General features: G+C 55.4%; 45 protein-coding genes and 1 riboswitch (1 of these 46 running past the window's edge). Of the genes, 27 read left to right on the plus strand and 18 right to left on the minus strand.

Annotated elements, in window-relative coordinates:
- Positions 1-224: 224 nt before the first annotated feature.
- Together ACOTXC_RS20035 and ACOTXC_RS20040 are read right to left on the minus strand one after the other, a co-directional pair.
- Complete coding sequence (locus ACOTXC_RS20035; protein WP_126490568.1) at positions 225-620, minus strand: hypothetical protein; 396 nt, start codon at positions 618-620, stop codon at positions 225-227.
- 268 nt (positions 621-888) lie between these two features.
- Positions 889-2,190 (minus strand): YadA-like family protein, encoded by a 1,302-nt coding sequence (locus ACOTXC_RS20040; RefSeq protein ID WP_421767925.1) that lies wholly within the window; start codon positions 2,188-2,190, stop codon positions 889-891.
- Between the two features lie 945 nt (positions 2,191-3,135).
- On the opposite strand from ACOTXC_RS20040, the gene ACOTXC_RS20045 reads away from it, so the two are divergent.
- The 4 genes from ACOTXC_RS20045 (at position 3,136) to ACOTXC_RS20060 (ending at position 6,690) form a co-directional block, all read left to right on the plus strand.
- The gene (locus tag ACOTXC_RS20045; RefSeq protein WP_123906485.1) at positions 3,136-3,876 is read left to right on the plus strand and encodes a hypothetical protein; all 741 of its coding nucleotides are present in this window, start codon (positions 3,136-3,138) and stop codon (positions 3,874-3,876) included.
- 326 nt (positions 3,877-4,202) lie between these two features.
- Positions 4,203-4,299, plus strand: a riboswitch (TPP riboswitch).
- Between the two features lie 35 nt (positions 4,300-4,334).
- The gene (thiM, locus tag ACOTXC_RS20050; RefSeq protein ID WP_126490566.1) at positions 4,335-5,105 is read left to right on the plus strand and encodes a hydroxyethylthiazole kinase; all 771 of its coding nucleotides are present in this window, start codon (positions 4,335-4,337) and stop codon (positions 5,103-5,105) included.
- Complete coding sequence (thiD, locus tag ACOTXC_RS20055) at positions 5,102-5,902, plus strand: bifunctional hydroxymethylpyrimidine kinase/phosphomethylpyrimidine kinase (protein ID WP_023300565.1); 801 nt, start codon at positions 5,102-5,104, stop codon at positions 5,900-5,902. The genes thiM and thiD overlap by 4 nt, the downstream gene beginning before the upstream one ends.
- Positions 5,903-5,943: 41 nt before the next feature.
- Positions 5,944-6,690, plus strand: coding sequence for a GntR family transcriptional regulator (locus ACOTXC_RS20060; protein WP_126490565.1), 747 nt, complete (start codon positions 5,944-5,946; stop codon positions 6,688-6,690).
- On the opposite strand, the gene ACOTXC_RS20065 is transcribed toward ACOTXC_RS20060, so the two are convergent.
- The 3 genes from ACOTXC_RS20065 to ACOTXC_RS20075 are packed head-to-tail and all read right to left on the minus strand — an operon-like array spanning position 6,664 to position 9,892.
- Positions 6,664-7,617 carry a PfkB family carbohydrate kinase gene (locus ACOTXC_RS20065; protein ID WP_108394046.1) on the minus strand — a complete coding sequence of 318 codons (954 nt, stop codon included), beginning with the start codon at positions 7,615-7,617 and terminating at the stop codon, positions 6,664-6,666. The two genes, ACOTXC_RS20060 and ACOTXC_RS20065, sit on opposite strands and share 27 nt — an antisense overlap.
- Positions 7,614-8,618 carry an ADP-ribosylglycohydrolase family protein gene (locus ACOTXC_RS20070; protein ID WP_022648656.1) on the minus strand — a complete coding sequence of 335 codons (1,005 nt, stop codon included), beginning with the start codon at positions 8,616-8,618 and terminating at the stop codon, positions 7,614-7,616. Before ACOTXC_RS20070 ends, ACOTXC_RS20065 begins: the two co-directional genes overlap by 4 nt.
- Positions 8,615-9,892, minus strand: a complete 1,278-nt coding sequence (locus ACOTXC_RS20075; RefSeq protein WP_022648655.1) for a nucleoside permease — start codon at positions 9,890-9,892, stop codon at positions 8,615-8,617. Before ACOTXC_RS20075 ends, ACOTXC_RS20070 begins: the two co-directional genes overlap by 4 nt.
- Before the next feature lie 249 nt (positions 9,893-10,141).
- On the opposite strand from ACOTXC_RS20075, the gene fbaB reads away from it, so the two are divergent.
- The gene (gene fbaB / locus ACOTXC_RS20080) at positions 10,142-11,194 is read left to right on the plus strand and encodes a class I fructose-bisphosphate aldolase (protein WP_022648654.1); all 1,053 of its coding nucleotides are present in this window, start codon (positions 10,142-10,144) and stop codon (positions 11,192-11,194) included.
- Positions 11,195-11,282: 88 nt separating this feature from the next.
- Here the strand turns inward: fbaB and yegS are convergent, their stop codons facing one another.
- From yegS to yegD, 11 genes are all read right to left on the minus strand, one after another.
- Positions 11,283-12,182, minus strand: a complete 900-nt coding sequence (gene yegS / locus ACOTXC_RS20085; RefSeq protein ID WP_126503291.1) for a lipid kinase YegS — start codon at positions 12,180-12,182, stop codon at positions 11,283-11,285.
- Between the two features lie 170 nt (positions 12,183-12,352).
- The gene (locus ACOTXC_RS20090; protein ID WP_023306583.1) at positions 12,353-12,958 is read right to left on the minus strand and encodes a hypothetical protein; all 606 of its coding nucleotides are present in this window, start codon (positions 12,956-12,958) and stop codon (positions 12,353-12,355) included.
- 7 nt (positions 12,959-12,965) lie between these two features.
- Positions 12,966-13,931 (minus strand): hypothetical protein, encoded by a 966-nt coding sequence (locus ACOTXC_RS20095; RefSeq protein WP_023300559.1) that lies wholly within the window; start codon positions 13,929-13,931, stop codon positions 12,966-12,968.
- Positions 13,932-14,340: 409 nt separating this feature from the next.
- Complete coding sequence (yegQ, locus tag ACOTXC_RS20100; protein ID WP_017383261.1) at positions 14,341-15,702, minus strand: tRNA 5-hydroxyuridine modification protein YegQ; 1,362 nt, start codon at positions 15,700-15,702, stop codon at positions 14,341-14,343.
- Positions 15,703-15,911: 209 nt separating this feature from the next.
- Positions 15,912-16,634, minus strand: coding sequence for a two-component system response regulator BaeR (baeR, locus tag ACOTXC_RS20105; RefSeq protein WP_015572364.1), 723 nt, complete (start codon positions 16,632-16,634; stop codon positions 15,912-15,914).
- Positions 16,631-18,034: a two-component system sensor histidine kinase BaeS gene (gene baeS / locus ACOTXC_RS20110; protein WP_023306582.1), complete on the minus strand. Its 1,404-nt coding sequence runs from the start codon at positions 18,032-18,034 to the stop codon at positions 16,631-16,633. The genes baeR and baeS overlap by 4 nt, the downstream gene beginning before the upstream one ends.
- Positions 18,031-19,446: an MFS transporter gene (locus tag ACOTXC_RS20115; protein WP_032623937.1), complete on the minus strand. Its 1,416-nt coding sequence runs from the start codon at positions 19,444-19,446 to the stop codon at positions 18,031-18,033. Before ACOTXC_RS20115 ends, baeS begins: the two co-directional genes overlap by 4 nt.
- Positions 19,447-22,524 carry a multidrug efflux RND transporter permease subunit MdtC gene (mdtC, locus tag ACOTXC_RS20120; RefSeq protein WP_022648648.1) on the minus strand — a complete coding sequence of 1,026 codons (3,078 nt, stop codon included), beginning with the start codon at positions 22,522-22,524 and terminating at the stop codon, positions 19,447-19,449. It lies immediately after the preceding gene.
- Complete coding sequence (locus tag ACOTXC_RS20125; RefSeq protein ID WP_023300557.1) at positions 22,525-25,647, minus strand: MdtB/MuxB family multidrug efflux RND transporter permease subunit; 3,123 nt, start codon at positions 25,645-25,647, stop codon at positions 22,525-22,527.
- A complete protein-coding gene (locus ACOTXC_RS20130) occupies positions 25,647-26,849 on the minus strand; it encodes an MdtA/MuxA family multidrug efflux RND transporter periplasmic adaptor subunit (protein WP_421767926.1) in 1,203 nt (400 codons plus the stop codon). Before ACOTXC_RS20130 ends, ACOTXC_RS20125 begins: the two co-directional genes overlap by 1 nt.
- 209 nt (positions 26,850-27,058) lie before the next feature.
- Complete coding sequence (gene yegD / locus ACOTXC_RS20135; RefSeq protein WP_023306578.1) at positions 27,059-28,411, minus strand: molecular chaperone; 1,353 nt, start codon at positions 28,409-28,411, stop codon at positions 27,059-27,061.
- A 130-nt stretch (positions 28,412-28,541) separates the two neighbouring features.
- Between yegD and alkA the strand changes: the two genes are divergently transcribed.
- Entirely contained in the window at positions 28,542-29,414 is an 873-nt protein-coding gene (gene alkA, locus ACOTXC_RS20140; protein WP_284097706.1) for a DNA-3-methyladenine glycosylase 2, read from the plus strand.
- Here alkA and ACOTXC_RS20145 read toward each other — a convergent pair.
- Entirely contained in the window at positions 29,379-32,708 is a 3,330-nt protein-coding gene (locus tag ACOTXC_RS20145) for a diguanylate cyclase (protein WP_421767927.1), read from the minus strand. The two genes, alkA and ACOTXC_RS20145, sit on opposite strands and share 36 nt — an antisense overlap.
- Positions 32,709-33,050: 342 nt before the next feature.
- On the opposite strand from ACOTXC_RS20145, the gene udk reads away from it, so the two are divergent.
- From udk to asmA, 3 genes are all read left to right on the plus strand, one after another.
- Positions 33,051-33,692 carry a uridine kinase gene (udk, locus tag ACOTXC_RS20150; protein WP_000130320.1) on the plus strand — a complete coding sequence of 214 codons (642 nt, stop codon included), beginning with the start codon at positions 33,051-33,053 and terminating at the stop codon, positions 33,690-33,692.
- Positions 33,693-33,783: 91 nt separating this feature from the next.
- The gene (gene dcd, locus ACOTXC_RS20155) at positions 33,784-34,365 is read left to right on the plus strand and encodes a dCTP deaminase (RefSeq protein ID WP_006811250.1); all 582 of its coding nucleotides are present in this window, start codon (positions 33,784-33,786) and stop codon (positions 34,363-34,365) included.
- 23 nt (positions 34,366-34,388) lie between these two features.
- Positions 34,389-36,239, plus strand: a complete 1,851-nt coding sequence (asmA, locus tag ACOTXC_RS20160; RefSeq protein WP_421767928.1) for an outer membrane assembly protein AsmA — start codon at positions 34,389-34,391, stop codon at positions 36,237-36,239.
- A 90-nt stretch (positions 36,240-36,329) separates the two neighbouring features.
- Here asmA and ACOTXC_RS20165 read toward each other — a convergent pair whose 3' ends face one another.
- On the minus strand, positions 36,330-37,913 hold the full coding sequence (locus ACOTXC_RS20165; protein ID WP_015572372.1) for a TerC family protein: 1,584 nt from the start codon (positions 37,911-37,913) through the stop codon (positions 36,330-36,332).
- A gap of 693 nt (positions 37,914-38,606) precedes the next feature.
- Between ACOTXC_RS20165 and ACOTXC_RS20170 the strand changes: the two genes are divergently transcribed.
- The 18 genes from ACOTXC_RS20170 to wcaK all read left to right on the plus strand — a co-directional run.
- Positions 38,607-39,743: a polysaccharide export protein gene (locus ACOTXC_RS20170; RefSeq protein WP_421767929.1), complete on the plus strand. Its 1,137-nt coding sequence runs from the start codon at positions 38,607-38,609 to the stop codon at positions 39,741-39,743.
- Between the two features lie 6 nt (positions 39,744-39,749).
- Positions 39,750-40,193, plus strand: coding sequence for a low molecular weight protein-tyrosine-phosphatase Wzb (gene wzb / locus ACOTXC_RS20175; RefSeq protein ID WP_003862078.1), 444 nt, complete (start codon positions 39,750-39,752; stop codon positions 40,191-40,193).
- A gap of 2 nt (positions 40,194-40,195) precedes the next feature.
- Positions 40,196-42,358 carry a tyrosine-protein kinase Wzc gene (wzc, locus tag ACOTXC_RS20180; protein ID WP_022648640.1) on the plus strand — a complete coding sequence of 721 codons (2,163 nt, stop codon included), beginning with the start codon at positions 40,196-40,198 and terminating at the stop codon, positions 42,356-42,358.
- Positions 42,359-42,480: 122 nt separating this feature from the next.
- Positions 42,481-43,323 (plus strand): colanic acid biosynthesis glycosyltransferase WcaA, encoded by an 843-nt coding sequence (gene wcaA, locus ACOTXC_RS20185; RefSeq protein WP_006811246.1) that lies wholly within the window; start codon positions 42,481-42,483, stop codon positions 43,321-43,323.
- Positions 43,323-43,814: a colanic acid biosynthesis acetyltransferase WcaB gene (gene wcaB, locus ACOTXC_RS20190; RefSeq protein WP_023300548.1), complete on the plus strand. Its 492-nt coding sequence runs from the start codon at positions 43,323-43,325 to the stop codon at positions 43,812-43,814. The genes wcaA and wcaB overlap by 1 nt, the downstream gene beginning before the upstream one ends.
- Positions 43,811-45,028 carry a colanic acid biosynthesis glycosyltransferase WcaC gene (gene wcaC, locus ACOTXC_RS20195; protein WP_023300547.1) on the plus strand — a complete coding sequence of 406 codons (1,218 nt, stop codon included), beginning with the start codon at positions 43,811-43,813 and terminating at the stop codon, positions 45,026-45,028. The genes wcaB and wcaC overlap by 4 nt, the downstream gene beginning before the upstream one ends.
- Entirely contained in the window at positions 45,003-46,223 is a 1,221-nt protein-coding gene (gene wcaD / locus ACOTXC_RS20200) for a colanic acid polymerase WcaD (RefSeq protein WP_022648637.1), read from the plus strand. The genes wcaC and wcaD overlap by 26 nt, the downstream gene beginning before the upstream one ends.
- Positions 46,224-46,239: 16 nt before the next feature.
- Positions 46,240-46,986, plus strand: a complete 747-nt coding sequence (wcaE, locus tag ACOTXC_RS20205; protein ID WP_023300546.1) for a colanic acid biosynthesis glycosyltransferase WcaE — start codon at positions 46,240-46,242, stop codon at positions 46,984-46,986.
- Positions 46,987-47,002: 16 nt separating this feature from the next.
- Positions 47,003-47,551: a colanic acid biosynthesis acetyltransferase WcaF gene (gene wcaF, locus ACOTXC_RS20210; RefSeq protein ID WP_003863512.1), complete on the plus strand. Its 549-nt coding sequence runs from the start codon at positions 47,003-47,005 to the stop codon at positions 47,549-47,551.
- Positions 47,552-47,575: 24 nt separating this feature from the next.
- Positions 47,576-48,697: a GDP-mannose 4,6-dehydratase gene (gene gmd / locus ACOTXC_RS20215; RefSeq protein ID WP_003863514.1), complete on the plus strand. Its 1,122-nt coding sequence runs from the start codon at positions 47,576-47,578 to the stop codon at positions 48,695-48,697.
- Between the two features lie 2 nt (positions 48,698-48,699).
- Positions 48,700-49,665, plus strand: coding sequence for a GDP-L-fucose synthase (gene fcl, locus ACOTXC_RS20220; RefSeq protein ID WP_015572377.1), 966 nt, complete (start codon positions 48,700-48,702; stop codon positions 49,663-49,665).
- 2 nt (positions 49,666-49,667) lie between these two features.
- Complete coding sequence (locus ACOTXC_RS20225) at positions 49,668-50,147, plus strand: GDP-mannose mannosyl hydrolase (protein ID WP_072201098.1); 480 nt, start codon at positions 49,668-49,670, stop codon at positions 50,145-50,147.
- Positions 50,144-51,367, plus strand: a complete 1,224-nt coding sequence (wcaI, locus tag ACOTXC_RS20230; protein ID WP_421767930.1) for a colanic acid biosynthesis fucosyltransferase WcaI — start codon at positions 50,144-50,146, stop codon at positions 51,365-51,367. The genes ACOTXC_RS20225 and wcaI overlap by 4 nt, the downstream gene beginning before the upstream one ends.
- Before the next feature lie 3 nt (positions 51,368-51,370).
- Positions 51,371-52,807, plus strand: a complete 1,437-nt coding sequence (cpsB, locus tag ACOTXC_RS20235) for a mannose-1-phosphate guanyltransferase (protein WP_023300545.1) — start codon at positions 51,371-51,373, stop codon at positions 52,805-52,807.
- 108 nt (positions 52,808-52,915) lie between these two features.
- Positions 52,916-54,286 carry a colanic acid biosynthesis phosphomannomutase CpsG gene (gene cpsG, locus ACOTXC_RS20240; protein ID WP_022648631.1) on the plus strand — a complete coding sequence of 457 codons (1,371 nt, stop codon included), beginning with the start codon at positions 52,916-52,918 and terminating at the stop codon, positions 54,284-54,286.
- A gap of 128 nt (positions 54,287-54,414) precedes the next feature.
- Positions 54,415-55,809, plus strand: coding sequence for an undecaprenyl-phosphate glucose phosphotransferase (gene wcaJ / locus ACOTXC_RS20245; protein WP_038416372.1), 1,395 nt, complete (start codon positions 54,415-54,417; stop codon positions 55,807-55,809).
- A gap of 1 nt (position 55,810) precedes the next feature.
- Positions 55,811-57,289 (plus strand): colanic acid undecaprenyl disphosphate flippase WzxC, encoded by a 1,479-nt coding sequence (gene wzxC / locus ACOTXC_RS20250; protein ID WP_421767931.1) that lies wholly within the window; start codon positions 55,811-55,813, stop codon positions 57,287-57,289.
- A gap of 15 nt (positions 57,290-57,304) precedes the next feature.
- Positions 57,305-57,671, plus strand: partial view of a colanic acid biosynthesis pyruvyl transferase WcaK gene (wcaK, locus tag ACOTXC_RS20255; RefSeq protein ID WP_126291221.1) — the start only. The gene runs 914 nt beyond the window's last position; 367 of the gene's 1,281 nt are visible here — the first part of the coding sequence; it begins with the start codon at positions 57,305-57,307; its stop codon lies off the right edge, out of view.

Here is a 57,671-nt window from a genome sequence, read left to right on the forward strand (position 1 = left end):
TGATTATATCGAAATGTTTTATAACAGTAAGCGTCGGCATGGTTCGAGCGAGCAGATGCCACCGGCTGAATATGAAAACCTATATTATCAACGGCTCAGAAGTGTCTAGATTATCCGTGGCGATTCAAAAACTTCTTCATCACTTACCTTCAGTATGAGTTATAGACAACCATCAGTAACATAAAAGTATTGTAGTCGATCATTTAATTAATTTTGGCAGATATTCAGGGGCATTGCTCCCCTAAAGCCTGGCAAAGGTAGAATGCTCTTTTTTGCTTTTGCTTAGGGGTTAATTCAAGTTTAGCTTTTTGCTCAGGAGTAAGAGTTGATTCTAGATCATCATTTATAACTTTATCGCAGAAAGCGACTACTTTATTTTTATTACGTAACTGAATTTCTTTTAATAGGATTTTATAACGATTCTTATTTTCACTGTATTCAGGGTGTGAAGATGGATTAACATTCAACAAACTATTTTCATAGTGGTTTTTTGTCTTGCAAAGCTGAACATCACTATACTTACTCAAATCGATAGGCTTGCTTTCTTGTCTCACAGGTTCAGAAGAAACACAGCTTGTAAGCAAAGTACAAGCGATAAGATACAGGTTACATTTTCCCATTATTTACCTTAGCCATTACACAGATAAGTTGATTCATACATTATACCGATCCATACGCCGATTAAAACAAACATGGTATACAGCACCGCAGAAAAGATTATGTATTTGGTCATTTTTACCTTTATCAGTATAATGATTGTCGAAGAGGCTAGCTAATCAATTCGGGGTTTGGTTTGTTGATTTGTTCACGGTTAACTAGTCTCTTCACTATTGAAAGCTCATAAGAAAAGCCCCTCACATTGGAAGGGCTAGATTTATGAGTTTTCCGTCACCATCCTATTGATGCTGATGCAGCTACGATTTCATCACCATTTGATGTACCAGATGTAGAAAGAGTTGCAGCAGCGTTATTAGAGAACTTATGACGATAGCCGATTGCATAACCCTGCTGATCCTTGAAATTAGCAGCACCGATTGCAATAGCATTATCTGTATCAACATAGTGCAATCCAGCAATAGCAGCCGAACCAGCTATACCAGCGCGATACTCTTTACGATCTGCATTTTGTTGTTCTTCAATGTTGCTCATGCGTTCGTTAGCATGTTGAGTTTGAGTATTGAAGAATGATTTAGCAGCGTTCAGATCAGCAGCTTGTGTAGCTGATTGCGTTTTCAGCGTCTTAACCTGGTTAATGGTAGCTGTATCAACTTCTTTCTTAGTGATGGTGGTGGTAACGCCGTTAGCGCCGTTCTTACCACTCACACCATCTTTACCATTAACACCATCTTTCCCGTTAACGCCGTCTTTACCTGCTTTACCTTCCTTCCCATCTTTACCGTCTACACCATTCTTACCATCAACACCATCTTTCCCAGCAACACCCGCTACACCTTGTGCGCCTGTATCACCTTTTAAACCTTGCGCACCTGTAGCACCATCTTTACCATCGATCCCGTTTTTACCATCAACACCATCTTTACCATCTACGCCGTTAGTCGGCTTAGGAGCGTTTTCTAATGCTGTAAGGCGGGTAGAGTTATTACCAGCCATGATAAGAGCAGTGTTAGCGTTTGTATCGGCTTGATTAGCTGTATCTTGCGCAATCTGTGCTTTATCAGCAAGAAGCTGTTTAGCCCCTTGTAAGTCACTGTTGACGTTATCAATAGCAGAAGTATTAGCTGTTGCAGTAGTTAATGCACTATTTGCTGTTTGTGCATTACGCAGGATTTCAACGTGATCACTAGCCTGATTACCTTCAATAGTGGTAAGGCGTTTACCTTGCTCAATTACAACAGTATCAGAAGCCGCAATATGGGAAGCGTTTTTATCAGCTAATGTTTTAGCCTGATCCGCCGTATCTTGTGCAGTAGAAGCAGCAGAGGAAGCAGTATTAATAGCTGTATCTTGTTGACTATTTACCTGATTGATTGCAGGGATTTTGTTAAAATACACATCAGCAATATCATTCGATAGACCATCAACTTGACCTTGCAAATTACTATGTGCTGTTTCCAGATCCTGACCACTGGAAAGAACTACATCACTAGCGGGTGTAGCAGCTTTAACAACACTAGATAACAGGATGCCAAAAACAGTAATAGCCATTACTGATTTGTTAATACATTTCATTTGAAAGACTCGCATTAATTTAATTAAGTGGTAACTGTGCTGAACTATAAATAGTTTACGTTTGGGAATGTTGATCTAAATCACAGTTAGCACATATAGCTTAAATGGTTGGATGTGATATTAAAGGCATTTAAGCATTACAAAACAAGGGGTTGTATAGACACTGTGTTTCTAGATGTATAAGTTGATGTTTATAAATGAAATTATATTTCAAGTTCATTCAATGGATTTTTTAAATGTATACTTTGAATCATAATTCATAACTTTCATATGAAATTAACTTCAATTGAAGCTGAAAGTAAGCATTATGAATGAGGAAAAACGGGTTAATATAAGATTTTTAACAAAAAGTGCTATTTTTTAATAAAATGTAAAAAAAGTAACAAAATCTGGCACCAAGACCTTTTCAAGTGTTGCTATAATTAAATATTAAAAGAGAATATTCACACAGGAGAGCAATGAATGAAAGTAAGCAAAGCTTACAAATTCATAAATACTTCAGGAGTTACTTATTACTCTTTGTAAATATGTTTTTGATTTTGACTTACTCGAATAAAAATTGTTTTATTCGTATAGGTAAGCAATTAAAGAAAGTTATTAATCTACTTTCTAATCCTTCTAATAACAACACAAATCATAGATTTGGTTGTAAGTAAAATCAAAACATTAAATTCAAAAACACCGATAGAGAAAAGCAAAAGCCAATAAAATTTATATAAGAGAGTTAGTTATTTCCCTTATCGTTCTCTTATGCCCTTTTACCTTATTGTGGTTTTCCCTCTTATCGGAATATTAAGCTTGCGTTCAGCTTGCGAAATTATTTAATCATCCATATATATTTATACAAAGTAATCGTAAGCGCTTGCGAAGCTCCCTGTTATTTATGTATGGATGGATAAGAAATTTCAGGAACAAAAAACAATTATTGACAACCGGAATGTCTGATTGTTTTTAAGTTGGTGTTTATTATTAGAATATTTGCCAACTTTTTTTATTCGAGAATTAAGCTTCTCAAAACATGTTTGTGATCACGTTAGTGATAAAATAACGAAACCTCCTAATATGAAAGGAAGATCTCCAGGCGGGGAATCATCTAATCATTTAGGAGGTTTTTGTTTATACCGCCTGATAAACAAGGAAGTAAATATTATGCCAAAATCATCTATCACTATTGGTGATGTATTCATTACTAACAATTGTGGGTTTTGTACTGTCATTGATTATACAAACAAAGATAGCGTAACTATCAAATTTGATAATACAGGTTTCATTACAAAGGTTAGAGCAAGAAATTTAAAATCAGGACAAGTAAAAGATCCCTATGCAATCTCGGTTTGTGAGGTTGGTTTTATAGGAGTGGGTGTACCAACTACGATTAATGGAAAACTTACAAGAATCTATAGTTTATGGGTACATATGCTTACACGTTGTTATAGTGAAAAGTATCACTTAGATTTCCCTAGCTATAAAGGTTGTAGTGTTGCCCCTCGTTGGTGTTGTTTTGCTAATTTTGCTAACGACATCAAAACACTTGAAGGGTATGAAGATTGGTTAGATCCGCATAATAAAATTTGCCTCGATAAAGATGCAAAAGATCCAGGTAATAAACTCTATAGTATTGATACGTGTCGTTTCATTACCTCTTATGAAAACATTGCTGATGCTTCCTATCGTCGCTCTCATTGATTCCTTTCTGCCTTTCCTTATCGGTGCTCTTAGTCTTTTGTGTTCGCTCCTGCCTTGCGTGAAGAAGCGATGACCGGGAAGGCTTTAGCTTTCGACGGTCGCAAATGCTTTAGCTTTGCGGCCTACTTTCCTACGCTCAACATCATTAAGCGGTATACAAGCGGGTTAACACATTTCAGGTGCTTCATTATGTGATTTAGCTATTCCAGGTGTGATAACTGCTGTGATAAATACTGTGATAATTCGAAAAATCTTGCACCCTGCCTACGGCCCCGGTTACACTAAACACCTACAAATTGTTTGTGTGTAAATGATTGTTTTCTAAGTAATTTGACTCGGGGTAGTGTTCGCTTGAACATTTGAGAAATACCCGTATTACCTGATCTGGATAATGCCAGCGTAGGGAAGTCAGATGCCTACCCGGTCATCGCTTCTTTCCGCACGGCAGGAGCGAAACCATGCAGCCTGACCTGCTCGACTCACACGTTTTACATCAATTCCGAACCCGTTCCCCGCTCACGCACTGTATGACCAACGATGTCGTGCAGACCTTCACCGCCAACGTTCTGCTCGCGCTGGGCGCTTCCCCGGCAATGGTGATCGAAGCTGAGGAAGCGGAACAGTTTGCCGCGCTTGCCGATGCCCTGCTCATCAACGTGGGTACACTCACCGCGCCGCGCGCCCAGGCGATGCGTCGGGCCATTGAGAGCGCGGTAGCCGCGGGCACACCCTGGGTTCTGGACCCCGTCGCGGTTGGCGCGCTGGCGTTCCGCACCCGTTTTTGCCAGCAAATATTATCCCTTAAACCTGCGGCCATTCGTGGCAACGCCTCCGAAATCCTCGCCCTTGCCGGAATGAGTGCGGGCGGACGTGGGGTCGATTCCACCGATACGGCAGCGAGCGCGTTGACCGCTGCGCAGGCGCTTGCCCGCCAGACCCACGCCGTTGTAGTCGTCACAGGGGAAGTGGATCACATCACCGACGGCCAGCGAACCCGTACGGTCGCGGGGGGCGACCCGCTGATGACCCGCGTGGTAGGAACTGGCTGTGCGCTCTCGGCGGTCGTCGCCGCCTGCTGCTCGCTGCCTGGCGACAGGCTTGATAACGCGGCGGCAGCCTGCGGCTTTATGAAGCGCGCAGGGTCAGTTGCCCTGACTCAAAGCCGGGGGCCCGGCAGCTTTGTCTCCGCGTTTCTGGACGCGCTTTACGCGCTGGAGGAACAGGTATGACGCGCATTAATGCCCTGACTATTGCGGGAACCGATCCCAGCGGCGGAGCGGGGATCCAGGCAGACCTGAAAACCTTCTCTGCGCTCGGCGCATACGGGTGCTCGGTTATCACCGCGCTGGTTGCGCAAAACACGCGCGGCGTACAGTCGGTGTATCGCATTGACCCGGATTTTGTCGCCGCGCAGCTGGATTCGGTATTCAGCGACGTACGTATCGACACCACCAAGATCGGCATGCTGGCAGAGGCGGACATTGTTGAAGCGGTCGCTGAACGTCTCAAACACTACCAGATAAAAAACGTGGTGCTTGATACCGTGATGCTGGCCAAAAGCGGCGATCCGCTGCTCTCCGCCTCGGCTGTCGACACTCTGCGTAAAAAGCTGCTGCCGCAGGTTGCGCTGATCACGCCAAATCTGCCTGAAGCCGCCGCGCTGCTGGATGCGCCACACGCGCAAAACGAACGTGAGATGAAAGAGCAGGGGAATGCGCTGCTGGCGATGGGGTGTCGCGCGGTGCTGATGAAAGGCGGCCATCTTGATGATGCAGAAAGCCCGGACTGGCTTTTCACCCACGATGGCACGCAACGTTTCACCGCGCCACGCGTCCAGACCAAAAACACCCACGGCACGGGCTGTACGCTCTCGGCGGCGCTGGCGGCGCTGCGTCCTCGTCACGCCACATGGGCGGATACGGTGCAGGAGGCGAAGGTCTGGCTCTCGGGCGCGCTGGCAAAAGCCGATTCTCTGGAAGTGGGTCACGGTATTGGTCCGGTTCACCATTTTCATGCATGGTGGTAAGCCGTATACTGGCATGAAACTCATGCCAGAGAAAAACAGAGATGGAACAAGCGCATACCCGGTTAATTGCTCAACTCAAGGAACGAATTGCCGCACCGGACAACACGCCGCTGTATCTGAAATTTGCCGAAACGGTCAAGAACGCGGTGCGCAGCGGTGTGCTCGCGCACGGTAATATTTTGCCCGGCGAGCGCGATCTGAGCCAGCTGGCCGGTGTGTCGCGTATTACGGTGCGTAAAGCCATGCAGGCGCTGGAAGAGGCTGGCGTCGTTACCCGCGCGCGTGGATACGGGACGCAAATCAACAATATCTTTGAATATTCGCTGAAAGAGGCGCGCGGCTTTTCTCAGCAGGTGGTGCTGCGTGGCAAAACGCCCAACACCCTGTGGGTCAATAAACGCATCGTGAAGTGCCCGGAAGAGATCGCCCGCCATCTTTCCCTTGCGCCGGAAAGCGATGTGTTTTTGCTTAAGCGCATCCGTTACGTGGATGACGATGCGGTATCGATAGAGGAGTCCTGGGTACCGGTTGGATTAATTCCCAACCCGGACGACATTGGCGTCTCGCTTTATGATTACTTCCGCAGCCAGAATATCTTTCCGCAGCGCACCCGTTCCCGCGTCAGCGCCCGGATGCCGGACAGCGAGTTTCAGGCGCATATCAAGATGGACGATAAGATACCGGTGCTGGTGATCAAGCAAGTCGCGCTCGATCAACAGCACCGGCCAATTGAGTACAGCATCAGCTACTGTCGCAGCGACCTATACGTCTTTGTGTGCGAGGAGTAGGGCCTCGCGCGTGGGGGCGCAGTCGCCACCGCGATGGCTGACTACCCAGGCGGCTACGGCATTGCCAAGCTGCACCGCCTCTGGCAGTGACCATCCCGCAGCCAGCCCGGCAAGGGTACCTCCCGCATGGCTGTCACCCGCGCCGATGGTATCGACTACGGTAGCAGGAAACGCCGGAACGTGTCCGGAAGCGTCACCGTCATACCACACCGCCCCGTCTTTATCATGGCGTACGATCAGCGCAGCGCCAAACCTCTGCTGCCACCGTGGGCCGAGCTCTTCCACGTTCACGCCAAGCCATTCGGCGGCAAGTTCCGCCTCCTGACGATTGAGCGAGACGATTGGTTTGCAGGCCATGATGCGTGCCATCAGCGGGTCGGGAATATCCGCGATGCGCGGACCGAAATCGATAAAGAGCGTCACATCCTGAAGACTTTCCAGCCAGGCCGTCAGCAGCTCACCGCTGGGGGACGCCAGCTGGTAGCCGGACAAAGAGATCAGACTCCCTGCCGGCACGCTTAACCCGTCCAGCCAGCGTTGCTGCCACTGATTCTCCACACCGCTAAACGACATGAAGGTCCGTTCACCATCAGGCTCCACCAGCGCCAGGCACCAGCCGTTATCGCCCGTTTCCGCTTCCACGGCGCTGTGCAGATCCTGCTTCGCCATGGCATTACGGATAATATCGGCCCACACGCCGTGGCCAACGGGAAGCGCGTTTTGCGCTGCAATGCCGAGCCGCTTCAGGGCGATGGCGATATTCAGCGCGCAGCCGCCAATATTCACTCCCTGTTGCTTAAGCTCGATATCACACCCGCGCCAGGGCAGGGCGTAGGCGTCGGCAATCACGTCGATGACCGCCGCGCCGAGCACCGTTACGGGGCGCGTAGCGTGAAGGGTTTCGAGACGGCGGGCAAAAGCACTCATACGCCCTCCCTTTGCTCCCGGAAGTGCAGCAATTTTTCGCAGTAGCGTCCGAAATCAAGCTGGTTTACGGCATCAAGTTCGCTTTTAAGCGCCGGATCAATGGCCTGTACACCGTGCAGCGCGCCACAGATGGCCGTTGCCATCGCGCCGATAGTGTCCGTATCACCGCCCAGGTTAGCGCATAACACCGCGCAGCGGTTCGGATCGGTGCCCGCGAGTTCGACCATCGCAATCGCCGCCGGAACGGACTCCAGTGTGCTCGTGCCCGCGCCAATAAGCTGATAGATCTGCTCGCTGGCGGTCTCCGTACCGTTGGCTTCGCGCACGGTTTTCAGGGCCAGCTCAATACGAGCGGAAAGCGATGCGCTGAAGGTGGTGGTGTTCGCCTCCTGCGCCGCACGGGCAATACCCGGCAGGGCATCGGCGATGTTCTGCCAGCGCTCGCCGTCGATAGCGCGTGAAACCGCCCACGCGATCACCACCGCACCGGCGATAGCGAGATCCGATTTATGGGTCGGGCTGGAGGCTAACGCAACCTGTTCAACAAAATGTGCCAGACGCGTGGCCGGTAGCAGGCATCCCAGCGGGGAGGCGCGCATCGCCGCCCCGTTGGTGACGCCGTTATTTTCCAGCTCGCTCACCGGCTTGCCGTCACGGATGGCGTTCAGGGCAATTTTGGAGGTCGGGCCGAGCACATTCTTATTGAACGCGTCAAAATCCAGCGCCCAGTCCAGAATATGCTTACCGATAACGTCAGGATTAATTTCCCCGTCGCATTCGATAATCGCGTCGGCCAGGCACAGCGCCATCGACGTATCATCCGTAAATTCGGCCTGATTAAAGTAGCAGGCGGCATTATTCTCAGCCGGGCCGGGTAAGAAACGGTCGATCCAGCCGAAGTGCGCTTTCACCCGCTTGCGCGGCCACAGTTCAGACGGCATCCCCATCGCATCCCCTAACGCCTGCCCGTAAAGAGCACCGAGAATACGGTCTTGTTTCATTTAACTTCCCCTCGTGTCAGCGCGGTATCGCCATCAACCACCTCAATTGCGGTGATCTCTTTATCCGATTCGCGGAAAAACAGCATAAACAGCACGGCAATCACTACAATCATGATTGCACCAAACGTCCACATTCCGGCCCAGTTGAAGGTCAGCCCATTCACCGGCTCTTTATAGGCGAACATTTTTTCCATCATCACGCCGCCGAGACGGTAACCCAGCAGGCTACCAAAGCCCTGACAGCACAGCGTGATCAAGCCCTGCGCCGCGTTGCGCATATGCACGGGCGCTTTTTTATCCACGTAGATGTACGCGGTGACGTAATAGAAGTCATAGCTTACGCCGTGCAGCAGAATGCCGAGGAACAGCAGGGCGTAGGTGAAGTATTGTTCGGCGCCGCCGTAAACAAAGAAGCCGTAGCGAATGGCGGCGGTGATCAGGCCCAGCAGCAAGACCTTCTTAATACCAAAGCGTTTGGTAAAGAACGGCAGAGCGAGCATGAAGAAGATTTCAGAGAACTGGCCGAGGGTCATCCAGCCGGTGGCGTTTTTCATCCCCACTTCGGTGAGATAGCCGTTGGCAAAGATGTAGTAGAAAGCCAGCGGCATGGCGAACAGGAATGAGCAGAAGAAGAACACCAGGAAGTTTTTATCGCGCAGCAGGATCAGCGCATCCAGCCCCAGCATCACTTTAATATCCAGCTTGCCGGTGCTCTTCGGCGGGGTATTCGGCAGGAAAAGTGCGAAGACGCCGAGCAGAAGGGAGCTGGCAGCGGTCATCAGCAGCGGGATATTGGTGTCAGAGATGTCGCTATAGCCCATCATCTGCGGCAGGAAGCCGCACGCCAGGCCGGAGGCAATCCAGCCGATGGTGCCCATCACGCGGATGCGCGGGAAATCAGCCTCCACGTCATCGACGTTCGCAAAAGCGATGCTGTTCGTCAGCGCGATGGTCGGCATATAGGTCAGGGAGTAGGCCAGTAACAGCGGGAAGAAGGTGCTGAACTGGGTTTGCTGTGCTGCGAAATACATCAGAATCGCGCCAGCGAACATCAGCACGGCCAGCACTTTCTGGGCGGCGAAGAAACGGTCGGTCAGCGAGCCGACCAGGATGGGAGAGAGGATCGCGGCAATAGCGGTACAGGCATAGGACCAGCCAATTTCCCCGGCGGTAAACCCGCTCTTGCTCAGCCACAGCCACAGCGGCACAAACCACGCGCCCCAGATAAACCATTCAACAAACATCATGAATGACAGTTGGACTTTCGTTTTCATTTTTTTAATCCTGCATGTCAGAGGTACGCATGTAACATACCATGTGATAATACCTTTTAAATACCTTTAAGGCGATTGTTTGATCAGTGTAACAAAAATGTTGTACATGAAACGAGCCAGCAGATTGTGCTTAAAAAAGTTGCAAATGGTGGAAAATAGGTTAAGTCGGTACCAGGCTTAGTCTGCCTGCAAAAACGTGGGCTTGGATCACACGCTCCGACATCATGTCGGACATACGGGAGCATCACTATGACTGATATTGCGCAGCTGCTTGGCAAAGACGCCGACAGCCTTTTACAGCATCGTTGTATGACCATTCCAGCCGACCAGCTTTATCTGCCTGGCCATGATTACGTAGACCGCGTCATGGTCGACAACAACCGTCCTCCTGCCGTACTGCGAAACATGCAGACGCTTTATAATACCGGCCGCCTGGGCGGAACCGGGTACCTCTCTATTCTGCCCGTTGACCAGGGCGTTGAACACTCTGCGGGGGCATCGTTTGCCGCGAACCCGCTCTATTTTGATCCGAAAAATATCGTCGAGCTGGCAATTGAGGCAGGCTGTAACTGCGTGGCCTCCACCTACGGCGTGCTGGCCTCCGTGTCGCGTCGCTATGCCCACCGCATTCCGTTCCTCGTTAAGCTGAACCACAACGAAACCCTGAGCTACCCAACCGAATACGACCAGACGCTCTACGCCAGCGTCGAGCAGGCGTTCAATATGGGTGCGGTGGCGGTCGGGGCAACCATCTATTTCGGTTCTGAACAGTCGCGTCGTCAGATAGAAGAGATCTCCGCGGCGTTCGAGCGCGCCCACGAGCTGGGCATGGTAACCGTGCTGTGGGCCTATCTGCGTAACGGCTCGTTCAAAAAAGACGGAGTGGATTACCACGTGTCTGCGGATCTGACCGGTCAGGCAAACCACCTTGCGGCGACCATCGGCGCGGACATCGTGAAGCAGAAAATGGCCGAGAATAACGGCGGCTATAAAGCGGTGAACTTTGGCTATACCGACGACCGCGTCTACAGCAAGCTGACCAGCGACAACCCGATCGATCTGGTGCGCTACCAGCTGGCGAACTGCTATATGGGCCGCGCCGGGCTGATTAACTCCGGCGGTGCGGCAGGCGGTGAAACCGACCTGACCGATGCGGTGCGCACGGCGGTGATTAACAAACGCGCGGGCGGCATGGGGCTGATCCTCGGCCGTAAGGCGTTCAAAAAATCTATGGCCGACGGCGTGAAGCTGATCAACGCGGTTCAGGACGTCTATCTGGACAGTAAGGTCACGATCGCTTAAGTCTTTTCCCCTCACCCTAACCCTCTCCCCAACGGGGAGAGGGGACTCTTCAGTGCATACGGGAAGAGGGCCGCCACCCGGCAACACATCAGCGCAAAAGCTGACAGTCCGGCGGCAACCGGCACTGCAACGCCCCGGGCAACACCTCAATGCGGAATCGCTCGCCGCTGAGCGGCTCTCCGTCGAGGTTAAAGGTCATGCCGTGTGGGGCGATCACTTCAAACCACGCGGATTTCCCGTCGATGATATTGGGGCTCTCCTCTGGCTGCGTCAGCGTCGTAAACAGCGCCGGCAGCAGCCCGTCGCCGGTAAAAATACGCAGCTGTAATTGACCGTCATTAATCAGCGCTTCCGGGCAAAGCTGCTGTCCGCCGCCTGCCTGACGCCCATTGCCGATACCAATCACCAGCGCGTCGCCCTGCCAGTGGAAGTTTTCACCTTGGATCTCACAGCTGTCGGGCTTGAGGGTGTCCATGCGCATCAGGCCGTGGATCAAATATGATACGCCGCCCAGCGCGGCCTTCAGTTTTTCCGGCGTTTCGCTGGTAATGCGGGTGCCGAAACCGCCCGTCGCCATATTGATAAAGCAGGTTTTTTCATTCACCTGAGCAATATCGACGGCGGTAGCCTTACCGAGAATGGCCAGCTGTAGCGCTTTTCCTACATCCTCCGGAATACCGGCGCTGGTGGCAAAATCGTTGGCGGTACCGAGCGGTAAAATCCCCATCGCCGGGCGCGCTGCGGCGTTGAGGTCAATGAGCGCACCGGCGATCTCGTTGATCGTTCCGTCGCCGCCGCCGGAAATGATGGTCTGAACACCTAACCTGATGCCCTCGTCGATGTAGCGCGCCGCATCGCCTTTTTCAAACGTTACTCGCACGTGTATGCATGCTCCGTCTTCACGCAATTCGGTAATCGCCTGGCGTAGCAGATCGTTGCCTGCACTCTTGCCGTTAAGAATTAATAAACTGTCTGGATAGGTTGCCATCCGGGTTGCTCCCTTTTTTAGCTATAGAAAGAGTGTATCCCAGAGAGGGAAAAAGCGGGTAAGAACAGGATGAAAGGCAAAAAATAAGCCCGCGTAAGGGCTTTGAAATCGACTAAAGAACCCCGTAGCGCTTATAGTGCATACTACTGCCGCTCAATTGACTATTGTGGTCAACGTTTGAGGTGTGACATTGGCCTTGCCTCGATTTTGAGCTGCTTACGCCAGACCCGATTATGTAGCGTTAGCGCAATGGAGCGGTAAAAAATCGATGAATTCATCCACATAATGTTCAAAAAGAAACATCCCAGCCCCAGCAAAGAGGTTATTTGCGGTGTGTAGTTCTCAACAGGGCCGAATAAAAGCGAAATCCCCGTCCAGATGAAATAAATGATGCTCATTATGCCTGTCAGCGTAATGACGAAAATATGCAGTTTATATCCAGGTAAAGAACCTCGTGTAGTCAGAAACATCGTGCTCATCACTACCAGACAATACACAATCGCTGCAATGAATACTCCCATCATAACCTTAAATTCGGGTAAGCCGAGCCAGCGAAAAAGCAACAACCAGAGGGACACTTGCAGCATGGCGTAGCAAAAAATAGCCAGTAACGTGCTCACTGCCAGAGGAATTCCTGTCATATGGACGCCCACAGGAACGCCGAACCGATCTTTTAACTGTTCTTTTAATGTTTCAAGCTGGTTGGGATCATCGGTCGCCATTTTACTTTTAACCAAAGCACTTAATGCAAGGCTATCTTTAATGTATTTCATCATGGACGGGTCAATAACTTCCTGTAAATGAAAAAGACTGAATTAAACCAAAAATGTATTTACCCGTTTGTGCAACATTCTGTGGATTTCTGATATTTCCTGAGATGGCACTTCCAACGAAGGCAGAAGAATTTGAAATGGTATTCAGCAACTCACGCTGTAAGAGCAACTGCAACGCTTCTGACGGATAACGTTTGGGATACACGCCTGCCTTCATTGCTGCTTTTACACCTGAATTCGAGATGCCGGGATTGCGGATACGAATAATCTCCTCTGTTAATCGCGTACGGTCGGCCCGGCTCATTTTTTGTAATAAGGAGAGCAAACTCTCAGACGATGAACGGTTAAGAAGGCGATATGTTAATGCAGCGCTTTTTAAACCCGCAGCAGCCCCGGCAAGAGAAATCGCATCCAGGGCTGTGTTGGTTGCTGTATACCACTCCTGGGAGTCCATCCACGCAACGTAGTCATCGTGATTCATAGCAATCAACGATAGTCGGCCAAGCCCATTTGCACATTGAATTCCAGTTGCTACACCACCTGCTAAAATCACAGCGGCTATAGCACCGGAAGACCCTGCAGTGAGAGGTATAGCCATACCGGCCCCTGCCGCAAGTACAACAGTAAGAATTGCGGCTCCGCAGGAAATTGCCGTTGAACCAATTTCAGTCGCCAGGGAAGGGGACTGAATCGTAGCCGTTGTTGCGTGAACGGGGTTAACTTGTGAGGCATTTACTTTGGTTATGACTACATGACTAACCGAGCTTTCGTTTGGTGTCGCAATCCTTCTTGATGGCCGTACTAGCCACTGACGTGTACCGTCTGAGTAGATAATCCCGGCCTGGCTAAAATTTCTGCTGCAGTCCAGTTGACCTGCAAGTGCTGTGAAATTTATATCGCCGCCAGAGGCAAGACCAAGACTGCGTGCGAGTTCGTAATCTGGAAGATCCTTTGAAAGTTGTCCTGTAAATGTCACTTCATCTCTCCGTCCGTGTGAAACATTGATTGTTAATAAATCAAGAGTAAAGGTCCTGTTAACACTTAAAATTAGGAATGTTCCGAATAGTGTTCATCCCTCTCAAATCCATTAAAAAATGTGATTAGGCTCCTTTGTTCGTTCGATTTGCTTAGATGATACGCCTAATGCTGACACAAACCTTTCCCGGGTCAATGCAACGCCATATTTATCAGGGGGAAAAATTTCAGGAGTTAACAAAAAAATAAGCCCGCGTAAGGGAGATTACGCAGGCTAAGGAGGTGGTTCCTGGTACAGCTAGCATTTATGGGTTATGTTTTTCAGCGGGGGGATAATACCCGTATTGAACGAAGCGGTATGTGATCCGATTCTAAGAATTATCCCAGCGTGAAAAAATCCCGTTGATTGACTATTTGCCGTGCGGATTTCGGGTATTTTCACCTTCAAAATTGCGCATCAGCAGCGCAAACTCCAGCTCTACTTCTTCAGGAACCGGCAGCCAGACCACATGGCCGTCGCCAGGTGCGACCTCAATCGCCTCACCTTTTTTGTTTTCCAGATGCTCCAGGCGGAAGTTCATGTTGCCCTGCGGTGTCATCAGCTCCAGGCTGTCGCCTTTAGTGAATTTGTTTTTTACGGCGACGGCGGCCAGCGGGCCTTTACGCTCGCCGGTGAAGTCGCCTACAAACTGCTGGCGTTCGGAAATCGAATAGCCATGCTCGTAGTTCTGGTAGTCGTCGTGGGTATGTCGACGCAGGAAACCTTCGGTATAACCGCGATGCGCCAGGCCTTCCAGCGTTTCCAGCAGGCTGGTGTCGAACGGTTTACCGGCGGCAGCATCGTCGATGGCTTTGCGATACACCTGCGCGGTACGAGCGCAGTAGTAATAGGACTTGGTGCGGCCTTCGATTTTCAGGGAGTGCACGCCCATCTGGGTTAAACGCTCCACGTGCGCGATGGCGCGCAGATCCTTCGAGTTCATGATGTAGGTGCCGTGCTCGTCTTCGAAGGCGGTCATGTACTCACCCGGACGTTTGGCTTCTTCGATCATAAACACGCTGTCGGTAGGCGCGCCGATACCCAGCGTTGGCTCAACGTTGGTGACCGGGATCGGCTCGTGTTTATGCACGATGTTACCGATGTCATCCTCTTTGCCTTCCTGAACGTTATATTCCCAGCGGCAGGCGTTGGTGCAGGTGCCCTGGTTCGGGTCACGCTTGTTGATGTAGCCAGAGAGCAGGCAGCGGCCGGAGTAGGCCATGCACAGCGCGCCGTGGACGAAGATTTCGATCTCCATATCCGGCACCTGGGTGCGGATCTCTTCGATCTCTTCGAGAGACAGCTCGCGAGACAGAATGACGCGGGTCAGCCCCATCTGCTTCCAGAATTTCACCGTTGCCCAGTTGACGGCGTTAGCCTGCACCGAGAGGTGAATGTCCATCTCCGGGAAGTTCTCCCGAACCAGCATGATTAAACCCGGGTCCGACATGATCAGCGCGTCCGGCCCCATCTCCACGACCGGCTTCAGGTCACGAATGAATGTTTTCAGCTTGGCGTTGTGCGGCGCGATGTTCACCACCACGTAGAATTTTTTGCCCAGGGCATGCGCTTCGTTGATGCCGAGCTGAAGATTCTCGTGGTTGAATTCGTTGTTACGCACGCGCAGCGAATAGCGCGGCTGGCCCGCGTAGACGGCGTCGGCACCATAGGCGAAAGCGTAACGCATATTTTGCAGCGTTCCCGCCGGGGAAAGGAGTTCCGGTTTAAACATGTTTGTTCTCGTTCTGATGACAGGTCAGATCCGCGTGCACCAGGTGCAGCGGTAAGGGGAGATCCCCCACTTTAAGGGCGGGCATTGTAGCGCTGCGGGGCGGGGAGGTAAAGCCCGGACCCCTCACCCTAACCCTCTCCCCAGGGGGGAGAGGGGACTAAAACACCCTCTCCCCCCTGGGGAGAGGGCAGGGTGAGGGGAGAATGTTGTCAGGCAATCCTGCAGGCATCCGCTTCCCAGCGATACCCCACGCCGTACACCGCGCGAATAAACGACTGGTCGGCGTCCAGCGCCTCCAGCTTGCGGCGCAGGTTTTTGATGTGACTGTCGATGGTGCGGTCGGTCACCACGCGGTAATCGTCATACAGATGGTTGAGCAGCTGTTCGCGGGAAAACACTTTTCCCGGCTCGTGGGAGAGGGTTTTCAGCAGGCGGAACTCCGCGGGGGTGAGATCCAATAGTTTGCTGCGCCAGCTCGCCTGGAAGCGGCTTTCGTCGACGATCAGCGGGCTTTGCGCATCCAGCACCTGCAATTCACGCTGCGGCTTGCAGCGGCGGAGGATGGTTTTCACGCGAGCGACCACCTCCCGCGGGCTGTAAGGCTTGCAGATGTAATCGTCGGCGCCGATTTCGAGCCCCAGCAGACGATCGATCTCTTCGATTTTGGCCGTCACCATCACGATGGGCACATCGGAGAAACGACGAATTTCGCGGCACAGGGTTAGGCCGTCGGTACCCGGCAGCATCAGATCCAGCAGGATCAGATCCGGCGGCGTCTGGCGCACGTAGGGCAGCACCTGGTCGCCGTGGCTGATAAGCGTTGGCGCATAGCTCGCAGCGCGCAAATAGTCGATCAGCAGTTGCCCAAGTTTAGGCTCGTCTTCCACAATCAAAATACGCGGTGTGTTGTCGTCAATCGGTAACTCGGTCATGCTTCCCTCGATAAATCCCGTTCCAGAGGTAACTCTACTGTAATGCTAACCCCGCCAAAAGGCGAATGGGCGGCGCGGATGGTGCCGCCGTGGGCCTCCACAATATTAACGCAAATCGCCAGGCCAAGGCCGGAGCCGCCGCTGGCGCGGTTGCGTGAACCTTCGGTGCGATAGAAGCGCTCGAACAGTTTTTCCAGCTGCGCATCCTTCACGCCAGGGGCGGAGTCCGCAAAGGTCAGGGCAAAGCGCCCGTTTTCCTGCTTGCCGGAGATATGCAACCCGCCGCCGCCGTCGGTGTAGCGGAGGCTGTTCTCCAGCAGATTATTGAACAGCTGCATCAGGCGATCTCTGTCACCGAATACCACCGCGCTGTCAGGCAGCGAGAGGTTGATTTTCAGGTCACGGCTGGCGAAGCGTTCGCGGAACGCGCCGGTCACGACTTCAAGGATATTGATCACGTCGATTGGGGCTTTCTGGTAGGCCAGGGCGCCTTCATCGGACATGGAAAGCTGATGCAGATCGTCCACCAGTTTGGTCAGCGTACCGACTTCCGCCTGTAGCGAGGCCACGGATTCGGGGGTGAACTGCCGCAAGCCGTCCTGAATCGCCTCCAGCTCACCGCGCAGCACCGCCAGTGGGGTGCGCAGCTCGTGCGAAATGTCGGCCATAAAGTCGCGGCGCATCTGCTGGTTTTTCTCCAGCGTGCTGGCGAGCTGGTTGAAGTCCTGCGCCAGCTTGCCCAGTTCATCCTGACTGCGGGTGTCCACGCGGGTCGAGAAATCACCCGCCGCCAGCTTATGCGTGCCTTCCACCAGGCGTTTTACCGGCGCCAGCAGGCCACGCGCCAGCGGGAAGGTGGCGAGCGCCGCAAGCAGGGTAGAAAGCGCGACAATCAGCCAGCTGGTCTGGCGCTGCTGGCGATCAAAGTTGATGTCGGTGTTGCGCGTCAGCCGCTCGACCGGCGAGGCAATAACCCAGCCCACCGTGGCGCCGTTCGAGGTAATGGCGCGCTTTGTACCGTCCGGCGGTACCGGCGAGCGCGGGCCAACGAGCACGTGCATCTCCTGATCGATCACCCAGAACTGGGTGCGCCAGCCGTGCGGCGGCATGCCCGGCCCCGGGCGGTCGTCGTCATTATCGTGCTCCAGCGAGCGCAGAATTTGAAATATAAAACGATCGTTATTGCGCAGAAAACGCCAGTTACCGTGCAGGCTATACTGTTCCCCCAGCGCGTCGCTTAAGCCCTGTAAGCGCTGTTCGTTACCGTGCTTGATGTAGTCAATAAAGCCGCGCTCAAAGCTGACCCGCACCGCCCAGTGCATGGTAATCAGCAGGACGATACAGGTGGCGAAAATCGCCACAAAAAGCTTACCGGTGATGCCCGGACGCCAGAATTTCATGGTGCACTCCTTTTGCCGCGTCGGATCACGACGTTTTTGGTCGTGTCATTCGGTACTCTGGCAAAGATAAAAGCGGGCAGGGCGATAATTACCGCCATGCTGAGGTAAGTGTATAAAAAGACCTGATGCGCGACGGGGGTGTCGGCGCTGAGATGGTGCTGACCGTACATGCCGAGCAGCAATCCGGCGACCGTGACCCCCACGCTCATAGAGAGCTGCATGATCATCGACAGCAGGCTGTTACCACTGCTCGCCAGTTCGTCCGGCAGATCTTTCAGCGTCAGGGTGTTCATCGACGAGAAGCGCATGGAGTTGATGATCCCCTGGCAGAACAGCACCAGTGGCAGGATGTAGTACCAGCCCAGCAGCGCCACGGTCATAAACAGCAGACTAACCAGCGCCAGCCCGAGCGTGGCGGCCACTAGCACCCGGCGATAGCCAAAGCGGTTTACCACCTGCACCACAATACGCTTCATCCCCATGCTGCCGAGCACCATCGGGATCATCATCAGCCCGGCATGGAACGGCGAGAAGCCCATCCCAATCTGTAAAAATACCGGCGTCATAAACGGCAACATGCCGCTGCCGATGCGTCCGGCAAAGCTGCCGAACAGACCAAGACGGTAGGTGGGATTCTTGAACAGGTTCAGGCTAAACAGCGCGTTAGCGTTGCCTCTGGCATGCCACAGATACCAGAGAATGGCGGTGACACCCAGCGCTACCAGCAGGGCGAGCGACAGGGAGGAGATCCCCAGCCCTTTTTGCCCGTCGAGCGCCAGGGTGAGCGTCGCCATGCCAGCTGCCAGCAGGATGAAGCCAAAGAAATCAAAGCGCCGGGTCTGCATTTTATAGTTCGGCATCAGTGTCAGGGTGGCAATCGCGCCGATAATACCGACCGGCAGGTTGATCAGGAAGATCCAGTGCCAGGAGGCATACTCCACCAGAATACCGCCCAGCGCCGGGCCCAGCAGCGGGCCGACCTGACCGGGCAGGGTGACGAAGGTCATCGCCGCCATATACTGCGCGCGCGGAACAATTTTCATCACCGTTAACCGCCCGACGGGCACCATCATCGCGCCGCCGACGCCCTGTAGCACGCGCGCCATCACCAGCTGGTCAAGGGTATTGGCCTGGGCGCAAAACAGCGAGCCGGTGGTAAACAGCACAATGGCGGTGAAAAAGATGTTTCGCACGCCGACTTTATCCGCCAGCCAGCCGCTGGCGGGCAGCATCACGGCGACCGTCAGCACGTAGGCGACAATCACCATATGCATGTGCAGCGGGCTCTCCCCCAGGCTTTTCGCCATTGAGGGGAGGGCTGTGTTCACGATGGTCGTGTCCAGCGACTGCATAAAGAAGCCGAACGCGACGATCCACAATTGCCAGCGAACGTTACTGGGTAGGTCGGTCATTTACTCGGTCACCGTGGTTCTCTTTTTACGCGAAAAACGCAGCCGCAGGCGGTCAAAGAACAGATAGACTACCGGCGTGGTGTAGAGCGTCAGCAACTGGCTCATCACCAGGCCGCCAACGATCGTGATCCCCAGCGGCTGGCGCAGTTCAGAGCCGTCACCGCCGGATATGACCAGCGGCAGTGCGCCGAACAGCGCGGCCAGCGTAGTCATCATGATCGGGCGAAAACGCAGCAGACAGGCCTGGAATATCGCCTCGTCCGGCGTCAGGTTGCCGTTGCGCTGGGCGTCCAGGGCAAAGTCGACCATCATTATCGCGTTTTTCTTCACAATACCTATTAATAGCATGATCCCAATGAGCGCGATGAGGCTGAATGGAGCACCGAACAGCTCCAGCGCCAGCAGCGCCCCCACGCCCGCAGAGGGAAGCGTGGAGAGAATGGTCAACGGATGCACGTAGCTTTCGTACAGCACGCCCAGCACGATGTACACCGTGGCAATGGCCGCCAGGATCAAAATGACCTGCGAGTTCATGGTGTCCTGGAACACCTGCGCCGTACCGGCAAAGCTGCCGCGCACGGAGGAGGGCACCCCAAGCTGGGTCATGGCGCGGTTAATGGCATCGCTGGCCTCAGACAGCGACGAGCCGGTTGGCAGGTTAAACGACACGGTCGAGGCGGCGGAAAGCCCCTGGTGGTTCACCGACAGCGGCGCGTTCGACGGCTGCCAGCTGGCGAAGTACGACAGCGGGATCGCCTTGCCGTCATCATTGATCACAAACATCTTGTCCAGCGCGCTGATGTCCTGGGTGTAGCGCGGATCAACTTCCATTACCACCTTGTACTGGTTCATCGGCTGATAGATGGTGGAGACTTCACGCTGCCCGAAGGCGTTGTTAAGCAGGCTGTTGGCCGCCTCCACGTTAATGCCCAGGCGGGCCATAGTTTCACGATCGTAGGTGAGCGCCATCTCCGCGCCGTTGTTCTGGCTGTCGGAGTTCACGTCCGCCAGCTGCGGCAGCGCGGCCAGCGCTTTACGGATCTTCGGCTCCCACTCGCGCAGGGCGGCTAAGTCATCCGAGAGCAGGGTGTACTGATAGCTGGCGTTAGCCTGTCGTCCGCCGACGCGGATATCCTGAACGGCCATCAAAAACAGGTTCGCCCCCGGCTCTTTGGCGAGCTTCACCCGCAAGCGGTCAATGATCTGCTGCGCCGTTTCGTGACGTTCACCGCGCGGCTTAAGGGTAATAAACATCATCCCGCTGTTAACGCGCGAGCCGCCGGTAAAGCCGGTAACGTTGTCTACGGCCGGATCTTCCCGGATGATTTTCATAAAGTCCTGAAGCTTGCCGCGCATCGCCTGGAACGAAATGCTCTGGTCTGCCTGAATACCGCCCATCAGCACGCCGGTATCCTGCTCCGGGAAGAAGGTTTTCGGGATGGTGATATACATCCAGACGTTGAGCCCGATGGTGGCGATAAGCACCAGCCCGACAATACGCGTGTGGTTCAGCACCCATTTCAGCGATTTGCCGTAGCCGGACTGCATCGCCATCAGGACGTGGCCAAAGCCTTTCCTGCGCGGCTGTGAGTGTGGTTGGCTGCGCTTTAGCATCCAGCCGCACATCATCGGCGTTAGCGTCAGCGAAATCACCAGTGAGATACCAATGGCGACGGAGAGCGTGACGGCAAATTCGCGCAGCAGTCGCCCCGGCAGGCCGCCCATCAGCAGCAGCGGCAGGAACACCGCCACCAGCGACAGGCTCATGGACAGGACCGTGAAGCCCACTTCGCGCGTCCCCTGAAGCGCCGCCTGGAGCGGCTTCATGCCCGCTTCCAGATGACGCGAGATATTCTCCAGCACCACGATGGCATCATCCACCACAAACCCGGTGGCAATCGTCAGCGCCATCAGCGACAGGTTGTTAAGGCTAAACCCGCACAGGTACATGGCGGCAAAGGTGCCTATCAGCGATACCGGGACCGCTACCGCCGGGATCAGCGTGGCGCGCCCCGAGCGCAGGAACAGGAACACCACCAGAATTACCAGCGCGACGGAGATGATCAGCGTTTGCTCTACCTCTTCAAGCGAGGCGCGGATGGTGGGGGAGCGGTCCTGCGCAATCTGGAGATCGATGGCCGCCGGAATGGTTTCCTGAAGCTCCGGCAGCCGCGCGCGGATGCTGTTCACCGTCTGAATGATGTTGGCTTCCGGCAGCTTGCGGATCATCAGCAAAATCGCCGGTTTGGCATTGGTCATCCCGGCGTTACGCACGTCCTGCACCGAATCGGTGACGCTGGCGACGTCGCTCAGGCGCACCGCCGCGCCGTTGTTGTAGTGAATAATCAACGGCTGATACTCGGCGGCGGTTTTCAGCTCGTCGTTGGTCTGGATTTGCCAGCGGTGGCTGCTGTCCTCAATCGCGCCCTGCGGCTTACGCACGTTGGCGTTGCTGATGGCGGATCGCACGTCGTCCAGCGACACGCCCTGATTAAACAGCGCCTGCGGATTCAGCCCCACGCGCACGGCGGGCAAGGAGCTGCCGCCGACATCCACGTCACCCACGCCGTCAATCTGGGCGATGGTTTGCGCCAGCTGGGTGGAGGCAAAATCGTACAGCTCGCCCTGGGAGTAGGTCTCTGACGTAAGCGTCAGGATCATGATCGGCGCATCGGACGGGTTGGCCTTGCGGTAGGTTGGACGGCTCGGCATGCCGCTCGGCAGCAGGCTTTGGGCGGCGTTAATCGCGGCCTGCACGTCGCGCGCCGCACCGTTGATATCCCGGTCGAAGTTAAATTCCAGAATGATGCGCGTGCTGCCCAGCGAACTGCTGGAGGTCATCTCGTTAACCCCGGCAATCCGCCCAAGCGATCGCTCAAGCGGCGTCGCCACCGATGAGGCCATGGTTTCCGGCGAAGCACCCGGCAGCGAGGCGCTGACCATGATCACCGGGAAATCGACCTGCGGCAGCGGGGCCACCGGCAGCAGCCGGAAGCCGAGCACGCCGCACAGGGTGATAGCGACGGAGAGTAAAATCGTCGCCACCGGACGGTAAATGAAGAGGGCGAAAAACTTCACTTACGCCTCCTCTTCACGTTTCGGGAAGCGGCTTTTCGTCCACAGGGCCAGACGGTCAAACAGCAGGTAGATAACCGGCGTGGTAAACAGCGTCAGCACCTGGCTCACGAGCAGACCGCCGACCATGCCGATGCCCAGCGGACGGCGCAGTTCGGCCCCCACGCCGGTGCTCAGCATCAGCGGCAGCGCGCCCAGCAGGGCGGCGAGAGTGGTCATCAGGATCGGGCGAAAACGCAGCAGGCAGGCCTGGTAAATGGCCTCGCGCGGCGCCATACCCTGCTCGCGCTCGGCGGCCAGCGCAAAGTCGATCATCATGATGGCGTTTTTCTTCACGATGCCGATAAGCAGGATGATGCCGATGATCGCAATCACGTCCAGTTCGCTCCCCGCCAGCATCAGCGCCAGCAGCGCCCCCACGCCCGCCGTCGGCAGGGTGGAGAGGATGGTGATCGGGTGGATGAAACTCTCATACAGCACGCCAAGCACGATATACATCGCCACCACCGCCGCGACAATCAGCCAGACGGTGCTGCCCAGCGCGGCCTGGAACGCCAGCGTACTGCCCTGGAACTGGGTCTGAATATCGGACGGGAAGCTGAGTTCTTTCTCCGCGCCCAGAATGGCCTCCACCGCTTCGCCCAGGGAATACCCGTCCGGCACGTTGAACGAAATGGTGGTGGACGGGAACTGATCGAGATGGTTAATCGACAGCGGGGTGTGGCGCTCTTCCACGCTGGCAATGGCGCTGAGCGGCACAATCCCGCCGTCTTTGCTGGTCAGGCGTATTGAGTCCAGCGCGGCAAGCCCGGGCGTGTTCTCGGTGTTATGTTCCAGCACCACGCGATACTGGTTGGCCTGGGTGTAAATGGTGGAGATCAGTCGCTGACCAAAGGCGTTATACAGGGCGTTATCCACGTCGGACATGGTAATGCCCAGACGGCTGGCGGTGTCGCGGTTGACGTTCACGTACGCCGCCAGCCCTTTATCCTGCCAGTCGCTGCTGACGTCAGAAACCTGCGGCAGTGCTTTCAGCTTATCCACCAGCTGCGGCACCCAGGTGCTGAGTGCATCAAGCGAGGTGGCCTGGAGCGTAAATTGGTACTGCGTGCGGCTCACCTGCGTATCAATGGTTAAATCCTGGATCGGTTGCAGATACAGCTCAATGCCCGGCACGCGGGCCACCGCGCTTTGCAGTCGCTCAATTACCGCGTTGACGCGATCGTCGCGGTCATCGAGCGGTTTAAGGTTAATTTGCAGGCGCGCGCTGTTGAGCGACGGGTTGGTGCCGTCCACGCCCACGTAGGCGGTCAGGCTTTCCACCGCCGGATCTTTCATGATGATCTCAGACACCTGCTGCTGGCGCTGCGCCATGTTGGCGAAGGAGACCGTCTGCGGCGCCTGAAGCGTGCCCTGAATAATGCCGTTGTCCTGAATCGGGAAGAAGCCTTTCGGAATGAAAATCCACAGCATCACGCTGAGCGCCAGGGTGCCGAGCGCCACGCCGAGCGTCGCCCAGGGATGGTTCAGGACTTTCGCCAGCACGCGGCCGTAGGCGGCGATAATGCGCTCGAACATCCGCTCGGAGGCGCGCGAGAAGCGGTTTTGCTTGCGCAAAGATTCGTGGCTCAGCATGCGGGCGCACATCATCGGCGTCAGCGTCAGCGACACCACGGCAGAGATCAGAATGGCGACCGCCAGCGTCACGGCAAACTCGCGGAACAGCCGCCCGACGATATCGCCCATAAACAGCAGCGGGATCAGCACCGCAATCAGCGAGAAGGTGAGCGAGATGATGGTAAAGCCAATTTCTCCTGCGCCCTTCAGCGCGGCGGCTAAGGGCTTTTCACCTTTTTCGATATAGCGCGAGATGTTCTCGATGACCACGATGGCATCGTCCACCACGAACCCGGTGGCGATGGTGAGCGCCATCAGCGTCAGGTTATTAATCGAAAAGTCGAGGAACACCATCACCGCAAACGTCCCGACCAGCGAGAGCGGCACGGCGACGGCGGGAATGATGGTTGCCGGAACGTTGCGCAGGAACAGGTAGATGATCATCACAACCAGCGCAATCGCCAGCATCAGCTCGAACTGGGTGTCTGACACCGAGGCGCGAATATTCGTGGTGCGGTCAGAAAGCACTTTCACGCTCACCGATTTTGGCAGGCTTTCCACCAGCTGCGGCAGCATGGTGCGAATGCTGTCGGCGGTATCAATAATGTTCGCGCCCGGCTGGCGCTGAACGTTCATGACAATCGCCTGCTGCTTATTGGCCCACGCCCCGAGCCAGCTGTTTTCCGCGCCTTGTTCGACGGTTGCCACGTCGCCGAGGCGGATCGGCGCGCCGTTTTGATAGGCCACAATCAGCTGACGGTACTCATCGGCGGACTGCATCTGGTCGTTGGCGGAGAGCGTAACCGCACGGGTTGGGCCGTCGAGCGAGCCCTTCGCTGAGTTAACGTTGGCGCTGCTGATGGCGGTGCGAATGGTTTCGCTGGTTAACCCCAGCGCGGCAATGGCCTGAGCATTGAGCTTAACGCGCACAGCGGGGCGTTGACCGCCCGCCAGCGTCACCAGCCCGACGCCGGTCACCTGCGAAATCTTCTGCGCCACGCGGGTTTCGACCATGTCTTCCACCTGCGTCATCGGCATGGCGGAGGAGGTGACGGCAAGCGTCATGATCGGCGGGTCTGCCGGGTTGACCTTGCTGTAAACCGGAGGATTCGGCAGGTCAGACGGCAGCAGGTTAGTGGCGGCGTTAATCGCGGCCTGCACCTCCTGCTCGGCGACGTCCAGCGACAGCGTGAGCTGGAACTGAAGCGTGACGACCGAGGCGCCGCCGGAGCTCTGGGAGGACATCTGCTTCAGGCCAGACATCTGGCCAAACTGACGCTCCAGCGGGGCGGTGATGGCGGACGTCACCACATCCGGACTGGCGCCCGGATAGAGGGTGACAACCTGAATGGTCGGGTAGTCCACTTCCGGCAGCGCCGACACGGGCAGAAAACGGTAGCCAATGATCCCGGCCAGCAGGATCGCCACCATCAACAGGGTCGTCGCAACCGGACGTAAGATAAACAGGCGTGATGGCCCACCTGTAGAGCTCGGCGGCATCACCTGCATCAGGCTTTTGCTCCTGTATTTTGCGCTTCCACCACCTCGACCTGCGCCCCTTCGGTCAGACGGTCAATACCGTCGGTTACGACGCGGTCGCCAGCGGACAGCCCTGCACTGATCACCACCGTCTGACTGTCCTGGATCCCGGTTTTCACCAGATGTTTGCTGACCTTGTTTTCGCTGTTCAGCACCCAGACAAAGTTGCCTTCACTGCCCATTTGCAGGGCCGCAGTCGGGATAACCACGGCGTTTTCTTCGGTCGCGACCAGCATTCGCGCATTGACGAACTGATTCGGGAACAGGGCATCGTCCTGATTGTTGAAGCGTGCTTTAAGCTTGATGGTGCCGGTGGTGGTATCGATCTGGTTATCCAGGCTAAGTAGCAAACCTTCGCTCAGCTTCTGCTTGTTGGTGCGATCCCAGGCTTCAACCACCAGCGCATTTCCGGCCTTCTGCGCCTGTATCACCGTCGCAATGTCGCTTTCCGGCAGGGTAAAGACGAGATCGATAGGGTGCGTTTGGGTGATCACCACGATGCCCGTGGTGTCGCCGCTGGAGATTTGGTTGCCGATATCAACCTGTTTCAGGCCCACGCGGCCGTCAATCGGCGCGGTGATCCGGCTCCAGTCGAGCTGGAGCTGGGCGCTGGCGACCGCGGCTTCGTCGGCCTTGATGGTGCCCTGAGATTCACTGACCAGAGACTGCTGGGTATCCAGCTCCTGGCGCGACACGAGGTTGGTTTTTACCAGCTGCTGATAGCGGGCTAAATCGCGGCGGGCATTGGCGAGGGTGGCTTTGTCTTTCGCGAGCTGCCCCTGCGCCTGCGCCAGGGCCACCTTAAACTGGCTTGGGTCGATTTCCGCCAGCAGATCGCCGGCTTTCACCTGCTGGCCTTCCTGGAAGTGGATGGCCATCAGCTGACCGTCCACGCGGCTACGTACCGTCACGGTGTTGGCGGCGGTAATGGTTCCCAGCCCGGAGAGATAACGAGGCACCGCTTTATTCACCGCCGTTGCCGCCTGCACCGGTGCCAGCGCCGCGCCGCGCATACCGTGGCGCCCGCCGCCCGTTGGACGTTGTGAGGGGCTATTGGCGCCAGCAGGTGCCGTGGAGTTCGCGGACTGGCTGTGCCAGTACCAGGCGGCGGCCAGGACCACCACAATCAGACCAACGGCGATTGCCCAGCGGGATTTGTTACTGCCTTTCATCGTTATACGTTCTCGTCCTGAAACACTTTCGGGGAATGATACTAGTTTAGTCAGGTAACACAGCGGAAAAATGGAGGAAATATGGAAGACTGTCAGGAATGGTCTGAGTGTGGTGCGTTGTTTCGCCGGGTGGCGGCTTCGCCTTACCCGGCCTACAAGATCCTCGAACCGTAGGCCGGGTAAGCGCAGCGCCACCCGGCACAACTCCATTAGCTAAACACCACCTGCGCCCAGCGCGCCAGCCCTGCCGTAACGGAGCCAAAGTCATCGCCGCCGGCAATCGGGATCCCCGGCAGCTGTTCCGCCAGCGCTTTCTTGATCAGCGGGGAACGGGCGCTACCGCCGGTCAGGTAAATCACGTCCGGTTTCTCTTTGCCATTCTCAAGCGCCAGCTGCACCTGCTCCAGAATACGCTGTAGCGGCTGAGCCAGCGCCATTTCCAGCCCTTCCTGGGTGATAGCCGTAGCCAGATCGTCCCTGATAAACGGCAGCGTAACCGCATGCTCAGGACGATCGGAAAGGGCGATTTTGCTCTCTTCGGCGGTGCGCACCACCCGGTAGCTCAGACGCTGACGCCACACCTTATACAGCAGCGCGACCTTCTCTGCATCCTGCGCATCACGCACCAGATCGTTAAGGAAACGCCCATTCGCGGTGCTGTAAAAATCACTCTGGGCAGGGACGTCGTTGATGGCAATCGCATTCCACCATGGCAGGATCGGCAGGGCGATGCCTTTCTCGGTTTGACCGCCCATGCCGAGCAGCGGCATCAGGCTCTTGAATGCCAGGGCGATATCCAGATCGTTACCGCCCACGCGGCAGCCGCTGTGCCCCAGCAGGCTGTTTTCACGATCGCGACGATGATGCCACTGCGGACCCATCAGCAGTAATGAACAGTCCGTCGTACCACCGCCGATGTCCACCACCAGCACCCGTTTCTCTTCCGTCAGCGTGGCTTCAAAATCCAGCCCCGCCGCAACCGGCTCATACTGGAACACCACGTCACGGAAGCCAGCCCGGTGCGCTGCACGCTCAAGGATCCCCTGCGCCTGCTGGTTGGCTTCGTCGCCGCCCAGCCCCTGGAAGTTGATCGGACGGCCAATCACCGCCTGGGTGATGGCATCCGGCACCTGGGATTGCGCCTGATTGCGGATGTGCAGCATCATCGCGCAGACCAGATCTTCAAACATCGCCACCTGCTGTGGCTTCAGGCCGCTGGCGCCAAGGAAGGATTTCGGCGATTTAACGAAGTAGACCTCTTCCGGGTCTTCAATGTACTGCCCGAGGGAAGAGAGGCCGAACTGCACGCTGGAAGGGGTAACGTCGATATCTTCCTCGCGGTTAAAGCTGACCGCACGGCGCAGCAGCGCCTGGGTTTCCGCCGCCGTGGCCGGAACCTGATGATGGCGGAACAGCCACTCGCTCACCGCTTCACGCGTGGGCGCACAGAGCATTGACGGCAACAGCGTACTGCCGTTTTCCATTTTCAGGAGCTGTGGTTGTCCGTTTTGCATTATCGCAACCGAGCAGTTTGCGGTGCCGTAGTCGAATCCAATAAACACAATAAATCCCCATGCCGGTGAGAAGGGGCGAGACTTTAGCGAAATGTCTGCCAGGCGACAACAGGAATATGAAAGCAAGGCGCAACGCGATCTTTCGGTTTATGCTGAGGTAAATACAAAAGGAGATACGATGTTCACCCTGAACTGGCAACCGCCCTACGACTGGCAGTGGATGTTTGGCTTTTTTGCCGCGCGTGCGGTCACAGGGGTTGAGACCGTTACGGAGGATTACTACGAACGCAGTTTTGGCTATGCGGGGCATCAGGGCATATTTCGGGTTGTGCCAGACAGCGCAACCCATACGCTGGCGGTGTCGCTCAGCCCTGGCCTGATCCCGGTGGCGGATATTTGCCTGGATCGCATTGCCCGCCTGTTCGATCTTGATTGCGACCCGCTAAGAATTGCGCAGTCCCTGGGCGACCTCGGCGCGGCGCGGCCGGGGTTACGTTTGCCGGGCGCGATGGATGCCTATGAGCAGGGCGTGCGCGCCATTCTCGGGCAACTGGTGAGCGTGGCGATGGCGGCAAAACTGGCGTCAAGAGTGGTGGCGCTGTGCGGTGAACCCATCCAGGACGCGCCGGGCTACCTCTGTTTTCCTCCGCCAGAGGTACTGGCCGCGGTGGATCCGCTGGCGTTGAAAGCCCTTGGGATGCCGCTCAAGCGTGCGGAGTCGTTGATTCATCTGGCGCAGTCGGTGGTGGACGGTGAATTCCCGCTGTTCCCGCCTGCGAACGTCGAGGCCGGGATGAAGGCGCTACAGCAGCGCCCCGGCATCGGGCGCTGGACCGCAAATTATCTGGCCTTGCGCGGCTGGCAGGCGAAGGATGTATTCCTGCCGGATGATTATCTCATTAAACAGCGCTTTGCCGGTATGACGCCCGCGCAGATCCGTCGCTATGCCGAGCGCTGGCAGCCGTGGCGCTCGTATGCGCTGTTACATATCTGGTACACCGACGGCTGGTCGCCGTCAGTTGATGGCGAAATAGCTGGTATTCAGCAGTAGATCGAGCGGCTGCGCTTCCCCGATGGTGTCGCCGTAAATAAAGTCAATGCCGATGCCCGACAGCGTATTCATCATGATCGACTGATGGCATGGCCCGGCAATGGTTTTTATGCCCAGACGCTGGGCGTGGCCCTGAATGATGGTCACCATCATCTCATCCATCAGATTGCCGTGGACGTTGGTCACCACGTCTGCATCCAGCAGCAGATAATCAGCGGTGTTGGCGCTGAGCTGGCTGAAGACGTTCATATCGCGTCCAACCCGGGTCAGCACCACGCGACAGCCAGCCTGACGAAGCTTTTGCAGACCCTGCTGCACGTTTTCATCCGTATTGCTCAGCACATCAACGGCGATCGCCAGATGCAGCAGCCGCGCCGGCAGCGGACCTCTGGTGATCAGGTCGAGCAGCTCATCCACCAGCGTGACGCTGGCTAAACCCGCTTCTGAGAGCGGCAGCGCGACGCCCATCCCTTTGGCCGCCACCTGTGCGGCATAGGTACGGAAAAATTCGCTGAATATACGTCGGTCAAGGGCGTGCAGCAGCTCCGGCTCCGCCAGCCCGGCGCGGAAGGCATGCTCTTCCAGCACTTCCCCCTGGCTGGTCCACAACCGCAGGGAAATCAGCCAGAAGCTACTGCTCTCGGGAATGCGCGGTGAGGCGACGCTGCGGGCGATCATCAGCAGATGATTATCTTTGATCATGTGCCACTGCTCATCCAGCGACATCATGCTGCGCGTGCTGTGGATCCGCTCCTGCTGGGGTTCATAGACGGTGACCACACCGCGCCCGCTGTTTTTCGAGGCGTAACAGGCGATATCGGCCTGAGACATCACTTCCGCTGTCTGATAATTAGCGTCGTCAATCAATGTGATCCCCGCGCTGGCGCCGATGCGGTGCAGGCGTCCTTCCCAGGAAAAATGATAGTTGTTGATGGCGTCGATCAACCGGCCCGCAATATAGCGTGCGCTTTCGACGTTGCAGTCCGGCAGCAGCAGGCCAAACTCGTCGCCGCCCAGACGCGCCAGCACGTCGCTGGAGCGCAGCATGGTCAGCATCAGCGAAGAGAGTTCGCGCAGGAGCGCGTCGCCCGCCGCGTGGCCTGCGGTATCGTTCACCGCCTTAAAACGGTCAAGATCGATAAAGACCAGCGCGTGACGCTGATGGGTCTCCTGTACCGTCTGCAACAGGCGCTTAAGATGGTTTTCAAAACTGACGCGGTTCGCCAGGTGGGTAAGGGCGTCATGGGAAGCGCTGTAGCTCAGCTGGCGCAGCATTTTGCGCGACTCGGTGACATCCTGAATCACCAGCACCGAGCCGATAGCGTGCCCCTCCAGGGTGCTGAGCGGGGTAATGCTGTAATGAATGTCGAAACTGCCTCCATTCCGGCAGTTAAGCACCACATCCTGTTCGATATCGGTACGGGACATATCGCCGCTGTGGATGTTTTCCATTAACGGGCCGTTCTCGCCGAAGGTAATGTGCAGCACCTTCAGAACGGGCTGACCCAGCGCTTCGCTTTGCGACCAGCCGCTCATCTTCTCGGCGACCGGGTTCATAAAGGTGATGTTCATGTCGATATCGGTGCACAGCACCGCTTCGCCGATGGAGTCGAGGGTGATATGCAGGCGCTCTTTTTCCTGGAACAGCGCCTCGTTCAACTGCTTCACCTCGGTCATATCCATGTTGATCCCTAACAGCCGCTCCACTTCGCCCTGTTTGTTCAGCACCCGGTTCGCCAGCGAACGAATGTGGCGAATGCCATCCTTGACGCTAATGCGAAATTCCAGCTTGAAAGGCACCCTGGCCTGGAGTGACTCACGCAGTACCTGTTCGGCGTGCGCACGATCTTCAGGCACCATGGCCGCATGCCAGAGCTGCCAGGTGGGTTTAATGTGCGGGGGGATCTCGTACAGCTCAAACATCCGTTTATCCCAGCTGATCACGTCCGGCTCGAGATCCCACTCCCAGATCCCGATGCCGCCGGCTTCGTTCGCGAGGGTGATACGCTCCATCAGACGCTTATTCACCCACTCGGTCTGTTTCAGGTCGTTGATATCTTCAATCTGGGCAATAAAGTAGAGCGGCGTACCGTCGGCATGGCGCACAACGGAAACGGCCAGCAGCGCCCACACCACCTCGCCGCTGCGGGTGTAGTAGCGTTTTTCGAGGCTGTAGCTGTTGATCTCCCCGTTAATCAGCTGTTGCAACTGCTCCAGGTCGGTATTTAAATCTACCGGCCAGGTTAACTGCTGGAACGTGAGCGACTGAAGCTCAGACTGACTGTAACCGAGGAAATTGCACAGCGCCTTGTTGGCCTGAAGCCACTGGCCCTCAATGCCCACCAGCGCCATACCAATGGCGGAATATTCCATCGCATTACGAAAACGTTCTTCGCTTTCCGTAATATGTTTACGCTCGGCCCGGAAGGCATACATCACCATCGTCATAATGTTGGCGGGGAGCAGCATCATCAGGAAGGGAAGCCATGGCGCGTTGAAGGTCACCATCATGTTTGAAGGTGTCATGGAGGGCGGGTTTCGCGCCATCATCAAGGACACCATCATGATGGTGAATAAAAAAATCAGGAATGCTTCCATTCGCGGCAGGCGTACCGCGCTCCACATCAGCAAAACGATGATGCAGGTGAACGGCCACGGCAGCCAGGTGATTGCCGTCCAGCTAAGAACCAGCGTAACGACCAGGGTCACCAGCGTTTCCAGCAGAAGTCTCGGGTTGCGGTGGCGCAGCAAGTAATGCGGTTTAAACAGCAGACCTAACGGTACAAGCGCCAGCGCGCCAATGGCTTCTGAAAGTACCCAAAACAGAAAATTACGCAGCGGCTCCGCGCCTGGCACCAGAAAATGAACCAGAATGCCGCCCACCAGCGGCGGCACCAGGGCGCTGCCGAGGGCAAGGCGTATCCAGTCGTTGAGGTTTTGCAGCGGGTTATACCAGGGGAGCAGCTTACGCAGCAACACCGCACCAACACAGGCCTCAATAATATTGATTGCTGTGTAGGTTAAGTTGATTGTTTCCCATGAAAAGAGCATCCACGAGGCAAAAATATTGCCAAAGGAGCAGGCGAGGGCGATGCCGGGCCACATTTTTCCCGCATGGCGGTAAAACGCCACCATCATAATGGAGGTCGGGAACCACAATGGCGCCAGCAGCGTACCGAAGCGAGTCAGCTCAAGGGAAAATAAGGTGAAGATGAACGTGACCAGACCCAGACAGACAAGCCGCAGTAAAGGATGTGGGGTAGTAACCAAAACCCGCTGGTATTGTTTATTCATTACCGCTCTATCCAGGGACGCCGTGTTGTCAGGAGCCAGCTCCGGACGCGTGAAATCATTAATTTGGTTTATGCTAGTACAAACATTTTACAATTCATATGCTGAGTGCTCAGATTTTGACTTCATAGACTTATAAAATAGTTACTCTGCGAAGAAGGGGGATGAAATGGTGAAAATCCGTGCGTAAAAATTTCGCTAAAGGCGTGAAACGGCGCTTTTCAGCCCGCCTCGCATAACCTGCGCATTCGACTGGTATCACGCCCCCGAAATCCCTATAATTGCCGCGTTTGACGCTCCGGCGTCGTCCTTCCTTACATCCAGGTTAATCAGGTCGCTAAATTTATGACTGATAAGTCTCATCAGTGCGTCATCATAGGCATTGCCGGCGCATCGGCTTCAGGTAAAAGTCTTATTGCCAGTACGCTTTATCGCGAACTGCGTGAACAAGTGGGTGATGAGCATATCGGTGTTATTCCCGAAGATAGCTATTACAAAGATCAATCCCATCTTTCGATGGAAGAGCGCGTAAAAACCAACTACGACCACCCCAGTGCGATGGATCACAGCCTGCTGTTCCAGCATCTGGAAGCGCTGAAGCGCGGCGAGGCGATTGAGCTGCCCGTCTACAGTTACGTGGAACATACCCGCACCCAGGAAACGATCCGCATTGAGCCCAAGAAGGTGATTATCCTTGAAGGGATTTTGCTGCTCACCGACGCCCGTCTGCGCGAATCAATGAACTTCTCGATTTTCGTCGATACCCCGCTGGATATCTGCCTGATGCGGCGTATTAAACGCGACGTTAACGAACGCGGTCGCTCCATGGACTCCGTGATGGCGCAGTATCAGAAAACCGTTCGCCCGATGTTCCTGCAATTTATTGAGCCTTCTAAACAATACGCCGATATTATTGTGCCTCGCGGCGGTAAAAACCGTATTGCCATTGATATCTTAAAAGCGAAAATCAGTCAGTTTTTTGAATAAGCCGTGTGAATTGTGTACCGTTCAGAGATAACCTGGTTTTGCCCTGACGCCGTAAGGATTCAGGGCGCGATGCACGAAAGGAGAAAGTGCCATGCGTCTTTGTGACCGCGATATAGAAGCCTGGCTGGATGAAGGCCGCCTGTCTATCACCCCGCGTCCGCCGGTTGAGCGTATTAACGGCGTGACCGTCGATGTACGTCTGGGGAATAAGTTCCGCACCTTCAGCGGCCACACGGCACCGTTTATCGACCTCAGCGGGCCGAAAGACGAAGTCAGTGCGGCGCTGGATCGCGTCATGAGTGACGAAATCGTCATCGAAGAAGGAGAGGCGTTTTATCTCCATCCTGGCGAACTGGCGCTGGCGGTGACCTTTGAATCGGTCACGCTGCCTGCGGATCTGGTCGGCTGGCTTGACGGACGCTCTTCTCTGGCGCGTCTGGGCCTGATGGTGCACGTCACCGCGCACCGTATCGATCCGGGCTGGTCTGGCCGTATCGTGCTGGAGTTCTTTAACGCCGGTAAACTGCCGCTGGCGCTTCGCCCGGGAATGATGATCGGTGCGTTGAGCTTCGAACCGCTGACCGGCCCGGCAGACCGTCCTTATAACCGCCGTCAGGACGCAAAATATCGCGACCAGCAGGGTGCGGTTGCCAGCCGTATCGATAAAGACTGATCTGTGAGTTCACTGAGGAAGCCATGAGAAGAGTTCTGACAACGCTGATGATTTTGCTGGTGGTGCTGGTGGCTGGCCTTTCAGCGTTGGTGCTGCTGGTTAACCCGAATGACTTCCGGGCCTACATGGTGCGGCAGGTTGAAGCGCGCAGCGGGTATGAACTCAAGCTGGACGGGCCGCTGCGCTGGCACGTCTGGCCGCAGCTCAGCATTCTCTCCGGACGTATGTCGCTCACCGCGCCGGGCGCCGCGCAGCCGCTTGTTACGGCGGATAACATGCGTCTTGATGTCGCGCTCATCCCGCTCTTATCCCATCAGCTCCAGGTTGAACAGGTGATGCTGAAAGGGGCGGTGATTCAACTTACGCCACAAACCGAAGCCGTTCGTCAGGCGAATGCTCCGGTCGCACCGCGTGAAAATACTTTGCCTGACGTTCCGTCTGACACCGGCTGGTCTTTCGATATTGGTAATCTGAAAGTTGCTGACAGCGTGCTGGTTTTCCAGCATGAGGATGACGAACAGATCACCGTCCGTAATATCAACCTCAAGATGGAGCAGGACGCCAACCATCACGCGACCATGGAGTTCTCCGGGCGGATCAACCGTAATCAGCGCGATCTCAACCTGTCGATGAATGCGAACGTGAACGCCTCTGACTACCCGCACCAGCTGACGGCGGACGTTCAGCAGGTCAACTGGCAGCTGACCGGCGCGGATTTACCCGCGAAGGGGATCGCCGGCCAGGGCACGATGCAGGCGGTGTGGCACGAGGAGCGCAAACAGCTCGAACTGAACGCGCTCAACCTCCAGGCCAACGACAGTTCCCTGAAGGGGCAGGCGAGCGTCACGCTTGATGAAAAACCCAAGTGGGTGTTGGATCTGCAATTCGACAAGCTGAACCTTGAGAACCTGCTCGCGGCCCAAACGGTGAATGCGACCGATGAGGGTGTCGCGCAGGGAGGGCAAAGCCAGGTCACGCAGTCGCGTCCGGTGATCTCCTCCAGTCTCGATCTGCCTGACTACAATGGTCTGCGCGGATTTACCGCCGACATTCTGCTGAAAGCGAATAGCGTGCGCTGGCGTGGGATTGATTTTACTGACGTCAACAGCCAGATGTTCAACCACAACGGCCTGCTGGTCATCTCTGAGCTCAGCGGAAAAATGGGGGCAGGAAATCTCTCCCTGCCGGGCACGCTGGACGTACGTAAAGACGTTGCCAGCGCCGCGTTCCAGCCGCGTCTGGAAAACGTTGAGATTGGCACCATCCTGAAAGCCTTTAATTACCCGATTTCCCTCACGGGGCAGCTGTCGCTGGCCGGGGATTTCTCCGGCACGAAGATTGATGCGGATGCCTTCCGTCGTAGCTGGAAGGGGCAGGCGCACGTTGAGCTAAAAGATTCGCGCATGGAAGGGCTGAACTTCCAGCAACTGGTGCAGCAGGCGGTAGAGCGCAGCAGCAGCGTGAAGGCGAATGAAAACTACGACAGCGCAACCCGTCTCGACAGCTTTACCAGCGAGCTTGCCCTTGACAACGGTCAGCTCTCGCTCGACGAGATGCAGGGAATCTCGTCCCTGCTGGCGCTGACCGGAAACGGCGCGCTGGATCTGGTGAAAGAGACGGTTGACACCCGCTTCAACGTCCGCGTGAAGGCTGGCTGGGAAGGGGAAGGCCAGCTTGTCGAGTTCCTGAAACAGACGCCGATACCGCTGCGCGTGTACGGAAAATGGCAGGAACTGAATTACAGTTTGCAGGTCGATCAGATCCTGCGTAAGCACCTTCAGGATGAAGCGAAACGTCGGCTGAATGACTGGGCGGACCGCAATAAAGAGTCTCAGTCTGGTAAGGACGTGAAAAAGTTGCTCGATAAGCTCTGATGCCTGTTGTGCCGGGTGGCGGCTTCGCCTTACCCGGCCTACAAAAGCCAGACACCGTAGGCCGGGTAAGCGAAGCGCCACCCGGCTTTTTTACACCTCAAAATCCATCTCATCTTCACCGCGCAGCGGTATCAGCTGCACCTTCTGCACGCGATGGCTCTCTACCTGCAAGGTTTTGATCATGTAATCCCCCACCTGGACCTCTTCGCCCGGCTGCGGAATACGTTGCAGATATTCCATCAGCAAACCGGCGATGGTGTGGTATTCGCGCTTCTCGTCCAGCGGAAGCGGAACGAACTGCACCAGATCTTCGAGCGGCATATGGCCGTTGGCGGTCCAGCTGCCGTCTGCGTTTTTCTGAATATCGTGGCGTGCATCGATCTCATCCACCTCATTAGGCAGATTACCGGCGATGGTTTCCATCACGTCGCTGAGCGTCACCAGCCCTTCCACAGAACCAAACTCATCAACGACAAACGCGAAGTGGGTACGCGCGTTGCGGAACTGCTCCAGCGCGGAGAGCAGCGGCAGCGCTTCCGGGAAGACCAGCGGCTGGCGCACCAGCGCGCGCAGGTTGAGCGGCTCACCGTGAAGCTGCTGTTGCAGCAGGTCAATCACGTGTACCACGCCCAGCAGCTCTTCTTCCTCTTCTCCGCCGGTCACCACCACGCGGGTGTGCTGGTTTTTATCCAGCAGGGCACGGATCTGCTCTTCCGGTGCCGTCAGGTCAATATGCTCAATGTCGTGGCGGGAGGTCATGATACTGCTGACCGAGCGCTGGTTGAGGTTAAGCACGCGCTCTATCATCCGGCGTTCCTGCGGGTTGAAGATCTGCCCGTCGCTGTGGTCGGCTAGCATCGCAGCGGATTCAGCATCCAGCTCGGCATCCTCTTTTTTGCCGCTCAGCAGGCGCATCACCGTATCTGCGGTGCGCTGTCGTAATGTCTGGTTCGCGGAAAGAAAACGGCGGCGGTTGAAAATGGCCAGCTGGTTAAGAAACTCAATAAGCACCGAGAAACCAATGGCAGCGTACAGATATCCTTTCGGGATATGGAAGCCAAAACCATCCGCCACCAGGCTAAAGCCAATCATCAGCAGGAAGCTCAGACAGAGAATGACGATAGTCGGGTGACTGTTCACGAAGCGCGTCAGGGCTTTACTGGCGAGCACCATCAGGGTGATGGCAATGATCACGGCGGCCATCATCACCGCCAGATGGTCAACCATCCCGACGGCCGTAATCACGGAGTCGAGAGAAAAGACGGCATCCAGCACCACTATCTGCGCGACCACCGGCCAGAATTTAGCGCCGCGTCGCTGGGTGGGGTTTTCACTGTCTTTTCCTTCCAGCCGCTCATTAAGCTCAACCGTGGCTTTGAACAGCAGGAACAATCCGCCGAAAAGCATGATCAGGTCGCGGGCGCTAAAGCTCAGACCCTGCACGCTGAATAAGGGTTTGGTGAGCGTGACCAGCCATGATATTGAGGCCAGTAACAGCAGACGCATCACCATGGCGAGCAGAAGACCCGTCACGCGGGCGCGGTCGCGTTGTGAAGGGGGTAATTTATCGGCAAGGATGGCGATAAACACCAGGTTATCAATGCCGAGCACTAATTCGATGACGACCAGCGTCACCAGCCCGGCCCAGATTGATGGATCGGCAATCCATTCCATAGTAAATGCAATACCTTCTGTTATATGACTAATGTCACACTTCGATCATGGATAAAGCAGACGGAAATTGCAATGCCGGGGTGAGATTTCTCTTAATGCTACACTCAGGTAAAACCCATTTGCGGGGCTGTGTAAATAAGGTAATTGCGAAGATTTAATTACAAAAGACGATATTTAGGATATATCGCAATAAATGGTCTGGCGCTCTATTTTGTCAATATAAAGAAAATCCGAAAAGCTCAAAACTTTGCTCTTAATATTAATCTTAAAAACGAATATTAGGACGGTTGTCTCCTTGCCTGCTATTAGGTTAGCTGCAACAATTCTTCCAGCATCAAATGTTAAATCTCCTTGTTGCTATTTTTGTTTCAGTCTTTGGTGAAGGTTATACATTATCAATCACCCGTATAAGGTGGCGGATATATTTCTCAAAAGGCCTGATCCAAGAGGGTGTCTAACCATAACGCATTGTTTAGTCAGTGGATTGGTAACTGAAAGCCAAGGGCGGTAGCGTGCCTGAAAGCGTGTGAATCAGCCTCAATTATTCTGTCAATAGCCAATGGATGAATAAGCTTTTTTTAGGACTGATGCCAGTTATATTGCTAAATGATTAACTGCATTCTGATTGTCACCACGACCCGCGCTTATTTTAATTGCACAGGATAATTACTCTGCCAAAGTGATAAATAATCAATGATGAAATCCAAAATGAAATTGATGCCATTATTGGTGTCTGTGACCTTGATGAGTGGTTGCACGGTCTTTCCCGGCAGCAATATGTCAACAATGGGCAAGGATGTGATTAAACAGCAGGATGCTGATTTTGATCTCGACAAAATGGTGAATGTTTACCCATTAACCCCACGTCTGGTAGAAAAATTACGCCCACGTCCGAATGTTGCTCAGCCAAATATGTCTCTGGACCAGGAAATTGCCTCTTACCAGTATCGCGTTGGTCCAGGTGACGTCATTAACGTGACCGTCTGGGATCACCCGGAACTGACCACACCTGCGGGCCAGTACCGTAGCTCAAGCGACACCGGTAACTGGGTACAGTCCGATGGCACCATGTTCTATCCCTACATTGGCAAAGTGCACGTCGCGGGCAAAACGCTTGCTGAGATCCGTAGTGATATTACCGGCCGCCTGGCGCAGTACATTGCTGACCCGCAGGTGGACGTTAATATCGCCGCGTTCCGATCCCAGAAAGCCTATATCTCAGGCCAGGTCAACAAATCCGGCCAGCAGGCTATCACCAACGTCCCGCTCACCGTGCTTGATGCGATCAATGCCGCAGGCGGCTTAACCGACGGTGCTGACTGGCGCAACGTGGTGCTGACCCACAACGGCAAAGAGCAGCGCATTTCGCTTCAGGCGCTGATGCAAAACGGTGACCTGACCCAGAACCGTCTCCTCTATCCGGGCGATATTCTTTACGTGCCGCGCAACGACGATCTGAAAGTGTTCGTGATGGGTGAAGTGAAGAAACAGAGCACCCTCAAGATGGACTTCAGCGGTATGACCCTGACCGAAGCGCTGGGCAACGCGGAAGGTATCGATCTGACCGCCTCCAACGCCAGCGGTATCTTTGTGATCCGTCCAATCAAAGGCGAAAACGCGAAAGGCAAGATTGCCAACATCTACCAGCTGGACATGTCCGACGCGACGTCGCTGGTCATGGCAACGTCGTTCCGTCTCCAGCCATACGATGTGGTCTATGTCACCACCGCGCCGGTTGCCCGCTGGAACCGTCTGATCAACCAGTTGCTGCCTACCATCAGTGGCGTTCGCTACATGACGGATACGGCGAGCGACATTCATACCTGGTAAGCCGCGATGTTTAACAAAATTCTGGTGGTGTGTGTGGGGAACATTTGCCGTTCCCCCACGGCTGAAAGGCTGTTGAAAAATTACCAGCCTGCGTTAACGGTCGACTCCGCAGGGCTGGGCGCGCTGGTCGGAAAAGGTGCCGACGAACGTGCCGCAAGCGTCGCCCTTGAGCATAACCTCTCACTCGACGGGCACGTTGCCCGTCAGGTCTCTGGCCGAATGTGCCGGGAATATGACCTGATCCTCGCGATGGAAAAACGCCACATTCACGCGCTGTGCGATATCGCACCGGAGATGCGCGGCAAGGTGATGCTGTTTGGTCACTGGGATGGTGAGCGCGAAATTCCCGATCCGTATCGCAAGAGCCGCGAGGCCTTTGAGGCGGTATACACCTTACTAGACCAGTCTGCCCGCCAGTGGGCGCAGGCACTGAAAGCTCAGCAGGGATAACAATGACAGAAAAAACAAGACCTTCTGCCGCCCCGACGTCGGGCAGTGATGAAATCGATATCGGTCGCCTGGTCGGGACCGTTATTGAAGCGAAATGGTGGGTGCTGGGTATAACCGCCATCTTTGCCGTGGCGGCGATCGTTTATACGCTGTTCGCGACGCCTATTTACAGCGCCGACGCGCTGGTGCAGATCGAACAAAATACCGGAAACTCGCTGGTTCAGGATATCGGCTCTGCGCTGGCCAACAAGCCGCCGGCATCGGAGGCTGAAATTCAGCTGATCCAGTCGCGCCTGGTATTGGGCAAAACGGTTCACGATCTGGGGCTGGATATCGCGGTCACCAAAAACACCTTCCCGGTGTTTGGCGCAGGCTGGGATCGCCTGATGGGGCGCAGTAACGATACGGTAAAAGTGACCGACTTCGTGATTCCAAAAGGGGCAGGGGACCAAACCTTTACCCTGACCGTGCTGGGACCAAAACAGTATCAGCTGACCAGCGACGCAGGCTTCAGCGCGCGCGGCGAAGTGGGGCAGATGCTGACCAAAGATGGCGTGAGCATCAGGGTTGGTGCCATCCAGGCGCACGAGGGCGGTGAGTTTACGGTCACCAAATTCTCGACGCTCGGAATGATCAACAATCTGCAAAACAACCTGACCGTCACCGAAAACGGCAAGGACACCGGCGTCCTGAGCATGACCTTCACCGGTGAAGACAAGGATCAAATCCGCGACATCCTGAACAGCATCACCCGTAACTACCTTGAGCAGAACGTTGAGCGCAAGTCAGCGGAAGCCGCTAAAAGCCTCGCGTTCCTCAGTAAACAGCTGCCGGAGGTGCGCGCCCGTCTGGATGACGCCGAGAACAAGCTGAACGCATACCGTCAGGATAAAGACTCCGTCGACCTGCCGCTGGAGGCGAAATCGGTTCTCGACTCCATGGTCAATATTGATGCGCAGCTAAACGAGCTGACCTTTAAAGAGGCGGAAATTTCCAAGCTCTATACCAAACGTCACCCGGCGTACCGCACGCTGCTCGAGAAACGTCGTACCCTGGAAGAAGAGAAGGCGAAGCTGAATGACCGCGTGACCGCGATGCCGAAGACGCAGCAGGAAATCGTACGCCTGACGCGTGATGTGGAATCCGGCCAGCAGGTTTACATGCAACTGCTGAACAAGCAGCAGGAGCTGAAAATCACCGAAGCCAGCACCGTGGGCGACGTGCGTATCGTTGACCCGGCGATTACCCAGCCGGGCGTGCTGAAGCCGAAGAAAGCGCTGATTATCCTCGGCAGCATTATTCTCGGCCTGATGCTCTCTATCGTCGGCGTGCTGCTGCGCTCGCTGTTCAACCGCGGTATCGAAAGCCCGCAGGTGCTGGAAGAGAACGGGATCAGCGTGTACGCCAGCATCCCGCTTTCGGAGTGGCAGAAGTCCCGTGACAGCGTCAAAACCGTTAAGGGCGTCAAGCGTTACAAACAGAGCCAGCTGCTGGCCGTGGGTAACCCGACCGACCTGGCGATTGAAGCGGTGCGTAGCCTGCGTACCAGCCTCCACTTCGCCATGATGCAGGCCAAAAACAACGTCCTGATGATGACCGGTGTCAGCCCGTCAATTGGTAAGACCTTCGTCTGTGCCAACCTGGCGGCGGTGGTGAGCCAGACCAACAAGCGCGTGCTGCTGATCGACTGCGACATGCGTAAGGGCTACACCCATGAGCTGCTGGGTACCAACAACGTTAACGGCCTGTCGGAAATCCTGCTGGGTAAAGGGGAGATCAGCGAGAGCGCCAAGCCGACCTCGATTCCGAAATTTGACCTGATCCCGCGTGGCCAGGTACCGCCGAACCCGTCTGAACTGCTGATGAGCGAGCGCTTCACGCAGCTGATAGAGTGGGCAAGCAAAAACTATGACCTGGTGCTGATCGATACCCCACCAATTCTGGCGGTCACCGACGCCGCCGTGGTAGGGCGTCATGCGGGCACCACGCTGATGGTTGCACGCTATGCGGTGAACACCCTGAAGGAAGTGGAAACCAGCCTGAGCCGCTTTGAGCAGAACGGTATTGAGGTGAAAGGGGTCATTCTGAACTCCATCTTCCGCCGTGCGACGGGTTATCAGGATTACGGCTACTACGAGTACGAATACAAGTCTGACTCTAAATAACAAAACACACCCCACACCCCTCACCCTAACCCTCTCCCCTGAGGGGAGAGGGGACTGCCTGGTGCGGTCTTTCACCCTCTCCCCTCCGGGGAGAGGGTCGGGGTGAGGGGCAGGAGGAATACATGAGCACACAACGCCCTTTGATTTCTATCTATATGCCGACATGGAATCGTCAGCAGCTGGCGATCCGCGCGATTAAATCGGTCCTGCGTCAGGATTACGATAACTGGGAACTGATTATCGTGGATGACTGTTCCTCCTCTTACGAACAGCTGCAAAAGTTTGTCGAAGACCTGAACGACCCGCGCGTGGTGTACACGCACAACGCCATCAACTCCGGGGCGTGCGCGGTGCGCAATCAGGCGATTATGCAGGCGAAAGGGCAGTATCTGACCGGTATCGACGATGATGACGAATGGACGCCAAACCGTCTGTCGATCTTCCTGTCGCACAAAGCGCAGCTGGTGACCCACGCGTTTCTGTATGCCAACGACTATGTCTGTCAGGGCGAGGTCTATTCGCAGCCGGCCAGCCTGCCGCTGTATCCGAAATCACCGTATTCCCGCCGCCTGTTCTACAAGCGCAACATCATTGGCAATCAGGTATTTACCTGGGCCTGGCGCTTTAAGGAGTGTCTGTTCGATACCGAGCTGAAGGCCGCACAGGATTACGACATTTTCCTGCGGATGGTGGTGGAGTACGGCGAGCCGTGGAAGGTGGAAGAGGCCACGCAGATCCTGCACATCAACCACGGGGAGATGCAGATCACCTCGTCACCGAAAAAATTCTCGGGCTACTTCCATTTTTACCGCAAGCACAAGGACAAGTTTGACCGTGCCAGTCGGAAGTATCAGCTCTTTACCCTGTATCAGATCCGTAACAAGCGCATGAACTGGCGCACGCTGCTGACGCTGCTGTCGGTGCGTAACGGCAAGCGTCTGGCTGACGGGCTTCGGGGGAAATAATGTTTCTGGAAGATTGCCGCGCTAACAGCTGGAGCCTGCGCCCGTGCTGCATGGTTCTGGCCTACCGTATTGCGCACTTTTGCTCGGTGTGGCGCAAAAAAAATGTGCTGAACAATATCTGGGCCGCGCCGGTGCTGGTGCTGTACCGCATCATCACCGAATGCTTTTTTGGCTATGAAATTCAGGCCGCTGCCACCATTGGCCGCCGCTTTACCATTCATCACGGCTATGCGGTTGTCATCAACAAGTTCGTCGTCGCGGGTGATGATTTCACCATTCGCCACGGGGTGACAATCGGCAACCGTGGGCCAGACAGCCTGGCCTGCCCGGTGATTGGCAATAACGTCGAGCTGGGCGCCAACGTGGTGATGATCGGGGAGATTACCGTGGGCAATAACGTGACGGTTGGCGCAGGCAGCGTGGTGCTGGACAGCATTCCGGACAATGCGCTGGTGGTGGGCGAGAAAGCCCGCGTGAAGGTGATTAAATGAACATTCTGCAATTTAACGTACGCCTCGCAGAGGGCGGGGCGGCAGGCGTAGCGCTGGATCTGCACCAGCGCGCGCTGCAAAAAGGATTACAGTCGCGCTTTGTTTACGGTTACGGCAAGGGCGGCAAGAAAAGCGTCAGCCATGATAACTATCCGCAGGTGTTGAAGCAGACGCCACGTCTGACCTCCATCGCCAATATTGCGCTGTTCCGCCTGTTTAACCGCGACCTGTTCGGCAACCTGAATAATCTCTACCGCACCGTCACCCGCACCCGCGGGCCGGTTGTGCTGCACTTCCACGTGCTACACAGCTACTGGCTGAATCTGGAAGAGGTGGTAGCGTTTTGTGGCAAAGTGAAGGCGCACAAGCCGGACACCCGTTTCGTCTGGACGCTACACGACCACTGGAGCGTGACCGGACGCTGCGCCTTTACCGACGGCTGCGAAGGCTGGAAAGATAACTGCCAGAAATGCCCTACGCTCAGCAACTATCCGCCGGTGAAGGTCGATCGCGCGCATCAGCTGGTTGAGGGCAAGCGTCAGCTGTTCCGCGACATGCTCTCGCTCGGCTGCACCTTTATCTCTCCAAGCCAGCACGTGGCAGATGCTTTTAATAGCCTGTACGGAGCAGGGCGCTGCCAGATTATCAATAATGGTATTGATGTGGCGACGGAAGAGATCCTGGCCGAACTGACGCCCGTAGCCATTACCACCGGCAAGCCGAAAATTGCGGTCGTCGCCCATGACCTGCGCTACGACGGCAAAACCAACCAACAGCTGGTGCGCGACATGATGGCGCTCGGCGACAAAATTGAGCTGCATACCTTCGGCAAATTCTCGCCGTTCGAAGGCGCTAACGTGGTGAATCACGGGTTTGAAACCGACAAGCGCAAACTGATGAGCGCGCTCAACGGTATGGACGCGCTGGTGTTCAGCTCCCGCGTGGACAACTACCCGCTGATCCTGTGCGAAGCGCTGTCCATTGGCGTGCCGGTCATTGCCACCCACAGCGACGCGGCGCGCGAAGTGCTGGAGAAATCGGGCGGTAAAACCTTCAGTGAGAACGAGGTGCTGCCGCTGGTGCAGCTGTCGAAGGCCGATATCGCGCAGGCTGTTTTTGGCACGGACCTGGAATCGTTCCGCAACCGCAGCCGCAAAGCGTACAGTGGACAACAGATGCTGGAGGAGTATGTCTCGTTCTATCAGAATCTGTAGTTATCTGCTGCTGCCGCTGATCTACCTGCTGGTCAACGTCAAGATTGCCCAGCTCGGTGAAAGCTTCCCAATCACCATCGTCACCTTCCTGCCGGTTCTGCTGTTGCTATACGTTGATAAGCTTAACCTCAAAAAGCTGATGATTGCGCTGGGGATCGGGTTTGGTCTGACGGCGTTTAACTACATCTTTGGTCAGTCGCTGGACGCCAGCAAATATGTCACCTCCACCATGCTGTTTGTTTATATCGTTATCATTATTGGCATGGTGTGGAGTATTCGTTTTAAAACTATCTCTCCGCACAATTATAGGAAAATCCTCAGGTTCTTTTATATTGTCGTCGGGCTGATTGTTATGCTTGCGGCATTGGAGATGGCGCAAATTATTCTCACAGGCGGCAGTAGCCTGATGGAAATAATTTCGAAATATCTTATATACAGTAACAGCTATGTACTGAACTTCATTAAGTTTGGTGGCAAGCGTACCACTGCGCTCTATTTTGAACCGGCGTTTTTTGCTCTGGCATTAATCTCAATTTGGCTCAGCATCAAACAGTTCGGTATCAAAACCCCCAAGACCGATGCTATGATTCTTGCAGGAATCGTTCTGTCAGGGTCGTTCTCAGGGGTAATGACGTTTATTCTGTTTTACCTGCTGGAGTGGGCGTTCCAGTACCTGAACAAAGAGGCGATTAAGAAAAAACTGCCGCTGGCGATCATTTCTCTGACGGTATTTTTAGTGGGCGTAATATTCGCCTTCCCGTACATTTCTGAACGTCTGGGTGATTTGGGAACGGAAGGTTCGTCGTCCTATTATCGCATCATTGGTCCACTGGTGATGGTGGGTTATTCCTTAACCCATATTGATGGCGTAGTAAGATTCGGCTCACTTTACGAATATGTTGCATCATTCGGAATCTTTAACGGTGCGGATGTCGGTAAAACCATAGACAATGGTCTGTATCTGTTAATTATCTATTTTTCCTGGTTCGCCGTACTGTTGACACTGTGGTATCTGTTTAAAGTTTTCAAAATGATGATTAACGCGTTTGGTGATAACCAGAACTTTCGCGTGCAACTTTATCTGTTCACACCGGTGTCGTTGTTTTTTACCGGGTCAATATTTAGCCCGGAATATGCATTCTTAATTGTATGTCCGTTTATTTTGCGCAAAGCGCTGAATATTACGAGCGTATGACGAAATGAGGTGATTTATGTTTCTTAGCGTCATTACTGTCGCCTTTCGTAACCACGAAGGGGTGGTAAAAACCTGGCGCTCGCTGCGCAACCTGGCGCGCGATCCGAGCCTCACCTTTGAGTGGATCGTGGTCGATGGCGGCTCGAACGACGGCACGGCGGAGTTCCTGGAAAAACTTAACGGTGAGTTCAACTTACGTTACATCAGCGAGAAAGATAAAGGCATTTACGATGCCATGAATAAAGGCATTAACATGGCGCAGGGGCGCTACGCCATCTTCCTCAATTCCGGCGACGTGTTCCATGAAGATGTGGCGCTGTTTGCACGCCAGCTGGCGCGCCAGAAAGAAGATGCCATGTTTATCGGTGATGCGCTGCTTGATTTCGGCGAGGGGAAAAAAGTCCTGCGCGGCGCGAAACCAGGCTGGTATATCTACCACAGCTTGCCGGCAAGCCATCAGGCTATTTTCTTTCCGATGAGCGGCCTGAAAAAGCAGCCTTACGATTTGCAATATAAAGTGTCATCAGATTATGCCCTGGCCGCCAGCCTGTACAAATCTGGCTACCCGTTCCGTCGAATTAAAGGACTGGTATCCGAATTTTCAATGGGCGGCGTGTCAACCTCGAATAATCTGGAATTGTGCCAGGATGCCAAAAACGTGCAACGTAAAATATTACGCGTACCGGGGTTCTGGGCGGAATTATCTTATTTCTTACGTCTGAAAACGACGGGTAAAGCGAAAGCCTTATATAACAAAGCCTGAGATATAAGGAAACGTAATGCAGGAATTAAATGGATTCTCCGTGCCGAAAGGTTTTCGGGGCGGGAGCGGTATTAAAGTTCAACTGTGGTGGGCTGTACAGGCAACGTTATTTGCCTGGTCGCCGCAAATACTGTACCGCTGGCGCGCATTTTTACTGCGTCTGTTTGGCGCAAAAATAGGAAAAAACGTAGTCATTCGTCCTTCGGTGAAAATTACTTATCCCTGGAAATTAACGCTTGGGGATTACGCCTGGGTTGGGGATGACGCGGTGTTATATACCCTTGGCGAGATTACGATTGGCGCAAATTCGGTGGTTTCACAGAAGTGTTATTTGTGCACCGGCAGCCACGATTTTATGAGCCCGCATTTTGATATTACCGCTTCGCCTGTTGTGATCGGTGAAAAATGCTGGCTGGCAACAGACGTCTTTGTTGCACCCGGTGTTTCTGTTGGCGATGGCACGGTAGTCGGTGCCCGCAGCAGCGTTTTTAAATCGCTACCGGCAAATAAAATTTGCCGTGGCAACCCCGCAGTGGTGATACGCGAACGCGTTGAAACTGATTAAATTCATAAGTAGAGGAATATAAACATGTCTAAAGTCGCTCTCATCACCGGCGTTACCGGGCAGGATGGTTCTTACCTGGCAGAGTTACTGCTGGAAAAAGGGTATGAAGTACACGGTATTAAACGTCGTGCGTCTTCATTTAACACCGAACGTGTCGATCACATTTACCAGGATCCGCATGCGGCAAACCCGAAATTCCACCTGCACTACGGCGACCTGACCGATACCTCCAACCTGACCCGCATCCTGCAGGAAGTACAGCCGGATGAAGTCTACAACCTGGGCGCGATGAGCCACGTTGCGGTTTCCTTCGAATCCCCGGAATACACCGCTGACGTGGACGCCATGGGTACGCTGCGTCTGCTGGAAGCGATTCGCTTCCTGGGTCTTGAGAAGAAAACCCGTTTCTATCAGGCATCTACCTCTGAGCTGTACGGCCTGGTGCAGGAAATTCCGCAGAAAGAGACCACGCCGTTCTACCCACGTTCTCCGTACGCGGTAGCGAAACTGTACGCTTACTGGATCACTGTGAACTACCGTGAATCCTACGGCATGTACGCCTGTAACGGCATTCTGTTCAACCACGAATCCCCACGTCGTGGCGAAACCTTCGTGACCCGTAAAATTACCCGCGCTATCGCCAACATCGCTCAGGGTCTGGAATCCTGCCTGCACCTCGGCAACATGGACTCCCTGCGTGACTGGGGCCATGCGAAAGACTACGTGAAAATGCAGTGGATGATGCTGCAGCAGGAACAGCCAGAAGACTTCGTGATCGCGACCGGCGTGCAGTACTCCGTACGTCAGTTCGTTGAGATGGCTGCGGCACAGCTGGGCATCAAGCTGCGCTTCGAAGGCACCGGCGTGGAAGAGAAGGGTATCGTTGTTTCCGTGACCGGCCACGACGCACCGGGCGTGAAGCCAGGCGACGTGATTGTTCAGGTGGATCCGCGTTACTTCCGTCCTGCTGAAGTGGAAACCCTGCTGGGCGACCCAACCAAAGCGCACGAGAAGCTGGGCTGGAAACCAGAAACCACCCTGCAAGAAATGGTATCCGAGATGGTGGCCAAAGATCTTGAAGCAGCGAAAAAACACTCCCTGCTCAAGTCCCATGGCTACGAGGTTGCCATCGCGCTGGAGTCCTGAGAATGACAAAACAACGTATTTTTGTCGCCGGTCATCGCGGAATGGTGGGTTCCGCGATTGTCCGCCAGCTTGAACAGCGGGGCGACGTTGAGGTGATTGTTCGCACCCGCGACGAGCTGAACTTGCTTGACAGCAAAGCGGTGCAGGACTTCTTCGCCAGCGAACGTATCGACCAGGTGTATCTGGCGGCGGCGAAGGTGGGCGGCATTGTCGCTAACAACACCTACCCGGCGGATTTCATCTACGAGAACATGATGATTGAGAGCAACATCATTCACGCGGCGCATCTGCACAACGTGAACAAGCTGCTGTTCCTCGGTTCATCCTGTATCTACCCAAAAATGGCGAAACAGCCGATCGCCGAGAGCGAACTGTTGCAGGGCACGCTGGAAGCCACCAACGAGCCGTACGCGATTGCCAAAATTGCCGGGATCAAGCTGTGTGAATCGTACAACCGTCAGTATAACCGCGACTATCGCTCGGTAATGCCGACCAACCTCTACGGACCGCACGACAACTTCCACCCGAGCAATTCGCACGTGATCCCGGCGCTGCTGCGTCGTTTCCACGAGGCGACTGCCGAAAACGCCCCGGACGTGGTGGTGTGGGGCAGCGGCACGCCAATGCGCGAGTTCCTGCACGTGGACGATATGGCGGCAGCCAGCATTCACGTCATGGAGCTGGATCGCGAGGTGTGGCAGGAAAACACCGAGCCGATGCTGTCGCACATTAACGTCGGGACCGGCGTGGACTGCACCATTCGTGAGCTGGCGCAGACCATCGCGCAGGTGGTGGGCTACAAAGGACGCGTGGTGTTTGATGCCACCAAACCGGACGGCACGCCGCGCAAGCTGCTGGACGTGACCCGTCTGCATCAGCTTGGCTGGTATCACGAGGTCTCACTGGAGCAGGGGCTGGCCAGCACCTACCAGTGGTTCCTGGAAAACCAGCACCGCTTCCGGGGGTAATGATGTTTTTAAGTCAGGAAGATTTTGCCACGGTGGTGCGTTCCACTCCGCTCATCTCAATTGATTTGATCGTGGAGAACGAACGCGGCGAGTTCTTGCTGGGGAAACGAACCAATCGTCCTGCACAGGGCTTCTGGTTCGTGCCCGGCGGGCGCGTGCAGAAGGATGAGACGCTAAGCGATGCGTTCGAGCGTCTCACTCTGGCGGAACTGGGCCTGCAACTGCCGATGGCAGCGGGCCAGTTTTACGGGGTCTGGCAGCACTTCTATGACGATAACTTTTCGGGCACCGGGTTCACCACGCACTATGTCGTGCTGGGGTTCCGCCTGAAGGTGAGTGAGGCAGACCTGCGTCTGCCTGATTCTCAGCATGACGATTACCGCTGGTTAACGCCAGAGGCGCTGCTGGCAAGCGACAACGTCCATGACAACAGTCGGGCGTACTTCCTTGCGGAACGTCAGGCCGAGGTGCCAGGCCTATGAAAATCCTCGTCTACGGAATTAACTACTCGCCGGAGCTTACCGGTATCGGGAAATACACCGGCGAGATGGTCGAGTGGATGGCGAGCCAGGGACATGACGTGCGGGTGATTACCGCCCCGCCGTATTACCCGGAGTGGAAGGTAGGCGAACGCTATTCCAGCTGGCGCTACCGCCGCGAAGAGGGGACTGCGACCGTCTGGCGCTGCCCGCTCTACGTGCCGAAACAGCCCTCGACGCTGAAACGTTTAATTCATCTGGGCAGCTTTGCCCTGAGCAGTTTTTTCCCGCTGATGGCGCAACGTCGCTGGAAGCCGGATCGCATCATCGGCGTGGTGCCGACGCTGTTCTGCACGCCAGGCATGCGCCTGCTGGGAAAACTCTCCGGCGCGCGCACCCTGCTGCACATTCAGGATTATGAAGTGGACGCCATGCTCGGGCTGGGGATGGCCGGGAAAGGCAAGGGCGGCAAGGTGGCGAAGCTCGCCAGCGCCTTTGAGCGCAGCGGCCTGCACAACGTGGATTACGTCTCGACCATCTCGCGCTCGATGATGAACAAGGCGCAGGAGAAGGGTGTCCCGGCGGAGAAGGTGATCTTCTTTCCGAACTGGTCCGAAGTGGCGCGTTTCCGTGATGTGAGAGACCAGGATGCGCAGGCGTTACGCGCGCAGCTCGGTTTGCCTGAAGATCAAAAAATCATTCTTTACTCAGGCAACATCGGTGAAAAACAGGGGCTGGAGAGCGTGATTGACGCCGCGCTTCAGCTGAGCGAACACCCGTGGATGTTCGTGATAGTCGGGCAGGGCGGCGGTAAAGCGCGGCTGGAAAAAATGGCCAGCGAGCGCGGACTGACCAACATCCGCTTCTTCCCGCTTCAGTCTTATGACGCGCTGCCCGCGCTGCTGAAAATGGCAGATTGCCATCTGGTGGTGCAAAAACGCGGCGCGGCGGATGCGGTGCTGCCGTCCAAGCTGACCAACATTCTGGCAGTGGGCGGAAATGCGGTGATTACGGCAGAAGCCGCAACAGAATTAGGCCAGCTGTGCAACAGCTACCCGGGCATTGCCGTTTGCGTAGAGCCAGAATCGGTTCCTGCGCTGGTGACCGGAATTGAGCAGGCACTCGCCATGCCAAAAGAGAACACGGTGGCACGTGAATATGCCGAACGCACGCTCGAGAAAGAGAACGTGCTGAGCCAATTTATTGCAGATATACGGGGATAAATCATGAGTCAAACCACTTTGTATCCGGTCGTAATGGCGGGTGGATCCGGGAGCCGGTTGTGGCCACTGTCCCGCGTGCTTTATCCAAAACAATTTCTGTGTCTGAAGGGCGACCTCACCATGCTGCAAACGACGGTTAACCGTCTGCACGGCGTGGAGTGTGAAAGCCCGGTAGTGATCTGTAACGAGCAGCACCGCTTTATCGTTGCCGAGCAACTGCGCCAGCTGAATAAACTGACCGAAAATATCATTCTGGAGCCTGCCGGACGCAACACCGCGCCTGCTATTGCTCTTGCGGCGCTGGCGGCAAAACGCAGCAGCCCGGACTGCGACCCGCTGATGCTGGTGCTGGCGGCTGACCACGTTATTCAGCAGGAAGACGCCTTCCGCGACGCGGTTCGCGCGGCGATTCCTTACGCTGAGAACGGCAAGCTGGTGACCTTCGGCATCGTGCCGGATCTCCCGGAAACCGGCTATGGCTACATTCGCCGCGGCAGCGTTACGCCTGGTGAAGGCGACAGCGTGGCCTTTGACGTGGCGCAGTTTGTCGAAAAACCGAATCTGGAAACCGCCCAGGCCTACGTGGCCAGCGGTGAATACTACTGGAACAGCGGTATGTTCCTGTTCCGCGCCGGTCGCTACCTGGAAGAGCTGGAAAAATATCGCCCGGATATCTTAAATGCCTGCGAAAAAGCGATGGCGGTGGTGGATCCGGATCTTGATTTTATCCGCGTGGACGAAGAAGCCTTCCTCGCCTGTCCGGAAGAATCCATTGACTATGCGGTGATGGAACGTACGGCAGATGCGGTAGTGGTGCCGATGGATGCGGGCTGGAGCGACGTTGGCTCCTGGTCGTCACTGTGGGAGATTAGCGCCCATACCCCGGAGGGTAACGTCCATCACGGTGATGTGATCAGCCACAAAACGGAAAACAGCTACGTCTACGCCGAATCTGGCCTTGTCACCACGGTAGGGGTGAAAGATCTGGTGGTCGTGCAGACCAAAGACGCGGTGCTGATTGCCGACCGTAATGCCGTGCAGGACGTTAAAAAAGTGGTGGAGAAGATCAAGGCCGATGGCCGCCACGAACACCATATTCACCGCGAAGTCTACCGCCCGTGGGGCAAATATGACTCCATTGACGCCGGCGAGCGTTACCAGGTGAAACGCATCACCGTGAAGCCGGGTGAAGGGCTGTCGGTGCAGATGCACCATCACCGCGCCGAACACTGGGTAGTGGTGGCGGGAACCGCCAAAGTGACCATCAACGGTGAAGTGAAGCTGCTGGGTGAAAACGAATCCATTTATATTCCGCTGGGTGCCACGCACTGCCTGGAAAACCCGGGGAAAATTCCACTCGACTTAATTGAGGTGCGTTCCGGCTCTTATCTGGAAGAGGACGATATCGTGCGCTTCCAGGACCGCTACGGGCGGGTGTAGCGCCGTCTTAACGCCGGATGGCGCTTCGCTTATCCGGCCTACGAATGAATAAAAAACAATTAAGCCTGTTAACGGGCGGGCCAACTGTTGCCTGAAAAAGGGGTCATCATGGAAAAATTAACCTGTTTTAAAGCCTACGATATTCGCGGCAAGCTGGGCGAAGAGCTGAACGAAGACATTGCGTGGCGCATCGGCCGCGCGTACGGCGAATACCTGAAACCACAAACTATCGTGCTGGGTGGCGACGTGCGTCTCACCAGCGAATCCCTGAAGCTGGCGCTGGCGAAAGGGCTACAGGACGCGGGCGTCGACGTGCTGGACATTGGCCTTTCCGGTACCGAAGAGATCTATTTTGCCACCTTCCACCTGGGCGTGGACGGCGGTATCGAAGTGACGGCCAGCCATAACCCGATGGACTACAACGGCATGAAGCTGGTGCGCAAGGGCGCGCGTCCTATCAGCGGCGATACCGGCCTGCGCGACGTGCAGCGTCTGGCCGAGGCCAACGACTTCCCACCGGTGAACGAAGCGAAGCGCGGCAGCTATAAGCAGATCAACCTGCAAAAAGAGTACATCGACCACCTGCTGGGCTACATCAACGTGGCGAACCTCAAACCGCTGAAGCTGGTGATTAACTCCGGCAACGGCGCGGCAGGCCCGGTTGTCGATGCACTTGAAGCCCGCTTTAAGGCGCTGAACGTGCCGGTGACCTTCGTCAAAGTGCACAACACGCCAGACGGCAACTTCCCGAACGGTATTCCTAACCCGCTGCTGCCGGAGTGCCGCGACGACACCCGCAACGCGGTGATTGAGCACGGCGCCGATATGGGTATCGCCTTTGACGGCGATTTCGACCGCTGCTTCCTGTTCGACGAGAAAGGGCAGTTTATCGAAGGCTATTACATTGTCGGTCTGCTGGCGGAAGCGTTCCTTGAGAAAAACCCGGGGGCGAAGATCATTCATGATCCGCGCCTCTCCTGGAACACCGTCGACGTGGTGAAGGCCGCGGGCGGCGAGCCGGTGATGTCCAAAACCGGCCACGCGTTTATCAAAGAGCGTATGCGCGAGGAAGACGCCATCTACGGCGGCGAGATGAGCGCCCACCACTATTTCCGTGATTTTGCCTACTGCGACAGCGGGATGATCCCGTGGCTGCTGGTAACCGAGCTGCTGTGCCTGAAAGGACAGAGCCTGGGCGAACTGGTGCGCGACCGCATGGCGGCGTTCCCGGCGAGCGGGGAGATCAATAGCAAACTGGCACAGCCAGCCGAGGCCATCGCCCGCGTCGAACAGCACTTTGCCATTCATGCGCTGGAGATTGACCGTACCGACGGTATCAGCATGGCGTTCCCGCAGTGGCGCTTCAACCTGCGCTCTTCCAACACTGAGCCGGTGGTGCGCCTGAACGTTGAGTCCCGGGCCGATACCGCGCTGATGGAAGCCCGAACGAAGGACATTCTGGCGCTGTTGAATCAGTAAAAAGAAAACCTTACCCCTCACCCTAACCCTCTCCCCAAAGGGGAGAGGGAACTTGAACACCCTCTCCCCTTTGGGGAGAGGGCCGGGGTGAGGGGCGAGGGGAAAGGTTTAGAACTAAAGGAACAACGATGACAAATCTAAAAAAGCGCGAGCGAGCGAGAACGAATGCATCGTTAATCTCTATGGTGCAGCGTTTTTCTGATATCACCATCATGGTCGGCGGACTGTGGGCGGTGTGTTGGGTCAGCGGGCAGTCGTTCTTATACATGCACTTGCTGATGGCGTTGATTGCGCTGGTGGTGTTTCAGATGATCGGCGGCATGACCGATTTCTATCGTTCATGGCGTGGCGTCAAAATGACCACCGAACTGATGCTGCTGCTCCAGAACTGGACCTTAAGCCTGATTTTCAGCGCAGGCCTGGTGGCGTTCAGCCATGATTTTGATAATCGGCTTGTGACCTATCTCTGCTGGTATCTGTTAACCAGCGTTGGCATGGTGGTCTGCCGCTCGCTGATCCGCTTTGGCGCGGGCTGGCTGCGCAACCGTGGGTATAACCGTCGCTTTGTTGCCGTGGCGGGCGACCTGCCGGTGGGACAGGTGTTGCTCGACAGCTTCCGCAAAGAGCCGTGGTTAGGTTTTGAAGTGGTGGGGGTTTATCACGACGCGAAGCCCGGCGGCGTACCATCTGACTGGGCGGGCAGCTACGAACAGCTGATAGAAGACGCGAAAGCCGGCAAAATTCACAACGTCTACATCGCCATGCAGATGAAAGATGAATCCCGCATCAAGACACTGATGCGCGAGCTTGCCGATACCACCTGCTCGGTGATCCTCATCCCTGACGTGTTTACCTTCAATATTCTCCACTCCCGTATTGAAGAGGTGAACGGGGTACCGGTTGTTCCGTTGTACGACACGCCGCTGTCTGGGATTAACCGCGTGCTGAAGCGCGTGGAGGATATCGTACTTTCGTCCCTGATCCTGCTGCTCATCTCCCCGGTGCTGTGCTGCATTGCGCTGGCGGTGAAGCTCAGCTCTCCGGGGCCGATCATCTTCCGTCAGACCCGCTACGGCATGGACGGTAAGCCGATCATGGTGTGGAAATTCCGCTCCATGAAGGTGATGGAGAACGACAAGGTGGTGACCCAGGCGACGCAGAACGATCCGCGCGTCACCCGCGTGGGTAACTTCCTGCGCCGTACCTCGCTCGATGAGCTGCCGCAGTTCATCAACGTGTTCACCGGCGGGATGTCCATCGTCGGGCCTCGTCCTCACGCCGTGGCCCATAACGAGCAGTACCGTACCCTGATTGAAGGCTACATGCTGCGCCATAAGGTGAAGCCAGGCATCACCGGCTGGGCGCAGATCAACGGCTGGCGCGGCGAGACCGACACGCTGGAAAAAATGGAAAAACGCATCGAGTTCGATCTGGAGTACATCCGCGAGTGGAGCCTCTGGTTCGATATCAAGATTGTTTTTCTGACCATTTTCAAAGGCTTCGTGAATAAAGCGGCGTACTAAGATGAGCTTACGAGAAAAAACCATCAGCGGCGCAAAATGGTCAGCCATGGCCACCATCGTCATCATTGGCCTCGGCCTGGTGCAGATGACGGTGCTGGCGCGCATTATTGATAACCACCAGTTCGGCCTGCTGACGGTCTCGCTGGTGATTATCGCGCTGGCCGATACGCTGTCTGACTTCGGTATCGCCAACTCGATTATCCAGCGCAAAGAGATTAGCCACCTGGAGCTGACCACGCTCTACTGGCTGAACGTCGGGCTGGGTATCTTCGTCTTTGTGCTGGTGTTCCTGCTGAGCGATGTGATTGCCAGCGTGCTGCATAACCCGGACCTGGCGCCGCTGATGCGCGCACTGTCGTTTGCTTTCGTGGTGATCCCGCACGGGCAGCAGTTCCGCGCGCTGATGCAGAAAGAGCTGGAGTTCAACAAGATCGGCATGATTGAAACCAGCGCCGTGCTGGCGGGCTTTACCTTCACCGTTGTCAGCGCCCATTTCTGGCCGCTGGCGATGACCGCCATTCTCGGCTACCTCGTTAACTCTGCCGTGCGCACGCTGCTGTTTGGCTTCTTTGGCCGCAAGATTTATCGCCCGGGACTGCATTTTTCACTGGCGTCTGTTTCATCCAACCTGCGCTTCGGCGCGTGGCTGACGGCAGACAGCATTATCAACTATGTGAATACTAACCTCTCTACGCTGGTGCTGGCGCGCATTCTGGGCGCGAGCGTCGCGGGCGGCTACAACCTGGCGTATAACGTCGCGGTTGTCCCACCGATGAAGCTCAACCCCATCATTACCCGCGTGCTGTTCCCGGCGTTCGCCAAAATTCAGGACGATACCGAGAAGCTGCGCGTAAACTTTTACAAGCTGCTCTCCGTGGTGGGGATCATCAACTTCCCGGTACTGCTGGGGCTGATGGTGGTCGCCAGCAATTTCGTACCGCTGGTGTTTGGCGAGAAGTGGAACAGCATCATCCCGATCCTGCAACTGCTGTGCGTTGTGGGGCTGCTGCGCTCGGTGGGGAATCCAATTGGTTCTCTGCTGATGGCGAAGGCGCGCGTGGATATCAGCTTCAAGTTCAACGTGTTTAAAACCTTCCTGTTTATTCCGGCAATTATTGTGGGCGGGCACATGGCGGGCGCCATTGGCGTGACGCTCGGCTTCCTGTTGGTGCAGATCGTCAATACCGTGCTGAGCTACTTCGTGATGATCAAACCGGTGCTGGGCTCCAGCTACCGTCAGTACATTCTCAGCCTGTGGCTGCCGTTTTATCTCTCCTTACCGACTCTGGCGGTGAGCTACGGCCTGGGCGTGGTGCTCAACGGGCATCTGCCGCTGGCGGCGCTGCTTGCGGTGCAGGTCGCGGCAGGCGCGCTGGCATTCGGCGTGATGATTGTACTGTCACGCAATGCACTGGTGGTTGAGATAAAGCGCCAGTTTTGCAGTAACGAAAAAATGAAAACGCTGCTTCGCGCAGGCTAATTTTACGAGGCCATTATGAAATTACTTATTCTTGGCAACCATACCTGCGGCAACCGTGGCGACAGCGCCATCCTGCGCGGTTTATTGGATGCAATTAACACCCTTAAGCCTGAGACAGAAGTGGATGTGATGAGCCGTTATCCGGTCAGCTCATCCTGGTTACTGAACCGCCCGGTGATGGGCGACCCGCTCTACAGCCAGATGAAACAGCACAACAACGCTGCGGGCGTGATGGGGCGCGTGAAGAAAGTACTGCGTCGCCGCTACCAGCATCAGGTGCTGCTTTCTCGCGTAACCGACACCGGCAAGCTGCGCAACATCGCCATCGCGCAGGGCTTTACCGATTTCGTGCGTCTGCTGTCCGGCTATGACGCCATTATTC

Source organism: Enterobacter cloacae complex sp. IR5428 (genome assembly GCF_049238585.1).
Classification (GTDB): Bacteria; Pseudomonadota; Gammaproteobacteria; order Enterobacterales; family Enterobacteriaceae; genus Enterobacter; species Enterobacter intestinihominis.

What these genes read in the sequence shown, in the direction of transcription:
- ACOTXC_RS20035 (WP_126490568.1), bottom strand. Translation starts at nt 620, where the DNA reads ATGGGAAAATGTAACCTGTATCTTATCGCTTGTACTTTGCTTACAAGC.
- ACOTXC_RS20040 (WP_421767925.1), bottom strand. Translation starts at nt 2,190, where the DNA reads ATGAAATGTATTAACAAATCAGTAATGGCTATTACTGTTTTTGGCATC.
- thiM (WP_126490566.1), top strand. Translation starts at nt 4,335, where the DNA reads ATGCAGCCTGACCTGCTCGACTCACACGTTTTACATCAATTCCGAACC.
- thiD (WP_023300565.1), top strand. Translation starts at nt 5,102, where the DNA reads ATGACGCGCATTAATGCCCTGACTATTGCGGGAACCGATCCCAGCGGC.
- ACOTXC_RS20060 (WP_126490565.1), top strand. Translation starts at nt 5,944, where the DNA reads ATGGAACAAGCGCATACCCGGTTAATTGCTCAACTCAAGGAACGAATT.
- ACOTXC_RS20065 (WP_108394046.1), bottom strand. Translation starts at nt 7,617, where the DNA reads ATGAGTGCTTTTGCCCGCCGTCTCGAAACCCTTCACGCTACGCGCCCC.
- ACOTXC_RS20070 (WP_022648656.1), bottom strand. Translation starts at nt 8,618, where the DNA reads ATGAAACAAGACCGTATTCTCGGTGCTCTTTACGGGCAGGCGTTAGGG.
- ACOTXC_RS20075 (WP_022648655.1), bottom strand. Translation starts at nt 9,892, where the DNA reads ATGAAAACGAAAGTCCAACTGTCATTCATGATGTTTGTTGAATGGTTT.
- fbaB (WP_022648654.1), top strand. Translation starts at nt 10,142, where the DNA reads ATGACTGATATTGCGCAGCTGCTTGGCAAAGACGCCGACAGCCTTTTA.
- yegS (WP_126503291.1), bottom strand. Translation starts at nt 12,182, where the DNA reads ATGGCAACCTATCCAGACAGTTTATTAATTCTTAACGGCAAGAGTGCA.
- ACOTXC_RS20090 (WP_023306583.1), bottom strand. Translation starts at nt 12,958, where the DNA reads ATGATGAAATACATTAAAGATAGCCTTGCATTAAGTGCTTTGGTTAAA.
- yegQ (WP_017383261.1), bottom strand. Translation starts at nt 15,702, where the DNA reads ATGTTTAAACCGGAACTCCTTTCCCCGGCGGGAACGCTGCAAAATATG.
- baeR (WP_015572364.1), bottom strand. Translation starts at nt 16,634, where the DNA reads ATGACCGAGTTACCGATTGACGACAACACACCGCGTATTTTGATTGTG.
- baeS (WP_023306582.1), bottom strand. Translation starts at nt 18,034, where the DNA reads ATGAAATTCTGGCGTCCGGGCATCACCGGTAAGCTTTTTGTGGCGATT.
- ACOTXC_RS20115 (WP_032623937.1), bottom strand. Translation starts at nt 19,446, where the DNA reads ATGACCGACCTACCCAGTAACGTTCGCTGGCAATTGTGGATCGTCGCG.
- ACOTXC_RS20125 (WP_023300557.1), bottom strand. Translation starts at nt 25,647, where the DNA reads ATGCAGGTGATGCCGCCGAGCTCTACAGGTGGGCCATCACGCCTGTTT.
- ACOTXC_RS20130 (WP_421767926.1), bottom strand. Translation starts at nt 26,849, where the DNA reads ATGAAAGGCAGTAACAAATCCCGCTGGGCAATCGCCGTTGGTCTGATT.
- alkA (WP_284097706.1), top strand. Translation starts at nt 28,542, where the DNA reads ATGTTCACCCTGAACTGGCAACCGCCCTACGACTGGCAGTGGATGTTT.
- ACOTXC_RS20145 (WP_421767927.1), bottom strand. Translation starts at nt 32,708, where the DNA reads ATGAATAAACAATACCAGCGGGTTTTGGTTACTACCCCACATCCTTTA.
- udk (WP_000130320.1), top strand. Translation starts at nt 33,051, where the DNA reads ATGACTGATAAGTCTCATCAGTGCGTCATCATAGGCATTGCCGGCGCA.
- dcd (WP_006811250.1), top strand. Translation starts at nt 33,784, where the DNA reads ATGCGTCTTTGTGACCGCGATATAGAAGCCTGGCTGGATGAAGGCCGC.
- asmA (WP_421767928.1), top strand. Translation starts at nt 34,389, where the DNA reads ATGAGAAGAGTTCTGACAACGCTGATGATTTTGCTGGTGGTGCTGGTG.
- ACOTXC_RS20165 (WP_015572372.1), bottom strand. Translation starts at nt 37,913, where the DNA reads ATGGAATGGATTGCCGATCCATCAATCTGGGCCGGGCTGGTGACGCTG.
- ACOTXC_RS20170 (WP_421767929.1), top strand. Translation starts at nt 38,607, where the DNA reads ATGATGAAATCCAAAATGAAATTGATGCCATTATTGGTGTCTGTGACC.
- wzb (WP_003862078.1), top strand. Translation starts at nt 39,750, where the DNA reads ATGTTTAACAAAATTCTGGTGGTGTGTGTGGGGAACATTTGCCGTTCC.
- wzc (WP_022648640.1), top strand. Translation starts at nt 40,196, where the DNA reads ATGACAGAAAAAACAAGACCTTCTGCCGCCCCGACGTCGGGCAGTGAT.
- wcaA (WP_006811246.1), top strand. Translation starts at nt 42,481, where the DNA reads ATGAGCACACAACGCCCTTTGATTTCTATCTATATGCCGACATGGAAT.
- wcaB (WP_023300548.1), top strand. Translation starts at nt 43,323, where the DNA reads ATGTTTCTGGAAGATTGCCGCGCTAACAGCTGGAGCCTGCGCCCGTGC.
- wcaC (WP_023300547.1), top strand. Translation starts at nt 43,811, where the DNA reads ATGAACATTCTGCAATTTAACGTACGCCTCGCAGAGGGCGGGGCGGCA.
- wcaD (WP_022648637.1), top strand. Translation starts at nt 45,003, where the DNA reads ATGTCTCGTTCTATCAGAATCTGTAGTTATCTGCTGCTGCCGCTGATC.
- wcaE (WP_023300546.1), top strand. Translation starts at nt 46,240, where the DNA reads ATGTTTCTTAGCGTCATTACTGTCGCCTTTCGTAACCACGAAGGGGTG.
- wcaF (WP_003863512.1), top strand. Translation starts at nt 47,003, where the DNA reads ATGCAGGAATTAAATGGATTCTCCGTGCCGAAAGGTTTTCGGGGCGGG.
- gmd (WP_003863514.1), top strand. Translation starts at nt 47,576, where the DNA reads ATGTCTAAAGTCGCTCTCATCACCGGCGTTACCGGGCAGGATGGTTCT.
- fcl (WP_015572377.1), top strand. Translation starts at nt 48,700, where the DNA reads ATGACAAAACAACGTATTTTTGTCGCCGGTCATCGCGGAATGGTGGGT.
- ACOTXC_RS20225 (WP_072201098.1), top strand. Translation starts at nt 49,668, where the DNA reads ATGTTTTTAAGTCAGGAAGATTTTGCCACGGTGGTGCGTTCCACTCCG.
- wcaI (WP_421767930.1), top strand. Translation starts at nt 50,144, where the DNA reads ATGAAAATCCTCGTCTACGGAATTAACTACTCGCCGGAGCTTACCGGT.
- cpsB (WP_023300545.1), top strand. Translation starts at nt 51,371, where the DNA reads ATGAGTCAAACCACTTTGTATCCGGTCGTAATGGCGGGTGGATCCGGG.
- cpsG (WP_022648631.1), top strand. Translation starts at nt 52,916, where the DNA reads ATGGAAAAATTAACCTGTTTTAAAGCCTACGATATTCGCGGCAAGCTG.
- wcaJ (WP_038416372.1), top strand. Translation starts at nt 54,415, where the DNA reads ATGACAAATCTAAAAAAGCGCGAGCGAGCGAGAACGAATGCATCGTTA.
- wzxC (WP_421767931.1), top strand. Translation starts at nt 55,811, where the DNA reads ATGAGCTTACGAGAAAAAACCATCAGCGGCGCAAAATGGTCAGCCATG.